Raw genomic sequence first — 54,850 nt, forward strand, 5'->3', positions numbered from 1 at the left:
GCGGCAACGGCGCAGACCGTGGCGCGCCAGATGATGGACCACGACGCGCTGGGCGCGCATGCCCGCGACGAACTGCACATCACCGAAGTGACGGCGGCGCGGCCGGTGGTGGCGGCGCTGACTTCTGCCGCGACGTTCACGTCGGGCGCGGCGCTGCCGCTGCTGCTTGCCGCCGTGCTGCCGATGAACCGGGTGGTGGCGGGCGAGGCGGTCGGCTCGATCCTGTTCCTGGCGCTGCTCGGCGCGGTCGGCGCGCGGGCCGGCGGGGCAAGGGCGCTAAAGCCCGTGGTCCGCGTGGTGTTCTGGGGCGCGCTGGCGATGGGGCTGACCGCGGGGATCGGCCGGCTGGTCGGCACCAGCCTGTAACGGAAAAAGGGCGACGCCGCGCGGCGCCGCCCCGGCTTTCCGGTCAGTGGAAGGACTTCGAGACGGTCACGTTGAAAGTGCGCGGCTCGTTGTAGGCGCGATAGTAGAGCGGATAGACGCCCGCGTTCGAGGGCGCGTAGCCGCCGAACTGGCCGCGCCGCAGGTTGAACAGGTTGCGCACGCTTGCGCCGATGCTCCAGCTTTGGTCGGCGGCGGTGTAGTTGATCGTGCCGTTGACGTAGGTCTGCGCGCCGACCCGCAGCTGCGGGGTGTTGTAGATATCGGCGTAGCGGCTCGATTCATACTGGACATCGGCGCCCACGCGCAGTGCGCCGGGCAGTGCCAGCGGCAGGCGGTAGTTGAACGATCCACCGAACTGCCATTCGGGCGAGTAGGGGAAATCGAGCCCGAGCAGGGTCTTGCGTCCTGCGACGTTGGCCGGAAGCGTGGCCGTGAAGGTGCGGTACTTCGTCCGCAGCCAAGCGGCACTGCCGGTCAGCGTTAGCCCGTCGACTGGAACGACGGTAAGTTCCGCCTCGGCGCCCCACGAAGCGGCCTTGCCTGCGTTGATCAGCTGGTTGGTGACGACGCCCAGCGCCGCCGTGGCCGTGGCGCGGACCTGGAAATCCTTGATATCGTTGTAGTAGGCCGAGATGTTGAAGGTGGCCTTGCCGCCGAAAAGGCGCGTCTTGAGGCCGGTTTCGTAAGTGGTGGTAAGCTGCGGCAGGTAGGGCGTGCTCGACCCGACGAGGCTGACCGAGCGCAAGTCGTACCCGCCGCTCTTGAACCCTTGCGAGAACGAGACGTACTGGAAGATGTCCCTGGTCCAGTCGATCTGTGCGCCAAGCTTGGGGGTGAAGCGGGCGAAGCTCTTGGGCTTGGCCTCCACATCGAAGCTGGAGAACGTGGCGCTGGCCGATGCGCCGGTGGGATACTGCACGAAGAACCGGTCGGGATCGTAGTTCCAGTCCTGCGGATCGTGCAAGCCCCAGCCGCGTCCGGTCTGGCCGATGTTGTGGAACCTGCGCCGATCGGTGGTCCAGCGCCCGCCCACGGTGAACGTGAGGCGGTCGGTCGCCTTGAAGTTGGCCTGCCCGAATACGGCCCAGCTGGTGGTGTTCAGCCAGTTGTTGGTGTGCGTGACCGTGCCGACGTTGTCGAGCGGCGACCCGGCCGACTGGCTCAGGCGGTGGTTGTGGAAGTTTTCCTTGAAGAAATAGAGCCCTGCAACGAAATTCCAGCGGTCGAATTCGCCGTTGAGGTTCAGCTCTTCGGTGATCTGGTGCTGCCAGAACAGCGCAAGGCTGTCGCCCTTGATCGCGGTGACGCCGTCGTTGTCGTAATAGATCGGCCCATGCAGCCCGCGGTAGGCGGTGACCGACTTGAGCGTGAAGTGCTGGTCGATCTCGTACTTCGCGGTCAGCGAACCGCCATAGGTCGTGGTGCGGTTGTAGGGCAGCGTATCGGACCAGGTGAGATCGGGATCGGTGGCGTTGCCGGTGCCGGGCTTGCCGTCGGGCTGGTTGACCGGGGTGTAGTAGCTCTGCGTTGCGCGGTCGAACATCGCATCGCCGGCCAGCGTCAGGGTGAAGCCGGGGGCGACCTGCGACTTGAGCTTGCCGCGCACCACCCACAGGTCGGTATCGTTGACGTCGCGATCGAGCGGCACGCTGTGCTGCCAGCCATCGCGCGTGTGGCGGATGACGGTAAGTGCCCCGTTCAGGGCATCGTCGGCCAGGATCGCACCGTTGACCCGCGCTTTCAGGTCGACGTTCTTGAAGCTGCCGAGCGTGGCGGATGCATCGAGCGAAGGTGTGGCGGTCGGGTCCTTGGTGATGAAGCGGATCGCCCCGGCGCTGGAATTGCGGCCATAGAGCGTGCCCTGCGGCCCGCGCAGCACCTCGACGCGTTCGAGATCGGGCGTGTCGTAAAGCGAGCCGACCGTGCGCGCGAGGTAGACGTCGTCGACATAGACCGCGACCGCCGGCTCGGGATAGGTGTCGATCTCGCCGATGCCGCGGATCGAGTATTGCTGCGTGGTCTGCGCGGTGGAGCGCTTGGGTGCGAGCAGGCCGGGGACGCGGCCGCCCGACAGATCGCGGAAGGTCGAAATCTGCTGCTGCTGGATCGCATCGCCGCCAATGGCGGTGACCGCGATGGGAGTGCGCTGCAGCGTTTCGGGGCGCTTCTGCGCGGTGACGATGATATCGCCGACCCCGCTGTCGGCGGCGGCATCCGGCGCGGCAGCGCTATCGGTGGGCGCGGGGGCCTGGGCCGGGGCCGTCTGGGCCCGGGCATGAGCGCCAAGCGACAGGGCGAGCGAAAGCGCGGTGCCGGTCAGCCAATGCCGGCGGGCGCGAAAAGACAAGCGAGCGAGATGCATGATTCTCCCTGATCGTCATTTGATCGACGATGCGTTGTGTGCGGGGCAGACCGGTCCGTCTGCCCGTGGCAGGGGTGCCTATGGCAATGCACCATGAAGTTCATACGATTAGGATCATCGCGTATATGAATTGATCAAATTCAAGATTTGCGAATATGTGATCACGTAGGGATCATGAATTCAGATATATTTATGAGACTTCGAGAGATTCAAAACATATACGGAAATATCGTGGATCTGTTGTGGGGATAGCTTGCGGCCGAATGTTGGTGACACGCCGGCGCGCCCTTCGCGGACAGTGGCGGCGATGGCGGCGCGGTCCGATCCGTAGAGGTAGGTGCGCGGGCGGGTGAGGTCTGCCGAGCCGGTCGCCGGGTCGCCCCAGCCTTGCACCGTGTGGCAATCGTAGCAGCCGCCTTCGTCCTCGAACGTTTCCTTGCCCAACGCGATCTGGCCTTCGTCGTGCGGCTGTCCGCCAAGCTTGAGGACGTATTCGGTAACGGCGGCCACTTCATCGGGTTCGAGGCTGTGGCCGACGCCGAGCGCGGGCATCGCGGCAAGGTTGCGCGTCTGCGGATCGTCGGCGCGGATGCCGTGGCGGATGGTCGTGGCGATGTCCGAAGGCCGGATCAGGAACGTGTCGACATCCTCTCCGCCGAACAGCCAGCGATCGTCGGTCAGGTCCGGCACGTGGTGCCCCGCCGCGCCCTTGCCATCGATGCCGTGGCAGCTGGCGCAGTTGGCGGCGAACAGCGCCCGCCCCGCCTTGATCGCGCGGGCGTCTGCGTGGGGCACGGCAGGAGCGGCGAGCGCTGCGGCGCCGAGGCTGGCGATGGCGGCGGCAAGGGCGATGTGGCGGCGCTTGGTCATGCGCGCGACACCGCCCGATGCGGCGGGCAGGGTCCAACCAGTAAAGCTCAACGTCAGTCGAGAAATTCTGGATTTTCCGCGATTGGGCGGCTCGCCAGAAGCAAGCGCGACAACACAGGGCATCCCCGGGAAACGGCATGACGTTCGATCGAGTGGCAATTGGGGTTCTGGCAGCGCTTCTGGCCGTGCCGGCGCTGGGCCAGAGCGCGCCGGGTGCCGAGGCGCCGGTGGTCAATCGCGCGCCGACGCGGGCGGACTGGACAGCCATCGCCGACCTGCCCGACCTGTCCGGGGTGTGGACCCCGGGGCCGCTCGACAAGTATGGGCCGGGCGGGGCCGAAGCGCCGCAATGGCTGCCCGCGATCGCCACGCAGGTCGACCGGCTGAAGCAGCTCGACGCCGAAGGGCGGCCACAGAACATCTACACCAACTGCCTGCCCGAAGGTTTGCCCAGCAGCGTCACGCAGACGCTCAATTCGGTGGAATTCCTGGTTACGCCGGGGCGGGTGACCGTGCTCGGCGAATTCGATGGCAACCGCCTGCGCCGGATCTGGACCGACGGGCGGCCACATCCGGCCGATCCCGATCCCACCTTCAGCGGCCATTCGATCGGCCATTGGGAGGGCGGGGCGCTGGTGGTCGACACGGTCGGCTTCCTGCCCGAGGTGTTCATCCCGCTGAGCCAGGGCGTGGGCTTTCCCAACAACGGCGACATGCACGTTGAGGAGCGGCTGGCGCTGACCGGACCGGATACGCTGCGCGTCGACATCGTGGTGCACGCGCCCAAGGTGCTGGCCGCGCCGTGGCACGCATCGCGCACCTTTACCCGTCACCGCGAACGCAGCGTCGACCTTGCCGAGGCTTCGTGCCGGCAGGGTGATTTCTTCGAAGACACCGATGCGCAGGGGAATGCGGTGTTCAGCCCCATCCCCAAGGACGCTGGCGGCGCCCCCGTGCCGCCCGACCAGCCGACCGCGCCTGCAACAGGACACCACCGATGAAGCCTTCGCCATTCCTCCGCGCCGGATTTGCTCTGATGCTGCTGACTTCGCTCGCCGTTCCGGCCGACGCGCATCACAGCTTCTCGATGTTCGATCCGTCCAAGCCGATGAAATTCGAGGCGACGGTGCGCAACCTGCAATGGACATCGCCGCACGCGATCCTGTGGGTCGATGCGCCGCAGGTCGGCGCCTATGCGCCGGGGCTGTGGTCGCTCGAACTGCCGACGAGCCCGGCGAACCTGGCGCGCATGGGCTGGTCGCGGACGTCGGTGAAGGCTGGCGACAAGGTGATCGTGGAGATCAATCCGATCCGCGACGGACGCCGTTCGGGCCAGTTCAAGCGGGCGACCGTGGTCGGCAGCAGCAAGGTGCTGTCGATCGGCGCGATCCCGGGCGCGCAGCCGCCCAAGTGACGCGGCGCCGGCCGGCGGCCATGGCGCGCCGGCCGCAGATGCCGTGAAAAAGCGTGCGGGCGTCCGCCGGGCGTCAGATGGTGAAGCCGATCCAGCGCCCGAAGCTCACGATCGTAAGCCACAGCACCAGCGAGACGCCGCCCGAAATGCGCGGCGCAAGAGCCTGCGCGGACGTGGCGCGCGGCAGCACGAAGCGGTGGAAGACGAGGACGTTGATCCCTGCGAGCAGCAGCAGCACCAGCTTCGCCTTGAAGAAGAAATTCTCGAAATAGCCGAAGGGATTGGCGAAGATCATCGTGATCCCGGTGACGGCGGCGAGGGCGAAGGCGCCCCAGGTGATCGGCAGCAGTTCGTGCAGCAGCCCCGGGATCGTCGCATCCTTGCGCCACAGGCCGAGCAGCCGAAGATCGACCACCGCGATCGAGCCGAAGACGAGCGTCAGCGCCAGGACGTGCACCGCCTCGATCGTGCCGAACAGCCAGGTGCTGTCGGTAAGTTCGATGGCGAGGCGGGTATCGGACAGCGTGGTGGCAAGGTCCTGCAGGCTCATGGCAAGTCGGCTTTCAGATGTGGCAGATGGCAGGTTGGGCAGGTGGCAGGTTCTGCGGATGCAGGCCGGTTGCGGCGCAGTCGTCAGGCTGGCGCACCGGGCCAGCCATCGGCGTAGGCGATCCAGCGGCCCGCGAAGACCACGCCGACCCACAGCAGCACCGAGCCGGCTGCGAGCACGCGATGCCAGCCAAGCCTTGCACGCAGGGCGGCCGCGCCATGCGCGCGGGTGAGCGCAAGGGCGGCGATGATGAGCGCGATCTTGACCCAGAACACCGTGCGGAACAGCGCGCGGCCGGGCTCGCTGGCGATCAGCAGCGCGCCCGACACGGCCAGGATGCCCACCGCGATATAGGCGACCGGCAGCCACTGGCGCAGCGTGAGCGAGATGTCCGGGGCACCAGCGCGGGTGCGCACGGCGTTGCGGTTGATCTGGGCAACGGAGATGACCACCGCGGCAATCGCGATGATGTGGACGACCTGGATGGCAGGCACGATCCAGCCGCGCGAGGTGACCAGCGCCGCGACCGGCGTCGCGGCTAGCCACGTGGCAAAGTCGGCAAGAATTTCCATGCGCAGGGCCCCCGTCCTTGTCCCCCCCGGGCGGGAGGCACCGGCTGCGTCTCTAGGGCGAGCGCGGCGGGCTCCGCCAATTCGAAGAGATCATCGGCAGATTGATTGTAGTCATAGGCCGGCGCAACGCGGGCCGTACCTGTTCAGCTGAAGCAGGCCAGGATCTGGTCCGCGCGCGCTGTGACAGGCGCTCGGTCAAGCATGACGAGCGTGTAGCCGAGCGAGGTATAGGCGGCGACCAGTCGGTCAAATTCGGCCGCCGCTGCGGCAAAGTCATGGCGGCGTTCGGCATCGGTTTGCCAGATCTCCGGCCAGGGCGGGGCCATGAAAACGCGCCGGTGATAGCGGTGGGCTTGCCCAAGCGACGATGTGGCGTGCGTTCCCATGGCGAAGTCCAGCGCGGCGAGCGCGTCCACGATCCCGCGATCGAAGAAAACCGGAGCGGGCAGCGCCGTTGCCCTTGCGCGGTCTTCCAAGGCCAGGGCCATCGCCTTGCGGGCGAAGGCAGCAAGGTCGATCCAGGGCAGCGCCTTGCCATCGCCGGCCAGCTCGGCGGAAACGACGCGGCGCCCGGGTTCCGACACGACCGATTTGCCGCGACGCGCCAGTTCATCGAGCAGGGTTGACTTGCCGGCCCCCGAACAGCCCGAGATGACGACGAAGTCTTCGCTCATCCCTTGCGCGCGGTGACGAACAGCCAGCGCGATGGCTCTGCGAAATAGCCTTCGCCGTCGCGTTCCTCGAATTCGACCAGATCCCACGGTCCGGCGCCGGCGTAGAAGCGGTCCGCATCGGTGCGCGAGAGACGGTTGTAGTAACGATCGTGGCGGTCCCAGCCGGGGCGGCCTTCGGTCTTGTAGCTGGCGAAATGCCAGCCGCCCGGGCGCAAGGCACGGTGGATGCGGGCAAGGACCGAGGGCAGCGCGGCGTGCGGCACGTGCAGCAGCGAGGCGCAGGCGATGACGGCGTCGTAGTCTGCTTCTGCCTCCAGCTCGTCGAACCGCAGCACGCGCGCCGGCCGCGACAGGCGCCTGCTTGCCAGCGCGGCCATGGCGGCGCTGCCGTCGGTCGCATCGACGCTGTGCCCCTGCCGTTCCAGCTCCGCCGCATCGTATCCCGCGCCGCAGCCAAGCTCGAGAACGCGGCTGGCAGGCGCCAGCCGGGGCAGGAAGGCTTCAAGTTCGCGCGAGACCCGATCCGGGCGGGCGGTGGCGTAGTCGACCGCCCGGGTGTTGTAGAATGCCAGCGTGCGCGGATCGTAGGGGGAGACTTCGGCTGGCATTGCGGCGTTTCCTGTCTCGACCACCCCGGCGGACGAGGGCGTCCTCGTGTCCATCCATAGCACGATCGGCCTGGTCTCGTGTCTTCCCTTTCAAAGCCGGCGCGGGGCACAGGTGCGGGCATGACGATGCTCACGATGAAGGTACGGCGGGAACGCGGTGCCAGCGAGCGAGCTTTGCTGAAGGTCTTATTGATTGTCGCCCGGTGCGCGGGTGATTGCCCGTCCTCATAGCGGGTATGAGTTTGATCAAATCGACACGGGCAACCTGCTGAATAGACTGGGCTCAAGTCATCATTTTCGGGGTTTCAATGTCCATATCAGCTGCCTCGAGCCCTGACCGGGCCTTGCCGGTCATCATCATCGGGGCAGGATTTTCGGGGACCTTGCTGGCGATCAACCTGGTCCGGCTCGGCCAGCCGGTTATCCTGGTCGAACGCAATTCGGCCCACCTGGCCAAGGGATTGGCGTTCGGCACGGCGCGGCCCGAACACCTGCTCAACGTGCGGGCGCGCAACATGAGAGCGTTTCCCGGCGATCCGCAGCACTTTCTGCGCTGGATGGGGTTCACGCCGCCCGACCAGATCCACCGCTTCCTGCCCCGCCTTGCCTATGGCCATTACCTGCGCTCGCTGCTGATCGATGCCATGGCGAAATCGGGGCAGCTGCTGCGCGTGCAGCAGGGCGAGGCGGCGGACATCATCGGCCAGCGGGACGAACAGGTGGTCCTGCTGGACAACGGCGAACGCCTGCACGGACGCGCGGTGGTGCTGGCGCAGGGCAACCTGACCCCGCGCATTCCCGAGGCGCTGGCAGGGCTTGCTCCCGGGCTGGTGTTCGCCAACCCGTGGGACCCTGCGGCGCTGGAGGGACTCGATCCTGATGCGGCGGTGCTGCTGCTTGGGTCGGGCCTCACCGCCGTGGACGTCGCGCTGTCGCTCGATCGGCAGGGGCACAAGGGCCCGATCCACGTGCTGTCGCGCCGGGGCCTGCGACCGCGCAGCCATGACGAGGCGATTGTGCCGGTGCGGCAGGTGGCGTGCCCGCAGCAATCGGGCTCTGCGCTTGTCGCCAGCGTGCGCCGGCGGGCCGGCGAGGTCGGCTGGCGCAACGCTGTCGACGAGCTGCGCCCGCATACCCGCGCGATCTGGCGCAGCCACAGCGTGGCCGAACAGGCACGGCTGATCCGCCATCTGCGGCCGTGGTGGGACGTGCACCGGCATCGGCTGGCACCGGCGGTCGATGCCCGGATCACGTCGATGGAGATCAGTGGCCGGCTGCAGTTCCTCGCCGGCCGGCTGCTTGGCGCAACGCCGGCAGACCGCGGCTTCGAGGCCGTGTGGAAGCCACGGGGCCGGGATGCGACGCGGCACCTTCACGTCGATCGCGCGATCATCTGCACCGGGCCCGAAGGCGACATTGCGCAGTCGTCCGAAGGGCTGCTGCGGCGTCTGGTGGAACGCGGCATGGCGCGGTCGGACCCGCATCGCCTCGGACTGGATGTCGATCCCGTATTCCGCATCCGCGATGCCGCGGGGGTTGCGCACAAGACGATCTTCGCGGTGGGGCCGGTCAGCCGGGGCGCCGACTGGGAAACGGTCGCCGTGCCGGATATCCGCAACCAGGTGCACGATCTTGCCCGCTATCTTGCCACCGCCGTCTTCGGCGAATGACGGGGCGGGCGGATGCGCGCCCGACCGCCTGACCGGATACGAAGAATGGCGGCTGGTGCTGGACCAGCCGCCATCCGGGGATTGCAGTCGATAGGAGGTTGAGCCGGATGGTGTCAGCCCGGCAGCTTGCCGGCGAACGCGAATTCGTCGATCGCGCGGCGGGGGCTCGGCGCTTCGCGCGCCTGCAGCGCTTCGGGCAGGGCCGAGGCGGGGCCGCGACGGCCGATCGCGATGGCGGCTTCCACCTTGTAGCGGTCACCGGCGCCCAGCGCGGCGGGCGCGCGTTCGTGATCGAAGCCGGCCATGGCATGCGTGGCAAGGCCGAGTTCGTGCGCCTGCAGCGCCAGGAACGCCCACGCCGCGCCGGCATCGAAGCTGGCCGTCGTGGCGGGCTTGGCTTCGGTGGTGCCGGGCGCGACGATCTCGCGGTCCGACAGCAGGAAGACGAGCGCGCTGGCGTTCTGGGCCCAGCCGGCGTTGAACGGCAGCAGCAGGTCGACCAGCGTGGCCCAGTTCGCATCGCCGCGGCGGGCCCAGACAAAGCGCCAGGGCTGCCAGTTGAAGGCCGAGGGCGCCCAGCGCGCACCGTCGAACAGGGTGAGCAGGTCCTGCTCGGAAATCTCGCTCGAATCGAACGAGCGCGGCGACCATCGGTCGAGGAACTGCGGCAGGACAGGCAAGTCGGTCGTACGGGTCATAGAGGCTCCTGGGAGAGGAAAGCGGGCCTTGGCTAAGCGGCATGATCGCGGTCCGCCAAACAAGGATCGCTCATTCGACCATCGAGCGATACTTGATTGTTGCGGGATTAGTCTACCGATAAACTTGAGTTTGAATTTTGCCTCTGTCTGCAAAGCTTTTTTCGGTCATGACCCTGCCCAGATCCAGTTCCGCGCTGACCCGCCGCTCCGTCCTGGCCGGCTCCGGCGCGATCGTCGGCGCCGCGCTGCTGGCCGGTTGCGCGCGCGAATCCGCCAAGGCGAGCGCGCTGCGCATCGCCATCACCGGCAAGGGCGAAAGCGACAACCGCCTGCTGTTCAAGGCGGCGGGCATCACACCCGACATTCCGCTGGCCTGGTCGGAGTTCGAATCCGGCCACCTGGTGGTCGAGGCGTTCAATTCGGGCGCGGTGGACTTCGGCGGCATGAGCGAGATCCCGCCTGTGTTCGCCGCCGCCTCTTCGGTGCAGAGCTTCCGCCAGATCGGGGTGTACCACGGGGACGTCAACAACCAGGCGGTGCTGGTGCCCAAGGGTTCGACGATCGCCTCGCTGCGCGATCTCAAGGGCAAGCGCGTCGGCTATGTCCGCGCGACGACGACGCAGTATTTCCTGATCCGCATGCTCGAATCCGTGGGGCTGACCTGGGCGGACATCACGCCCATCGCCATGACGGTGGCCGACGGCGCGGCCGCCTTCGGACAGGGCGGGCTGGATGCCTGGGCGATCTATGGCTTTCCCATCCAGCGCGCCATGGCGCACGACGGCGCGCGCATCCTGTCGACCGCGCTGGGCTTCCTTTCGGGCAACTACATCATAGCCGCGCACAAGGATGCGATCGAGGATCCGGTGCGGCACGACTGGATCGCGCGCTACCTGGCGCTGGTCCGCAAGGGCTATGCCTGGGCGGCTGCGAACCAGGACCCCTGGGCCGAAGTGGTTGCCGGCAGCATCGGCGTTCCGGTCGAGCAGGTGCGCGACCAGTTCCGCCGCAAGAGCGCCTCGTTCGAGCTGCGCCCGGTCGATGACAAGGCCATAGCCTCGCAGCAGCAGGTTGCCGATGTCTTTTCGAGCGCCGGGCTCATCCCGCGCAAGGTCGACGTGCACCCGCTGTGGGACGCGCGCTTTAATCCCGTTCTCAAGGAAACCTGATCCATGGCCACCCAGCCGGTTGCGGCGACAGCCGTCCATCCCGATCTATCCGACGAGGCGCTGGCCCGGTTGAGTGCGGAACTGGCCGCGCTTGCCGAAGACTACGACCGCCATCCCCGCTTCCCGCGCGAGGCGTTCGATATCCTGGCAAGCCGCGGGCTGATCGGACTGACCGTGGACGAAGCCCTGGGCGGCGGCGGCGCGGGCTTTGTCGATGCGCTGCGCGTGTTGGGCGCGGTGGCCAAGGGCGAGCCATCGACCGCGCTGATCCTGTTCATGACCTTTGCCTTCCACGCCGCGCCCGACAAGAACGCGCGCTGGAACCGCAGGCTGTACGAGCTGCTGGCGCATGAAGCGGCGGCGGGCAGGGGGCTGATCGGCACCTTCCGCGTCGAGCCCGAGCTTGGCACTCCGGTGCGCGGCGGCCTGCCCAAGACGACGGCCCGCCGCACCGACACCGGCTGGGCGATCACCGGCGAGAAGATCTATTCGACCGGATCGACCGGGCTCGACTGGTTTGCGGTCTGGGCGAAGACCGACGAGCAGCCGCCGCGCCTCGGCACGTTCCTGGTCCGGCCCGACAGCGAGCGCATCGCGATCGAGCCCGAATGGGACCACCTCGGCATGCGTGCGACGGTCAGCCACCGGGTGGTGTTCGACGATACGCCCACGCCGGCCGAGTTCGCCGTGGACTTGCGCGCGCCCGAGGAATGGGCGCCGCGTCCGGGCGACGATAACCGGGCCGGGCTGTGGAACGCGCTCGCCATCGCGACGATCTATGATGGCGTCGCCCGTGCCGCGCGCGATTGGCTGGCGGGCTATCTCAACGATCGCGTGCCGAGCAATCTTGGCGCCTCGCTCGCCACGCTGCCGCGCGTGCAGGAAAAGTTCGGTGAGATCGAGGCGCTGTTGCTGTCCAATCGCGTGCTGATCGAACAGGCGGCAAGGCGGGCCGATGCGGGTGACGTTCCGCCGGCGACCGAAGCAAACCTGATCAAGCATATCGCCAACGCCAATGCGATCCGCGCGGTGGAGATCGGGCTCGAACTGACCGGTAATCCGGGGATCAGCCGGCGCAACCCACTCGAGCGCCATTACCGCGATGTGCTGTGCAGCCGGATCCATTCGCCGCAGGCCGACACGGTGCTGGTGGCCGCGGGCACGGCCGGGCTGGCGCAGGGGGCCGGGCTGGCGCGGGGGGCCGGGCTGGCGCGGGGGGCCGGGCTGGCGCAGGGGGCGGGTCGATGAGCCTTGTCGTTGCAAGCCAGCTCGAACCCGCGATCAACGAGGAACTCGCGCGCCATCCATCGCGCCCGAAGATCATCGCCGTGCCCGAGGATGAACCCTGGCGCGCCGCGCGCGAGGCCGACGTGCTGGTGGTGCGGCCAACGCCGGTGTGGCGCGAGGCGCGCGGCGAGGAGCAGCCCGATTTGTGGCCGGGCCGGCTGCGCTGGGTGTGCAGTGCTTCGGTGGGGATCGACTTCTATCCGCCCTGGCTGCTCGATGCGCCGATCGTTTCCTGCGCGCGCGGCACCGCGTCCGAGGAAATTGCCGACTACGTGATCGCGGCGATCTATCGCCAGGCCAAGGACCTCGCCGAAGCGGCGGTCACCTCACCCACGCAGTGGCGCTATCGGGCGCTCGGGCAGGTCAATGGCAGCACGGTCGGCATCGTCGGATTCGGCGCGATCGGCCGCGCGGTGGCGCGTCGCGCCACGGCGCTGGGTGCGCGCGTTCTGGCCGTGCGGCGCAGCCGCGAGGCCGCGCTGGGCGTGATCGGGGTGGAACTGCGCGACCATGTGGCCGACGTGGTGCGCGATGCGGACCATATCGTCGTCGCGGTGCCGGCTACGCCCGAAACGCGCCACCTGTTCGACGATGCGCTGTTCGCGCGGGCCAAACCCGGGGCGCATCTCATCAATGTGGCGCGCGGGTCGGTGGTCGATCAGGAGGCGCTGGTGCGGGCGCTCGATTCAGGTCGGCTGGCCTTTGCCACGCTCGATGTGACCGAGCCCGAACCGCTGCCCGAAGGCCATGTGCTCTACACCCATGCGAATGTGCGGCTGACACCCCACATCTCGTCGAACTACACGCTGGCCCGGGGCAAGCTGGTGGCGAAGATCATGGGCGATCTCACCCGCTTTGCCGCCGGACAGAAGCCGAGCGACATCGTGCTGCCCGAGCGGGGATACTGATCCCCGCCCGGTATCGCGGATCAGGCGGCCTGTGAGGTCTCCACGCCGACTTCGGGCAGATGCGCCAGCACGGCATCGGCTTCGCTGCGCGCCAGCCAGTCGGGGCTGGCATCGATGAAGCGGATGGTGTGGTCGCTTTCGATGATGATCACGGCGGGCTCGGTGATCTCGTAGCTGTCGGTCCCGAGCGTTGCGCCGATCCATGGCTGGCCGGGCTGCACCGCCGGCTGGTCTTCGGGCAGGAAGGTCAGCTTGAGCTGGCGGCCAAGCGCGTAGCCGGGATCGCCATAGGTCGGGAAGGTCAGGCCGTGGCGTTCGGTCGGGCCCTTGTCCACCGGGATCTGGGCGCTGACGGCGAGCAGCGGGATGCCGGCATCGGCGAGCGCGGGGGCGATCGTCTCGTTGTAATAGGGCAGCGCGATGTTGCAGGCGGGGCACCCGCCGAAGCGGAAGAACACGAGTACCGCCGGGCCGTTCGCCAGCAGCGCGGTGCTTTCGATGGTGCCGCCTTCGGCATCGACCAGCGTGAAGGGGGCGAGCTTGTCCCCCGCTTTCGGGCGGCTGGCCGGATCGAAGCGCTCCACGAGGATGCGGCGCTGCGCGGCATTCTTTTCGAGCTGTTCCTTCGACCAGGTCCGTTCGCGCTCTGCCTGGAGTTCCGCAAAACGCGCCGCGAGAGACTTCGTGCTCATCCGTGTGATCCTTTCGCTTGATCCGGACGGATGGAGCTAGGACGGCGGCGCACGCCGGAAAAACGAGAACGAGCCCGTTCTCCTTGAGTGTTGCTGATATGCTCGGCGGCGCTCAGGCCGCCTGGCCAAGGCTTTCGACGGTTTCGCGGGTCAGATCGGCCAGCCGCTGCGTGGCGGCGTCGAGTGCGTTGGCGGTTTGCAGGATGCATGAAACCGAGGGCAGTTCGGGCAGCCCGGCATCTTCGATCGGAGCATCGCGCAGAAACAGGTGGGTGCGGCAGGTAATCCCGAGCCCGGCCTGCACGGCGGCGCGCAGCGTGGTCAGGTTGGGCGTTTCCACGGTAATGCGGAAGCGCCGGCCCGAATCCTCAAGCGCGCGGATCGCCGCCTCGCGGAAGCGGCAGGGCTGTTCGAGCACGGCGAGCGGGATCGTATCGCGAGCAGCGAGGACGGGATCGCCGTACCAGGCCATCGGCGCGTGGGTCACTGCGGCCGGATCGTTGGGCGCCGCAAATCCCAGCGCGATGTCGAGCTGGCGCCGCTCGAGCAGGCCGACCAGTTCGGCCGTGCCGGCGATGCGGGAATAGATCTGCGCATCGGGGTGCAGTTCGGCGAACTGGGCCAGCAGGCCCGACAGCAGCATTTCGGCAAAGTCCTGCACCATGCCGATCCGCGCGGGGCCGCTGAACTGCCCGGCGGTGACCGCGGCCACGGCTTCATCGTGCAGAGTCAGCACCTTGCGCGCGTAATCGAGCATCAGCTCGCCCGCCGGGGTGAGAGTCAGGCGCCGCCCGTCGCGGTGGAACAGCGTCTGCTGCAGCAGCTCCTCCAGCCGCTTGATCTGAAGGCTGAGCGCCGACTGGGTGACGAAGACCTTTTCCGAAGCATTGAGCATCGAGCCCGTGTCGACGATCGCGACGAACGAGCGCAGGAGATTGGTCGGCAGATTGACCGGCATGGCTAAGGGCCTTCGGAAACTGGAGAGGGGGAGGGATTGCGGTGGTCCGCCGATCCATGCAGCGCCTTCGTGGGGTGACGCTTATTATCAATCAAAATAGTAGAGTTTAATGCGCGCAATGGCAAGAGCCGATTTGGCGCTGGCCGCGATTGCCGCACGCCTTGGCGGCAAAAATGCGCAGTTTTGTCGGTTCCATGAGGATTGCTGATACGTCCCGCTCAATACTCAATTGCCTTGGTAGAGTTTAAGCGGGATTTTCCGGGACCCGTCATCCCGGCAAGAGTCTCGACCGTCCCATGTCCGTCCTTCAAAAGCTCGCGCAGAGTCGCTGGTTCAGTCCGCTCGCCCTTCTGGCCGTGTGGGAAGCGGGCTCGCGCCTCGGGCTCATTCCCGAACGCACGCTGGCGGCACCGTCGGCCGTCGCGGAAACCCTGCTGGGCATGCTGACCTCGGGCGAACTGCCCAGCAATCTTGCCGTGTCGTTCGGCCGGGTGCTGTCGGGGCTTGCCATCGGCGTGACGCTGGGCATCGTCCTCGCCCTCGTTGCCGGCCTGTCGCGCAAGGGCGAAGCGGCGATCGATCCGCTGATGCAGATCAAGCGCACGATCCCCACGCTCGCGCTGACGCCGCTGTTCATCGTCTGGTTCGGCATCGGCGAAACGCCCAAGATCGCGCTGATCGCGTTCGCCTCGATGTTCCCGGTCTATCTCAACCTTTACAGCGGCATCCGCGGGGTGGACCTGCGCCTTCTGGAAGGTGCCCGCAGCTTCGGCCTGACGCGGGCGGAGCAGGTGTGGCACGTGATCCTGCCCGGCTCGCTGCCGTCGCTGCTGGTGGGCCTGCGCTATTCGCTGTCGATCTCGATCCTGGTGCTCGTCGTCGCGGAACAGATCAACGCCTCGGCCGGCCTTGGCTACCTGATCAACAATGCGCGCGACTTCATGCGCACCGACATCATCGTGGTCTGCCTGATGGTCTACGCCGTGCTCGGCCTCGCTGCGGACTGGATCGTCCGCACGATCGAGAACCGCGCGCTCGTCTGGCGGCCCAGCCTCGTCAAAGCCTGATTTCCCCCCGATTTCCCCCACGCGGAGAACCACCCATGGACGCCCGCCTCAATTTCCTCGAAGCCCCGATCGTCCCGCCCGCCGGCGATGAGCCGCCGGTCGTCAGGCTGCGGCAATTTACCCGCCGCTTTGGCGACAACACGATCCTGTCGGACCTCAACCTCGACATCGCGCCCGGCGAATTCGTCGCGCTGCTGGGCCGCTCGGGCTCGGGCAAGACCACGCTGCTGCGCACGCTTGCCGGGCTCGACAGCGCCGAGGACCAGGACGTGACCGTGCCCAATTCGCGCGCGGTGGTGTTCCAGGACGCGCGTCTGCTGCCGTGGAAGAAGGTATGGCGCAACGTGGCGCTCGGCCTTCGCGGCGGCGATATCAAGGATCGCGCGCTGTCCGCGCTCGACGAAGTGGGTCTTGCCCACCGCGTCGATGCCTGGCCGCTGACGCTGTCGGGCGGCGAGGCGCAGCGCGTCGCGCTCGCCCGTGCGCTGGTGCGCGAGCCCAAGCTGCTGCTGCTCGACGAACCTTTCGCCGCGCTCGATGCGCTGACCCGGATCAAGATGCACCGCCTCGTGCTCGACTTGTGGCGCGCGCACAGGCCGGCGGTGCTGATGGTGACGCACGACGTGGACGAGGCGGTGGCGCTTGCCGACCGCATCCTGGTGCTCGATGCCGGGCGGATCTGCGCGCAGGACCGCATCGCCATCCCGCGCGGCGAGCGGGGCGAGCTTGCCCGGCCCTACCGCGAGAAGTTCCTGCGGATCCTCGAAGGCTCCGCGCCCAGCGACGCCGTGATCCCGTTCCCGGCGGGAGGGCACCAGTGAACGCGCTGGTCGCACCGCCGGTCCTGCCCGGCGCCGGGCTCGCCCGCCTGCGCGGGTTCGTCACCAATCTTGCCGAGCTGATCGACAGCACCCGTAGCGAACGCGAGATACTGGAAAGCGGGGCCAAGCTGCTCGCGCGGCTGGTCAACCAGGACGACTGGCTGCCCGAAGCCTACGCCAAGCCCGATCCCGACCGCTATCGCCAGTACCTGCTCCACTGCGACGCGCGCGCGAGCGCTTCAGCGTGGTCTCCTTCGTCTGGGGGCCGGGGCAGGGCACGCCGATCCATGACCATCGCACCTGGGGCCTCGTCGGCGTGCTGCGCGGCAGCGAGCGCTCGGAACGCTTCGTTCGCAACCCCGACGGCAGCCTGAAGCACGCCGGCACCGACGTGCTGCACGAAGGCGAAGTCGAGGCGGTGAGCCCGCGCATCGGCGACATCCACCGCGTCTCGAATGCCGAGACGCGGCATGCCTCGATCTCGATCCACGTCTATGGCGGCAACATCGGCGCGATCGAGCGTGCGACCTATGATCTCGACGGGCGGGCCAAGCGCTTCGTTTCGGGCTACGCCAACACGGAACTCCCGAACCTGTGGGACCGGTCGGTGCGCGCATGACCGTCCGGCCCCAGGACATCCGCAGCGCCTTGCTGGCGCGCGAGGAAATCGCGCTGATCGACTTGCGCGAGGAAGCCGAATTTGCGCGCGGCCACCCGCTGTTCGCCGCGCAGATCCCGCTGCGCCGGATCGAGGCGGAGGCACGCTGGCGCATCCCGCGCGCCGACACGCGCATCGTGGTCTACGACGATAGCGAAGGCCTTGGGGGCGAAGGCCTCGTCGGCTCGGCGATCGAGCAGCTCCGCGCGCTCGGCTTCACGCAGGTCGATGCGCTCGAAGGTGGACTTTCGGGCTGGCGCGAGGCGGGGTACGAGCTGTTCGAGGACGTCAACAGCTACTCCAAGGCGTTCGGCGAACTGGTCGAACACCGCCGCCACACCCCTTCGCTGCCGGCCAACGACGTGCAGGCGCTGATCGACGAGAAGGCGGACATCGCCATCCTCGATGCGCGGCGATTCGAGGAATATGCCACGATGAGCATCCCGGGCGGTGTCAGCACCCCCGGTGCCGAGCTGGTCCTGCGTGCCCGCGCGGTGGCGCCCGATCCCGACACGACGATCATCGTCAACTGCGCCGGGCGCACGCGTTCGATCATCGGCGCGCAGTCGCTGGTCAATGCGGGGCTGCCCAACCGGATCTTCGCGCTGCGCAATGGCACCATTGGATGGACGCTTGCCGGGCAGGAACTTGAGACCGGGCAGCAGCGCCGGGCGCCTGCGCCCCCGAGCCCGTTCGTGGCCGAAGCCCGCGAGAAGGCGCGCGAAGTCGCCTACCGCGCCGGCGTTCGCCGCATCGTCTGGGACGAACTTGCGCACCTGCGCCAGGACACGGCGCGCACGCTGTACCTCTACGACGTGCGCCTTCCCGAAGACTTTGCCGCCGGCCACCTGCCCGGCTTCCGCAATGCGCAGGGCGGGCAGCTCGTGCAGGAGACCGACCATTTCGCCCCGGTGCGCGGCGCGCGCATCGTGCTGGCCGACGATCTTGGCCCGCGCGCCGACATGACCGCCTCGTGGCTCGCCCAGCTCGGCTGGGAAGTCTTTGTGGTCGAATGGCCGCAAGCGGTCGCGCTCGAAACCGGCGGTGACGGCGCGCCCACCCCGCGCGGGCCCGAAGGCCGCTACAAGCGCCCCTACGAGGGCACCGACAACGCCGCCGCCGCGATGCAGGCCTATCTCGACTGGGAGTTCGGCCTTGTCGAACAGCTCCGCCGCGATGGCACGCACGGCTTCTACGTCATCTGATTTTCACCGTTTCAGGAAGGGTCATTCCATGCCCGTCAAGTTCATCGGCTATATCGGTTTCAACAACACTTCGGAAATCCATGCCGGCCAGCGCAGCCGCGTGCTCGACCGCGACTATGTCGACGCAGCGGCGCGCGCGCAGGAAAAGGGCGGCTTCGACCGCGTGCTGATCCCGTTCGGATCGAGCTCGCCCGAAAGCCAGATCGTTGCCGCGCACGCCGCTGCGATCACCGACAGGCTCGGTTTCCTCGTCGCGCACCGGCCCGGCTTCACTCAGCCGACGCTGGCCGCGCGCCAGCTGGCGACGCTCGACCAGCTTTCGGGCGGGCGCGTTGCCGTGCACATCATCACCGGCGGCGCTGACGAGGAAATGGCGCGTGATGGCGATGTCGGCCCGGACAAGGCCCAGCGCTACGCCCGTACCGACGAATATCTCGACATCGTGAAGCAGGAATGGTCGGCGGCGCGCCCGTTCGACCACAAAGGCCGCTTCTACGAAGTGCGCCAGGGCTTCAGCGCGATCAAGCCGGACAACCTGCCGGTGTTCTTCGGCGGCTCCTCGCCCGAGGCGATCGACGTCGCCGGACGCCATGCCGACGTTTACGCGCTGTGGGGCGAAACGCTGGAGCAGGTCGGGGATTCGCTGCGGCAGGTTCGCCAGTCGGCGGCGCGCTATGGCCGCTCGCCCGGCTTCTCGCTGTCGCTGCGCCCGGTGATCGCCGATACCGAGGAAGTGGCGTGGAAGAAGGCGGCCGAGATCGAGGACCAGGTTCGCGCCGCGCGTGAAGCCGCAGGCCTTCCGGTCAGCGGCCACCGTCCGGCCAATGCGGGCTCGCTGCGCCTGCTCGAAACCGCCAGTGCCAACCGCCGCGATGGCCGCCTGTGGACGGGCGTCGCCGCGCTTACCGGCGCGCAGGGCAATTCCACCGGCCTCGTCGGCACTCCCGAGCAAGTCGCGCAAGGGATGCTTGAATACTACGACATCGGCATCGACCACTTCCTGATCCGCGGCTTCGATCCGCTGGCTGATGCGATCGCCTATGGCGAGCACCTGCTGCCGCTGGTCAAGGCCAAGGTTGCCGAGCGCGATGCGCGCCCCGTCGCGCTGGCAAGCTGAGGGAAAACACAAGATGGCCACCGTTCTCGAACGCCCGCGCTCCGGCGCCGATGATGTCCGCCCTGATGGCATCACCGATGCCGAATGGCAGACCCGCGTCGACCTCGCCGCGTTCTATCGCATCGCCGCGATCCACGATTACGACGATTTCCTCTACACCCACATCTCGGCGCGCGTGCCGGGGCCCGATCACCACTTCCTGATCAATCCGTTCGGGCTGACCTTCGATGAAATCACGGCCTCGAGCCTGGTCAAGGTCGATCTCGACGGGAACGTGATTGGGCACAGCGAATACGGCATCAACTATGCCGGCTACGTCATCCATTCGGCCATTCACGCCGCGCGCGAAGATGCGCACTGGATCGCGCATTTCCATACGCGGGACGGCATGGGCGCGTCGGCGCATGCCGAAGGACTGCTGCCGCTGACGCAGCGCGCGCTCTACATCATTCCCCGCCTTGCCTATCATGACTACGAAGGCGTGGCGCTCAACCTCGACGAGCGCGAGCGGCTGCAGGCGGACCTTGGCGACAAGAAGCTGATGCTGCTGCGCAACCACGGCACGCTGGCGCTGGGCCGCACGGCGGGTGAAGCTTGGAGCGGCATCTACCAGCTCGAGGAAGCGTGCTCGGCGCAGGTCGCGGCGCTGGCCGGCGGGCGTGACCATGTGCTGATCGCTCCGCAGGAAGCGCAGGACGAGGCGCTGCGCCAGATCGCGCAGCGCCCCGCCGCCGCCGCTGCGAGCGAAGGGCGCAAGCCGCACGACCAGCTCGTCTGGGAAGCGGTCCTGCGCAAGGTGGCCCGCACGCTGCCCGGCTTCGACACCTGACAAACCCCGCAGATTTTCGGGGAACCGGCCGGCTCTACGTCGATAGGCGTATGGGCCGGCCGCTGCATTTCCGAAAGGCACTGCACTCGTGCCCGACCACCTCCAGCCAGAGCAGACCATGACCGAACCCGCCGTCCCCCGTTCCAAGAGTCACTTCGGCCGCAACGTCCTGATCGGCATGGCCGTCGGCCTCGTCTTGGGCCTGGTCGCACGCAAGCTCGGCCCGGTTGGTCCCGATCAGCCCAACGCGCTGGCCGTCACGCTGAACCTCGTGGGGTCGAGCTTCGTGCAGCTGCTCAAGGCACTTGTGCCGCCGCTGGTGCTCACCGCGATCATTGCCTCGATCGGGCGCCTGCGCGATCTCAACAACGCGGCGCGACTGGCCGGCCAGACCGTGCTGTGGTTCGCGATCACCGCGCTGATCGCGGTGTCGATCGGCATCGCGCTGGGGCTGGTGTTCCAGCCCGGGGTCAATACGGCGGTTTCCGCAGCCGCTGCTGAAAAGCCGCATACGGTGGGCAGCTGGCTCGATTTCCTGAAAGGGCTGATCCCGTCGAACTTCCTCGGCCTTGCCGCCAGCACCGAGATCGACGGGGAGAGCGCCAAGACCAGCATCAGCTTCAACGTGCTGCAACTGGTGGTCATCGGCCTGGCGCTCGGCTTTGCCGCGCTGCGCACGGGCGAGGCGGGCGATGCATTTCTCAAAGGCGCGAACACGCTCCTTGCCGTGGTGCGCAAGCTGCTCAACTGGGTCGTGCGGCTCGCCCCGATCGGCAGCGCGGGGCTGATCGGCAACGCCGTGGTCAAGTACGGCTGGGACACGCTGTCCAGCATCGCGCAATACGCGATTGCGCTCTACGTCGGTCTCGGCCTCGTGCTCTTCGTCGTCTATCCGATCCTGCTCAAGGCACATGGCCTCAGCCCGCTCGCCTATTTCCGCAAGGCGTGGCCGGCGATCGAGCTGGCGTTCGTCTCGCGCTCGTCGATGGCGGCGCTGCCGGTGGCCGAAGCGGTGACGACCGACCGGCTTGGTGTCGCGCCCGCCTATGCCGCCTTCGCGGTGCCGGTTGCCTCCACTACCAAGATGGACGGCTGCGCGGCGGTCTACCCCGCGCTTTCGGCGATCTTCGTGGCGCAGTTCTTCCACGTGCCGCTGGTGGCGACCGACTACCTGCTGATCGTGCTCGTGTCGGTGCTGGGCTCCGCCGCCACTGCCGGCGTCACCGGCGCCACCGTGATGCTGACGCTGACGCTTTCGACGCTGGGCTTGCCGCTCGAAGGGGTGGGCCTGCTGCTCGCGATCGACCCGATCCTCGACATGGGCCGCACCGCGGTCAACGTTGCCGGTCAGATCCTCGTGCCGGTAATCGTCGCCAAGCGCGAAGGCATCCTCGATCTCGATCGCTACAACGCGCTCGACGAAGGCGAACCGATCGCGGCTTGAGCATTACTTGAACTGCTATCAGCCTTCCGCGATGGCTGGCGGCAGGTGGCGGGTGCACCCTTTTTCCAACGGAATCAGGAGGCACCCATGTCCATCAAGCGCCAGCTGCGGCTCGGCTTCATTCTTCACGGCGTCGGCCCCGGCTGGGACGATTGGCGCCATCCCGATGCGCAAGTCGATGCCAGCACCAGCCTGTCGTTCTACAAGCGCCAGGCGCAAGTGGCCGAGCAGGGCAAGTTCGATTACCTGTTCGTGGCCGACAGCGTTTCGATCAACGCGCGCTCCAGCCCGCACTATCTCAACCGCTTCGAACCGCTGACCATCCTGTCGGCGCTGGCGGCGGTGACCGACCACATCGGCCTCGTCGGCACGGCGACGGTTTCGTACATCGAACCCTACAACCTCGCTCGCCAGTTCGCCTCGCTCGACCACATCAGCGGCGGCCGTGCCGGCTGGAACGTGGTGACCAGCTGGCTTGAAGGCAGCGCCGCCAACTATGGCCGCGACGAACACTTCGCCCACGACGTGCGCTACCGCCTCGCCGAGGAATACCTCGACGTGGTGAAGGGGCTGTGGGACAGCTGGGAGGACGATGCGCTGGTCCGCGACAAGGCAACCGGCCAGTTCCTCGATCCCGACAAGCTGCACGAGCTCAACCACAAGGGCGAGTTCCTCAAGGTCAAGGGCCCGCTCAACATCTCGCGCAGTGCCCAGGGGCAGCCGGTGATCTTCCAGGCGGGATCGTCGGAAGATGGTCGCAATTTCGCGGCCAAGCACGCCGAGGCGATCTTCACCCATGCGGACAGCCTTGCCGAAGGCCAGGCGTTCTACGCCGATCTCAAGGCCCGCGCGAAGGGCTTCGGGCGCGATCCCGACAAGCTGTTCATCGTGCCCGGCGCGCGGCCGGTGATCGGATCGACCGAGGCGGAGGCCGAGGCGAAGTACCGCGAGCTGGCCTCGCTCGGCAACCTCGAGAACGCGCTGCGCTCGCTGGGGCGCGGGTTCAACGATCACAACTTCAGCGTCTACGATCCCGATGGTCCGTTCCCGCGCGAAGTCGCCGCGGAAGGCCACAAGTCGAACCAGAGCCAGTCCGCCCGCGTCCTCGCGCTCGCCGACGAAGGGCTTTCCTTGCGCGAAATCGCGCTGCGCCATGCCACCCCGCGCGGAAACTTCGTCGGCACCCCCGAACAGATCGCCGACCGCTTCGAAACCTGGCTCACCGAGCGCGGGTCTGACGGGTTCAACCTGTTCGAAAGCCTGCCCGGCCAGCTCGATGTGTTCGTCGATCAGGTCGTGCCGATCCTGCAGCAGCGCGGGATTTACAAGACCGAGTACCCCGGTGCGACCTTCCGCGAGACGCTCGGCCTCGACGTTCCGGTCAACCGCAACACCGCCGCGCGCCTGCAGCGCAGCGCCGCCTGATTTCGCAAGAGGAGAGAGACCAATGGCAACGACCGCAATCGACACCTCAATCAGCGGCCTGGAAATACGCCGCCTGCAGCCGACCATCGGCGCCGAGGTTTCCGGCATCGACATTTCGAAGCCGATCAACGATGCCCAGCGCGCGGCGATCCGCGCCGCCGTGCTCAAGTACAAGGTCATCTTCTTCCGCGACCAGCCGCTCACCAACGAGCAGCATGCCGCCTTCGCCGGCCAGTTCGGCCCGCTCTACACCCACCCCACCACCAAGCGTCAGGATAACCTGCCGCCGGTCCACTCGATCGCGGCGGTGGACGATCGCGAATATGGCGACCGCTTCAAGGCGGTGCTGGATTCGGGCGATGCCTACCACACCGATACCAGCTGGCGGCTGGTGCCGACCTGGGGCGCGGTGCTGCGCGACATCACCCTGCCCGCAGTGGGCGGCGACACGATCTGGGTCGATGCCAACCTTGCCTACGAGGCGCTGTCCGACGATCTCAAGGCGCGGCTCGAAGGGCTGCACGTGACGCACAACTTCCTCGGCGCATTGAAGGCCGTGGGCCATGAATATCCGATCGTGGCGCATCCGATCGTGCGCACGCACCGCGAAACCGGGCAGAAGATCCTGTGGGTCAACTTCTCGCAGCAACCGCAGATTCTCGGGGTCGAACTCGCCGAGAGCAAGGCGCTGCTCGACGAGATCCTGCGCCAGTACAAGCGCCCCGAACTGCAGGTCCGCTTCAGCTGGCGCCCGAACTCGGTGGCGTTCTGGGACAACCGGGCGGCAGTGCACTACGCCGTGCGCAACTACGGCAATTTCCCGCGTGAGCTGCACCGCATCCTGATCGCTGACGAACCACTGTGGGGTGACCTCTGACAATGCTGTCCCGACGTCATGCCATCCTGACGTCCGGCGCCTTTCTCGCTCTTGCCGCGTGCGGCAAGAGCGGGGGAGGCGCCTCGACGTTGCGCGTGGGCAGCCAGAAGGGCGGGACCAAGGCGCTGATGCTCGCCTCTGGCGCGCTTGATGGAGCCCCGTACAAGATCGAATGGTCCGACTTCCCCGCCGCGCAGAACCTGCTCGAAGCGATCGGCAGCGATGCGGTCGATGTCGGGCTTGTCGGCGACGGGCCGTTCCAGTTCGCCTACCAGAGCGGCAGCCCGGCACGCGCCGTTGCCGCGATGAAGGCCACCTCGCGCGAACCTGGCGCGCTAGCCGTGATCGTCGGCAAGACCTCGCCCGCGCGGTCGATCCGCGACCTTGCCGGCAAGCGCATTGCCACCACGCGCGGCAGCATCGGCCACTACCTCGTGTTGCGGGCGCTGGCCGAAGCGGGCCTGAAACCGGATGCGGTGAAGCTGACGTTCCTCAGCCCGAGCGATTCCAAGGCGGCGCTGCAGACCGGCGCGATCGAAGGCTGGTCGACCTGGGTACCCTATACCGCGGCGGCGCTGGCCGAAGGCGCGCGCATCGTGGTTGACGGGCGCCAGTTCTCGCAAGGCGTGGCCTTCGATGTCGCCAGTGCTTCTGCCGTGGCGCAGAAGCGGGCGATCCTCGCCGATTTCCTGGCGCGCGAAGCCAAGGCTCTGGCCTGGTCGAACGATCACGGTGCGGAATATGCCAAGATCCTGTCTGCCGAAACCGGACTTCCCCTGCCGGTGGCGACGGCAACCGTGCGGCTCAACAGCCGGCTGCGCGTGCCGATCGACGCGCCGCTGATCGCGCAGCAGCAGGTCATTCTCGACACCTTCCGCAACGCGGGCGAGTTTGTTTCGCCCCGCCCGATCAAGGATGCATTCGCGCCGGTGTGACCGCATGACGAATACCAATAACCGGACGAGTTAACTCAATTGGAAGAGTAGAGTTAACCACGGCAGGGTCGATCCGAACAACGAAATCCTGTTCGGGGAGTCCATAAATGCAACGTGTTTTCGTCTCAGCGCTGCTCGCGTCGACGCTGCTGTGCTCGCAAGCCCGCGCGGCAGAGGAAGCGCCGCCGGTGGCGTCGGCGCCCGATGCCGCCGCCGACGCCTCAACCGCAGGCGACGTCGGCAGCGATGCGATCATCGTCACCGGCGTGCGCGGTGCCAGCCCTCGCACCGTGGCCGACAGCCCGGTGCCGATCGACGTGATCACGCCCGCTGAACTGAAGGCCACCGGGCGGACCGGCCTCAAGGAAATCCTCGGCAACATCATCCCGTCGCTGAGCATGCCGGCGCTGGGCGGGGGCGGTACCTCGGCCAGCGTGCGGCCGATCTCGATCCGCGGTCTTTCGGGCGATTACCTGCTGGTTCTCGTCAACGGCAAGCGGCGGCATACCACCTCGCTGATCAACAACCTCTCGCGCGTTTCTGGCGGTTCGACCCCCGTCGACATCGACCTCATCCCCACCAACGCGGTCGGCCGGATCGAAGTGCTGCGCGATGGCGCGGCGGCGCAATACGGTTCGGACGCGATCTCGGGCGTGATCAACCTCATCCTCGATTCCAGCCCCGAAGGCGGCGAATTCACCACCACGGCGGGCCAGCTCTATGAAAAGGGGGGCGCGCTGATCCAGCAGTCGCTCGGCTATGGCACGCGGCTGGGCGATGGCGGCTTCCTGCGGTTCGCGGTCGAAGGCAAGTTCCACGATCGCGCCGACAGCTCGGCCGACCCGATCGCCCGCGTGTTCCCGCTGGTGAACGGCCAACCCGACCCGCGCGAGGCCAGCGTCGACCACGTGATTGCCGGCGGCTATGGCCGGTCGAACCGCGACAAGATCGTCAACTCCAGCGTCAACGCCGAACTGCCGTTCTCCGATACGCTGAAGGGCTACACGTTCTCGACGCTGTCCTATCGCAACATCAAGGATGCGCGCGGCGCCTATGTTCCGGCAACGAGCATCGGCGCATTGCCGCAGATCTATCCCTCGGGCTTCCAGGCCTATCGCCGCATCTGGGAATGGGACTTCCAGACGACATGGGGGCTGAAGGCACAGCTCGGCGGCTGGGATGCCGATCTTTCGACCAGCTTCGGGCGGGACAACGTCAAGCTCGGTGCCGAAAACACGTTGAACCCCTCGATCGGCCCGACGAGCCCGACCAGCTTCTTCATGGGCAAGCAGATCCAGACGCTGTGGGTCAACAATCTCGACCTGTCGCGCACCTATGACGTCGGCCTTGCCGCGCCGCTCGAAGTCGCGGTCGGCGTCGAACAGCGCTGGGAAAAGTTCCAGAACATCGCGGGCGAGCCTGACAGCTACCGTGACGGCGGCTATGTCGTGCCCAAGGACGGCACTCCGTTCGGCAACCTCTATGGCGGCAAGTCGCCATCGCCGGGCCTTGTCTCGTTCACCGGCACTTCGCCGGCAGATGCTTCCTCGATCTCGCGCGGGAATATTGCCGCCTATATCGATCTTTCGACCAAGATCGTGCCGGCCTGGTTCATCGGCGTCGCCGGGCGCTTCGAACATTACACCGACAGCGCCGGCAACACTTTCAGCGGCAAGGTGTCGACGCGCTTCGAACTGGCCAAGGGGCTGGCGCTGCGTGGCGGCGTGAACACGGGCTTCCGCGCTCCCAGCCTTGCCCAGACCGCATTTTCGACGACGCAGAACACCGTCACGGTCGTCGGCAACGAACGCGTGCTGACCACGTCCAAGTTCCTGCCGGTCAACAGCGCGGCGGCGCTGGCGCTTGGCGCGCAGCCGCTGAAGCCGGAAAAGTCGCTCAACTTCACCGCCGGCCTGACGTTCGAGCGGGGTCCGGTGCGCCTGACGGTCGATGGCTACCAGATCCGCATCGATGATCGCATCGTGAAGACCGACTTCCTCGGCACCGCCAGCAACGGCGGTTCGGCGATCAAGGCGATCCTTGTGGCCAACGGCGTTGCCAATGTGGATAGCGCGCAGTTCTTCACCAACGCCATCGACACCCGCACGCGCGGCGTTGACGTCGTCGGCGAATATACGCTGCGCACCGGCGACCTCGGCACCGTCCGCCTTAACGCGGCGTGGAGCTACTTCGACACCAAGATCCTGAAGGTGATCGACAATCCGGCCCAGCTTTCGGCGCTCAACGTCGTGCTGTTCGGGCGGCAGGTCCAGCGCGACCTGCTGGTCGCGGTGCCCAAGAGCAAGGTCGTGCTGACCGCGAACTGGGATCTGGGCAAGGCCCGCATTCTGGCCCGCGCCACGCGCTATGGCAAATACACCGAATCCAGTTCGACCGCCGCCAGCGATCGCACGTTCGGCGCCAAGTGGATCGCCGATCTTGAAGTCGGCTACAACCTGTCCGACCATGTCACCGTATCGGTCGGGGCCAACAACCTGTTCGACACTTATCCCAACCGCAATGGCATCATCGCCTCTGACGGCTCGGGCGCTTACGGCAGCTTTGCTCCGTTCGGCCTGAGCGGCGGGTTCTACTATGCCCGCGTGGGCGTGACCTTCTGACCTGAACGGGCTGCGGCGGGGGGAGGGGGAGCGCATGCCGCTGCGGCCTCCCTCCACGCATAGCATCAGTGGTCGCACAGTGTCCGGCAGGCTTTCCAGCATCGGGAAGGGCGCAATGCTTCGATTGGCCCGTATGAAGGCGGCGCATGGCACTGCGCGCCGCCGCATTCCGCTCGTGTTGCTCATGTTCGCGATGCTGGGCGCCGCCTTGCCGGCGGGGCGCACGGACAGGCTGTCATGGGAGATGCTGCCCGCGCAGGACAGCCAGGGCAGGACGCTTGGCACGCTGGTCGTCTCCTCGATCCTCCGCTCCGGCAGCAGCGATGCGCAGCGCCCTACGCTGATCGTGTTCAATGGCGGGCCGGGGGCATCCTCGGCATGGCTGCAGCTGGGCCTTCTGGGGCCCCTGCAGGCCGATCTGCCCGCCGATCCCGCCGTGCCGATCCCCTCTGTACCCCGCCTTCGTGCCGCGCCCGGCCGGATCGGGGATCTGGCCGACGTTCTTTTTGTCGATCCGCTCGACACCGGCTTCAGCCGGCGCGCCGCGAACGTGGACGCGAAGCGGGTGCGCACGCTCGATGCCGATGGCGATTATCTCGCCAGGGCGATCGCGCTCTGGCTGGCGCGGCACGATCGCGTCGGCCAGCCGGTAGTTCTGGTCGGCGAAAGCTATGGGGCAGAGCGTGCGGTCGCTGTCGCCGATGCCTGGCAACGCACGGGTGCCGGCATCCATCTTGCCGGGCTGGTGCTGATCTCGCAGACGGTCCTCAACGAATTCGCCCTCAGCCAGGAAGACCGCGCCCTTGCGCTGGTGACGGGCCTTCCCACGCTGGCCGCAACCGCCTGCTATCACCGCCTCGTGGATGGCGCTGCGCGCGATCCCGATGCCTGTGCCGAACAGGCCGCCGCCTTGGACACGCTGGTAACGCAGCCGGTTTTCGCGGGCGGGTCGCAGCCAATCAGCCGCAATGCCTACCGCATGGTGGCGTTGCAGGACCGGCAGCGCGCCCTCGGCATGTATGACAGCCGCCGCACGGCGCCCGTCGATCCAGGCCGCAGCTGGCAGGACCCTTCGCTCGCGCCACTGCTGCAGGCGATGTCGCACGCCATGCCCCGCTACAATCGCGCCCTGCTGGGCCTGACGCGCTCGCCGGTCGATGGTTCCGCCTACGTGCTCTACGACCCGCTGATCCGCGCGACGTGGCAGCCGACGCCGGGCGGTGCCTACGGGCTGGCCGATCGCCTCGGCACGGTTCTGCGTACAAGCGGCGCGCGGCTGCTGGTGGCAGGGGGACTGTTCGATTGCGTCGGGTCTGTGGGCGCCGATCGCCTGCTGCTGTCGCGCCTGGGCCTGCCGCCGGGAACGGCCAGCGCGGTCCGCTATCCCGGCGGCCACATGTTCTATCTGGACCCCCAGAACCGCGCCCGGTTCCGCGCCCGCCTCGAACGCTTCCTGCGCGATCTTGCGCCCGGGCGCCCAAGCCGGACGGACTTGCCTGCTTCTCCGGAAAAGGCTTGATATTCAGTAATATAGATCGGTTGACCGGATCATTTCACGATGCACGATACGCGTGAAAATGGCAAAGAGGCCGGTGCCCTGAAGGCAATAAAAAACCCCGCCGAAGCGGGGCTTTTCGATGGTGGGCGTAGCAAGGATTGAACTTGCGACCCCTACGATGTCAACATAGTGCTCTACCACTGAGCTATACGCCCGCACCATCGAACGGGCCGGACCGGAACAGCAAGGCCGTTTCCGCGCCGGGAGCCGCCCATTAGCCGCGCTTCCTGTGCTTCGCAAGGGGGCAAATGCGCTTTTCCGACATGCCCCTGCAAGCGCGGCTCAGTGCAGCGGACCGCCGTTTCCGGCGAGCGGCGAATCCGCGAACACGCGCTCTACTTCGAGCACCAGATCGCGCAGGTGGAACGGCTTTGACAGCACCCGCGCCTGCGGCGCTTCGCGGTTGGCCTTCAGCGTCACGGCGGCAAAGCCGGTGATGAACATGACCTTGGTGGACGGGCTGATTTCCCCGCAGCGCTGGGCCAGTTCGATGCCGTCCATTTCCGGCATCACGATGTCGGACAGCAGCAGGTCGAAGTGCTGCGATTCGAGCAGCGGCACCGCCGCGGTGCCACGGTCGACCGACACGACCTCGTAGCCCGCATTTTCGAGCGCACGGGCAAGGTAGGTGCGCATTGCTTCTTCGTCTTCGGCCAGCAGAATCCGGATCATGATCAACCTTTTTCGAGCCGCGCAGCGGTCGCGCCCTGCGCGCGGGACGGTCTCCTACACCTGCGGCGGTTAAGAATCTCCGGCGAATGCACCGGAAGTAGACGCAAAGACGACGGAAGGTGCGTTTTGACAGGCAGGGCAAAGCCATGCAGCGTGTCCCAATGCAGGAGGACGCTACGCCGCGCTTTGATTCGTCGGGATTTGATTCGCCGCGCATCGATTTCCCGCGTTTTGATTCGAGCGTCGAGACCGGCGGCGCCGTGCCGGGGCTGGCGGGCACGCCGGCCTATGCGCTGACGCGGTGCGAGCCATCGCCGATCCCGGTCATGATCGCGGTGCCCCACGCCGGGCGCAGTTATCCGCCGATGCTGGTCGAAGGCATGCGCCATCCCGCCTTCGCCGCGCCCCGGCTCGAGGACCGTCTGGTGGATCTGGTCGCGATCGAGGCGGCGCGGCGTACCGGGGCGACGCTGCTGCTGGCGCAAGCGCCGCGGGCGATGATCGATCTCAACCGCAGCAGCGACGATGTCGACTGGGACATGGTTTCGGATTCGCGACCGCCAGCGGGCGACTGTGTCGGTGGTGGGGTCATGCGTCGGGCGCGCAGCGGGCTGGGGCTCGTTCCGCGCCGGCTTCCGGGGCTCGGTGAGCTGTGGAAGCGGCGGATGAAGCGCGGCGAGCTGGACCGCCGTATCGCCGAGATCCACGAACCCTACCACGCCGCGCTGGCGGCGGAGCTTGCCGGGCTGAGCGATCGCTGGGGTGCGGCGCTGCTGATCGATCTCCATTCTATGCCGCCGCTTGCCGCGCGCAGCGCGGGCGAACCGGCGCCGCAGTATGTCGTGGGGGACCGCTTCGGTGCGGCGTGCGATGGCGCGCTGGTTTCGACCGTGTTCGCCCTGTTTGCCCAGGCCGGACTTCGCGCCGCGCACAACCGCCCCTATGCGGGCGGCTACGTGCTCGAACGACACGCACGGCGGCGCGACGGCATCCATTGCCTGCAACTTGAAATCGACCGCACCTGCTATCTCGATTCGAGGCTGGCCGAACCGGGCGCCGGGTTCGATGCGGTGGTGGAGATCGTGACCACGCTGGTGCGGCGCGTGGCGGACGACGTTGCCGCGATCGGGCGCAACCGCCAGAGCTGGCGCGCCGCAGCGGAATAATCCCCTGCCATCCAAGACGACCCAATAAAAAAACCACCTGGAGCAAGCTCCAGGTGGCCAAGGTTCAGGGAGGAGGTGCACGAAGTGCACCAGTCACGCCGGGCCATGAGGGGAGCCGCGACGCAACAATCCAAAGATAGGGGAGGGGTTGGGGCCACGCAAGAGGTTTCGCGTGAAATTTGAGTCACCTGCCGGTCAGGGCAGTCGTCCGGTCGACTCCTTGCCGGACCGGGCACCTTGCATTGCAGCGAAGGTGCGCCGGAGGCGGGGTCTGGCCCGTCGCCTCCGGCAGAACGATCAGCTCGCGCGAATCAGAGCGCGGGGACCGGCGCGATCGCCGGCGCCGGAGCCTTGCCCTGTTCAGCCTGCAGGCCGAAGATCACGCTCATCAGGTCGAGCGAGAAGATGTGCGCATAGAGCAGCGGCAGCAGCCCGCTCTGCGCCCAGCCACGCAGCACGTCGCCGCGCACTTCGCGCAGCTTCTCCTGGTCGATCATCTGAAAGCCGCGATAGATGAACGGCTGTTCGATGCCCGGCTGCTGGATGGCAGCTTCGCCTTCCATCAGCAGGTTGTGCTTCTTGATCTCGTCGATGAAGGCCTGCGTGCGCTGGCCCGCCTGCTCGAACTGTTCGCAGAACTGCAGGATGCCCTTGGTCGTGTCGGTCGGCTCGGCGCCGTCGAACAGCGGGCCGCCTTCGTCGAATTCGCCCACCAGGCCGCTGGTCGGGTCGAAGCACAGCGACAGCTCTTCGCTCTGCGGGTTGAGCTTGGCGAGCATGAACGGGTAGCGGCGGGCATAGGCCGGCAGGTACACCGTCGGCGCCACGTTGCCTTCGGCGTCCACGAACACGTTCACGCCTTCGTTCAGGCCCATCAGCGCCAGCGGAACCGGGTTGTCGCCCGAAGCGAACACGATCGGGTAATGGCGCCCGGCCTGCGGGAATTCCTCGGCGGTCAGCGGGATCGCGTGCTGGGTCGAAAGCCACGGCGCCTTGCCGGTGCCGCGGGCGTGCCAGCCTGCGTGATCACGCGTGTTGAGCGGCATGAGATCGTTGTAGAAAAGGGGCAGGTTGGCTTGCGGCGCGCTGGCCATCGTCACTCTCCGAGTAGAAACTGTCGCGTCAGCGCGCGCGTGCCACGCCCGCCACGGGAATGGCGGCTTTACGGGCTCGCACGGTGGGTGGCAAGGCCGCGCGCTTCGCTCTCCCCCGCGCCGCGTGGCGCAGCGCGACGGGGCGGGCGCGCCAGCCGGTCAGACGAGCTTGCCCGGATTGAGCAGCCCCTGCGGGTCGAGCGCCTGCTTGACCGCACGCAGCAGGCCCAGGGCCACCGGATCGCCCAGACGCGCCAGCTCGTCGCGCTTCAGTTGGCCGATGCCGTGCTCGGCCGAGATCGAACCGCCCGCCTGCGTGACGAGATCGTGCACGCGGCGGCTGATCGCCTTGCCGTCCCCCAGCTGCCAGGCCTTGGGATCGACGCCATCGGGCGCGATGACGTGGAAGTGGATGTTGCCATCGCCCAGATGGCCGAAGCCGACGGCGCGCGTGCCGGGCCATTCCGCCTCGATCACCGGCACCGCGCTTTCCACGAATTCGGGCATCTTCGCGACCGCGACCGAGATGTCGTGTTGCACGGCGGGGCCGCGCGCGCGTTCGGCCGAGGGGATCGTCTCGCGGATCTGCCAGAACTTTTCGGCCTGCGCCTCGTTCGCGGCAATCGCGGCATCGGCGATCAGTTCCTGCTCGAACGCGGTGACCAGCAGGCGCTCGGCGGTGGCAGGCAGCGCCTCGGCTCCCTGCGCGTCGGCCACCAGTTCGATCAGCACGTGCCAGGGGTGCTGGCCTTCGATCGGCGTGCGGATGCTGGGCATGTATTCCCGCGTGGCGTCGATGGCGTGGTCGGGCATCACCTCGAACCCTTCGAGCGCATCGCCGGCGATCTTTTCGGCGTGCAGCAGCAGGGCCCGCGCCGCACGGAGCGAGGCGACGCCCGCCCACAGCACGCTGCGCGCCGCGACCGCGGGTTCCAGCTTCAGCGTAGCGCCGGTGACAATGCCGAGCGTCCCTTCCGATCCAATCAGCAACTGCTTCAGGTCGAACCCGCGATTGTCCTTCTTGAGCGGGGTCAGCTGGTCGAGCACCTGCCCGTCGGGCAGCACCGCCTGCAGCCCCAGCACCAGCGCGCGCATCGATCCGTGACGCAGCACCTGCGTGCCGCCGGCGTTGGTCGAGATCAGGCCCCCGATCGTGGCCGAGCCCTTGCCGCCCAGCGAAAGCGGAAAGCGCAAGCCTTGCGCCTCCGCCGCTTCGTGCAGCACCTGCAGGATGACGCCCGCTTCGCAGGTTGCGGTGCGGCCTTCGCTGTCGATGCGGGGGCTGGCGTTCATCCGCCGCAGCGTCAGCAGCAGCGCCTCGCCGCTTTCGTCCGGGGTCGCGCCGCCCGACATGCCGCTGTTGCCGCCCTGTGGCACGATCGCCACGCCGTGTTCGCGGCAGAGCCGCACAAGCGCCGCCACTTCTTCCGTGCTGGCGGGGGAGGCCATGCCCAGCGCGCGCCCGGTGAAGCGCCCGCGCCAGTCGGTGAGCCACGGCGCCATCGTTTCGGCATCGGTGGTAAAGCCCTTGGGCCCAAGCAGCGCCTGTGCCGCGGCGATGAAGGTGTTGCGTTCCTGCGTCATGAAAGCGGGGCTATGGTCGGTCGCCAAGAAGGGCAATTCATTTTTGCTTGGCGGCGGGTTAAGCACGCGTTCAACAAGCCGGGCTATCGGGGATAGACACCGAAGAGCGGCCGGAATCACGGCTGTTGGGAGACCTTGAAAACCGTAACGCCCGATGATGTTGAGCCTGGCCCACCTCCTGAGCGTTCTGGCGCTGAGCGTGACCGGCCCGGTCGGGGCGGAGCACACGGTGCGTGCCGACGTGTGGCGCGCGGCGATGGAGCCGGAAGGCCCTCCTATGCTGCCGAACGCGGCGCGATCGGGCGCCATGCCCGACATTCTCGATGCGCTTTCCAACGATGTGTGGAACCAGGTGCGCATCGAACAGCGGCTGGTCATCCGCATCGCGCCGCCGCGCAGCGCCGGGCGCGAAATCGCCCAGCCACCGCCCTTCAGCTCGATCCGCTTTCGCGAACGCAAGATGGCCAACTGCCTGCCGGTGCTTGGCATCGCCGGGGTCCAATCGACCACCGACAGCCGCCTGCTGCTGTTCATGCGCGATCGGCGGATCGTAGGGGCCAGCCTCGACAAGCAGTGCAGGGCGGCCGATTTCTACATGGGCTTCTATGTCCAGCAGACGCAGGATGGGCTGCTCTGCGTCGGGCGGGATTCGATCCATTCCCGATCGGGAACAACCTGTTCGGTCAGCAAGTTGCGCGAACTGATCCCGGGCGAATGATCGGGAAGGGGGCTTCCCTTTCCGGTTTTCTTGACTTGGCGCGGGTTTCGGCATAGCGGCGTGCCGGATGCCGGGTTGTCGCAACCCTCGGCATGCGCGCGACCTTTGATGTGCGACGCTTTGTTTTCGGAAATCGCAACTGCATGAAATTCGCCGACCTCGGCCTCTCCGATGAATTGCTGAAGTCGGTCCTCGACGCCGGCTACGACACGCCGACTCCCATCCAGGCGCAGGCGATTCCTGCCGTCCTGATGATGAAGGACCTGATCGGCATCGCCCAGACCGGCACCGGCAAGACGGCCGGCTTCGTGCTGCCAATGATCGACATCCTGGCGCACGGCCGCCGCCGCGCGCTGATGCCGCGCTCGCTGATCCTCGAACCGACGCGCGAGCTGGCGGCGCAGGTGGCCGAAAACTTCGAGAAGTACGGCAAGAACCACGATCTCAAGATGGCGCTGCTGATCGGTGGCGTGCAGATGGGTGACCAGGTCAAGGCGCTGCAGGACGGCGTCGACGTGCTGATCGCCACGCCCGGCCGCCTGATGGACTTGTTCGAACGCGGCAAGATCCTGCTCACGGGTTGCGATCTGCTGGTGATCGACGAAGCCGACCGCATGCTCGACATGGGCTTCATCCCGGACATCGAGACGATCTGTTCGAAGCTTCCGGCACAGCGCCAGACGCTGCTGTTCTCGGCCACCATGCCGCCGCCGATCAAGAAGCTGGCGGACAAGTTCCTTACCAATCCCAAGTACATCGAAGTGGCGCGGCCCGCTTCGAACAACGCCAATATCGCGCAGTTCAAGGTGCCGACCACCAGCCGGGGCAAGCGCGAAGTGCTGCGCCAACTGCTGCGCACCGACAACGTCAGCACCGCGATCATCTTCGCCAATCGCAAGACCACGGTGCGCGAACTCGCCAAGAGCCTGCAGCGCCACGGCTTTTCGGCAGGCGAGATCCATGGCGACATGGATCAGTCCGCGCGCAACGCCGAACTGCAGAAGTTCAAGGATGGGGTCATCAGCATCCTGTGCGCCTCCGACGTCGCCGCTCGCGGGCTTGACGTGAAGGGCGTGAGCCACGTGTTCAACTTCGACACGCCCTGGCACCCGGACGACTACGTCCACCGCATCGGCCGCACCGGCCGCGGCGGAGCGACCGGCCGCGCCTTCACGCTGGTGAGCAGCGAGGACGCCGAGGCGATCGCCAATGTCGAGAAGCTGACTGGCGGCAAGATTCCCGAGCTTAAGGTCGAAATCGACAAAAGCGAGGATCGGCCGGCCCGCACCGAGCGCAAGCGCCGCGAAGAGCCCGCCGAGGAGCGGAGCGAACGGCCGGAGCGCACGGAGCGCAGGGGCGGACGCAAGGCCCGCGACGAACAGCCGCGCGAAGAACGCGCACGCGACGAGCGCCCGCGCGAAGAACGTGCCGTTCGGCAGGAACGACCGGCGCGCAGCGAACGCGCTGCACGGCCCGACTACAACCCGGATTATCGCGAGGACCGGCGCCAGCAGCCGTCCGAACCGCCGAGCAAGCCCGGCGAATGGAACGGTCCGATCCCGGGCTTCCTCAACGTCTCCGCGCTGGCCGACTGATCGGCCAGCTGCGGTAGCTCAGCTGCCGTAAAGCGCAGCGTGCTCTGCCGCGTAGGCGGCGTAGCTTTCCTTCATGATCGCCGAATTGAGCAGCATTTCGGCCACGGGTGACGTGCCGCCGGGGCGATAGACGCGGCTTTTCACCCACATCGATTCGGTGCGCTTGCTGCCCGACAGGCCGACGATCTCGCGCTCCACCTCGTAGTCGGCGCCCACCTCCAGCGGCCCGTCGATCAGGCGGATTTCCTGGTCGGCGAAAAGCCCCACGTGCGGCCCGCGCACGGGAAACCGGTCCTCGCCCGCCTTGTGCTGGATCAGCACGCTGATCATCTCCATCGGGATGGCCGTGGCGAACCGGTCGGAAGGTTCGGTCATGCGCAGGCGCTTCTGGGCGAGCGTGAAAGGGTAGTAATTGCCCATGTGATCGTCCGCGCCCATCCGCACCGATATGCGCTGCGACGTAAGCCCGACATGGACGTCGCGCAGCACCACCGGATCGGCCAGCGGGGCAAGGCTCGCCAGCCGCTGTTCCAGCTCCGTGGGCCCGTTGCCCGTGCCCACCTCGATCGATCCTGTCAGGATTTCCGTGCCGTCCAGTCGCTCCATCCTTGCCTTGGCGCGAGCCGGCATCGCCGTATCGGCCTCGATTGTCGCGCGCACTTTTTCGCCCTCGAACACCGGCGCGCGGAAGTGGACCGACAGGCAGCCTTCGCGAAACCAGCGTTCGCCCCACAACGCGAAGGCGAGTGGTTCGAACTGGGTGAAGTGCGTCGGCCCTTCGATCGTGCCGCCCTTGAAGCCCAGCTTCTGCGCGGTGGCATCGTCGTGGATCGAGGCGTGGCCGTCGTAGTGCTGTTCGGCCAGCATCTGCCGGGGACCCCGCCACGGACCGACCAGCAGGGCGCCCTCGCGCGTGATGGGCGTGTCGAAGGGTTCAGTCATCGGCGTCTTCTCCGGATTTGTTTTGCGGTGCAGGCTAGGCGGCAATGCCGCGCAAGGGAAGCATTCCCAAGTCGCGCCCGATTTGCTTAGCTTGCCCGCATGAAGCGCCACATCCTTGCCGCCGCGGCCCTGCTCGCCCTGGTGCCCACCGGCAGTCCCGCCCAGGACGCGGTGCACGACGACGCTGGGCTCGAGACGTTCGTGACCGAAGGCAGCGTCGGTCCCTACCGCGCCGGGCTCAACCTCACGATCAAGGATCGCACTCGGGTCGTCGCCGCGCATTACTATTACGCCAGCATCGGCAAGGACATCCCGCTCAAGGTGGCGCAAGTGGGCGACAAGGCGCTGCTCGACGAGCCCGGTGGCGCGCGCATGGCGCTGGTGCTGACCAACGCCGATCCCAAGGAACCGCGCCCGCTCAACTTCGGCACATCGACCGGGCTTGCAGGAGACTGGACCAGCGGCGCCAAGGTCCTGCCCACGAAGTTCGGCTTCGGCATGGTGCTGCAGGGGCCATCGCCGGATCGCTGGTATGGCGACGTCACCACCGAAAGCGATGCCGCGTTCGAAGCGCGCGTGCGGCGTTTCCTCGCCGCCGTGGGCAGGGGCGATTGCAAGGGCGTGGCTTCGGCCGCGTCGTACCCGCTGACGCTCAATGGCAGCAAGCGCGTCACCGTGCGATCGGCGGCAGCGTTCGCGCCATACTGCAAGCAGGTGCTGGCGCCCCGCTACGTCGCCCTGCTGCGCGATGCGATCCCGCACGAGATGTTCGTGCGCAACGGGCAGGCGATGGTGGCCAACGGCGCGGCCTGGTTCGATGCGCGCGGGGCGGTGGCGCTCAACCTGCCTTGACCGCCGCGAAGGGATTCACGCCGGCTTGATGAAGCTGTCGATCACCCGCTTGCGTCCGGCCGTCTCGAAATCGATCTCCAGCTTGTTGCCTTCCTGCGCGGCGACGGTGCCGTATCCGAACTTGTCGTGGAACACGCGGGCGCCCAGCGCGATGTCGGCGCGCGGCTTCGAGGCGAAGCTTGCCGCGCTGCGCCCGGGTTCGGCGATGCGCTTCGGCGTGGGGTCATAGGTCTGAGCCGCAGCGCGCTGCCAGCCGGGCCCCCGCGTTACGATGCGCGACGGCTGGTTGCGCGCCACGTCGGCGAAGGGATCGGAATGTTCGGACCACTGTGCCCGCCACAGCGACGCGCCGCCCGACAGCGTGGTTTCCTCCTCGATATGGTCGCCAGGCAGTTCGCCGATGAAGCGGCTGGGGATCGAGCTGGTCCACTGGCCATAGATCCGCCGGTTGGCGGCGTGCAGGATGGTGCAGCGCTTCTTTGCCCGGGTGATCGCCACGTAGGCGAGGCGGCGTTCTTCCTCCAGGCTGGCGAGTCCGCCTTCGTCGAGCGCGCGCTGACTGGGGAACACGCCTTCCTCCCAGCCGGGCAGGAACACCTGGTCGAATTCCAGACCTTTGGCGGCGTGGATGGTCATCACGGTGACCTTCTCCTCGTCCTCGCTCCGGTCGTTGTCCATCACCAGGCTGACGTGTTCGAGAAAGTCGCCAAGCGTGTCGTACTCTTCCATCGCGCGGGCAAGTTCGGACAGGTTTTCGAGCCGACCATTCGCCTCGGCGCTCTTTTCGGCCTGAAGCGCGGCGGTGTAGCCGCTTTCATCCAGCATCGTGCGCGCAAGTTCCGCCGGCACCAGCGTGCCCGCCGCATCGCGCCAGCGGGCGAAGTCGCGCACCAGCGCCAGCAGCGTGTTGCGCGCCCGCGTCGGGAGTTCGTCGGTATCGCAGATCTCGAGCGCGGCGCGCAGCAACGGCATGCCCTGCGCGCGGGCAAAGCGGTGGATCTTCTCCAGCGTCTTGTCGCCAAGGCCACGCTTGGGGGTGTTGTAGATCCGTTCGAACGCGAGGTCGTCCGAAGGACTGGCGATCAGCCGCAGGTAGGCGAGCGCATCGCGGATTTCCGCACGTTCATAGAAGCGGAAGCCGCCGACGATGCGATAGGCCATGCCGATCTGGATGAAGCGATCCTCGATCTCGCGCGTCTGGAACTGTGCGCGCACGAGGATGGCCACGGCATCGAGGCTGCACCCCTCGCGTTCCAGCCGCTCGATCTCCTCGCCGATGCGGCGCGCTTCTTCCGGCCCGTCCCAGATGCCGATGACGCGAACCTTGTCGCCGCCATTGCGTTCGGTCCACAGTGTCTTGCCGAGCCGTTCGGCGTTTTCCGCGATCAGGCCCGACGCCGCGCCCAGGATGTGTGGGGTGGAGCGGTAGTTCTGTTCGAGCTTGATGACCTTGGCGCCAGGAAAGTCCTTTTCGAAGCGCAGGATGTTGGCGACTTCCGCGCCGCGCCAGGAATAGATCGATTGGTCGTCGTCCCCCACCACGCAGATGTTCTTGCGCGTCTGCGCCAGCAGCCGCAGCCACAGGTACTGGACCGCGTTGGTGTCCTGGTATTCGTCCACCATCACGTACTTGAAGCGCTGCTGGTACATCTCGAGGATGTCGCGCTCGCGCCGGAAGATGTTGAGCATGTGGAGCAGCAGATCGCCGAAATCGCAGGCGTTCAGATCCTTCAGCCGGTTCTGGTAGAGCGCATAGAAGCGCTGCCCCTTGCCATTGGCATAGGCTTCGTTTTCGCCCGCATCGAGGTCCGCCGGGTTAAGCCCGCGGTTCTTCCACTTGTCGATCAGCCCGGCGAGCTGGCGCGCGGGCCAGCGCTTTTCGTCCAGCCCCTCGGCCACGATCAGCTGCTTGAGCAGGCGGATCTGGTCGTCGGTGTCGATGATCGTGAAGTTCGATTGCAGCCCGACCAGTTCGGCATGGCGGCGCAGCATCTTGGCGGCGACCGAATGGAACGTGCCCAGCCACGGCATGCCTTCCACCGATGGTCCGATCAGCTGGCCCACTCGCTCGCGCATTTCCCGCGCGGCCTTGTTGGTGAAGGTGACGCACAGGATCTCGCTGGGCCAGGCCAGCCGCTGACGCAGCAGGTTGGCCAGCCGCGCGGTCAGCGCCGCAGTCTTGCCCGTGCCGGCACCCGCCAGCATCAGCACCGGCCCTTCGGTGGTGACCACCGCCTCGCGCTGCGGCGGGTTCAGGCCATCGAGCCATGCGGGCACGGCGATGTTCGGGGATGCGGGGGAATCGGGTCTGTTCACCCGGAACAAGTAGGGAACTGAAGGGGGCTGTGCAACCCGTCGCCTCCCTTTGCAACGCCTGCCGGGAACGGTCGCGTCGCTGCGTTGTTTCTCGAAAGCCGAGTCAAACCAAAGTAATGTCATTCATATGGCATTAATGTGGATGAACAGCGGTTCAGATTACTTATGATCTAATGTAAAATGTGGCGATCGGATGGTATTGATGTCCGCATAGGTCGCTTCGTCTTTTGGTTGTCTCGATTCAACGAACAACATGGAACGGCATCGTCTGTCTCGCGTAACTCGCCCCAAGCCTTCGGGTTACAAGATAACGAACAGGAGACTTTCGATGCGAAAGATGTTTCTTCTTGGCGCTGCGGCGCTTGCTATGACGGGCGTGCCTGCGGCGATCTATGCCCAGGCTCCGGCGGCGCCTGCTGCGACGACGGCTGCCCCGGCAACTGGCACCTTCTCGATGAGCGCCGACCAGAAGACGCAGTATGGCGCGTGGCCGGCCGATCAGCGCACCAAGTATGACGCCTGGCCCGCAACGTATCAGGAATACTACTGGAGCCTCGATGCCGATCAGCAGAAGGGCTGGTGGGCGCTGACCGACGAACAGCGCGGGCAGATCTATGCGATGACGCCCGAGCAGCGCACGCAGGTCTGGCCGACCATCACCGCCCAGCTGAAGGGCAGCGCGGCCCCTGCCACGCCGGCCCAGCCGGCCCCGGGTACCGGCACGCCGGCAACCCCGGCCGATCCGGCAACCCCGCCGAGCGGCGCGTCGACCGGCAAGCCGATGGCGGACGCTAGCATGGATGCCAACACGCCGGCGCCGACCGCACCGGGCGTGGTTGACGCCGGTACCGCGCCGGCCGGCCAGCAGTATGCTGCCACCACCACCAGCAATGCCGTGCCCCCGCCGCCGGCAGATACGATGAACAAGAAGTATCCGGTCTGCACCAAGAAGCTGCAGGACAACTGCCGCAACCGTGGCGGTGTGTGATCGGCCACGAAAGATCGGATGATCTGACCGCATAACAAGCCCGAGCCTCCCCTCTCGGGTCGCAAGCGGGAAGGGCGCCGGCGATGCCGGCGCCCTTTTCGTGTGTGCAAATGCCGCGCGCGCGCTATGCCGCGCCGATGAACCCGATCCGCCAGAACGCCCGCATCCTGACCGCCAGCCTCGTCGGCACGGCGGTGGAGTTCTATGATTTCTACATCTACGCGACTGCCGCCGCGCTGGTGATCGGGCCGCTGTTCTTCCCCGCAGAAAGCGAATCGGCGCAGACGCTGCTGGCGTTCATGACTTTCGGGCTCGCCTTCTTCGCACGGCCGGTGGGGGCCATTGCGTTCGGCCACTTCGGCGATCGCATCGGGCGCAAGTCCACGCTGGTCGCCTCGCTGATGCTGATGGGCGGGTCGACGCTGCTGATCGCGTTCCTGCCGACTTATGCCATGGCCGGGCCGATCGCCCCGGCGCTGCTGTGCCTGCTGCGCTTCGGGCAGGGCTTCGGCCTTGGCGGCGAATGGGGCGGCGCTTCGCTGCTGGCCGTGGAAAACGCGCCCAAGGGGTGGGAAGCGCGCTTCGGGTCGGCGCCGCAACTGGGCGCGCCGCTCGGCTTCCTGTTCGCCAACGGCCTGTTCCTGATCCTCAGCTACACCTTGTCCGAAGCCGACTTCACCGCTTGGGGCTGGCGTATTCCGTTCCTGGCGAGCGCGCTGCTCGTCGGGCTGGGGCTGTGGGTGCGGCTCAAGATCGGAGAGACGGCGGCGTTCAAGGAAGCGCTTGCCCACGAAGCGCCGCCCGCCGTGCCGATCGGCCGCCTGCTGCGCGAACATCCCGGCGCCGTCGTCGCCGGCATAGCCGGCGTCGTCGCCTGCTTTGCGATTTTCTACCTTGCCACCACCTTCGCGCTGTCTTTCGCGACGACCAAGCTGGGTTACGCCAAGCAGGAATTCCTCGAAGTCCAGCTCGCCGCCAACACCTTCCTCGCCGTGGGCATCGGCGTCGCTGGCTACTGGGCCGACAAGACCAGCGCTAAGAACGTGCTGGGCAAGGGCGCGCTGCTGACGGCGGCCGTCGGGCTGCTGTTCGGCTCGGGCCTCGGCTCAGGCTCGCTGCCGGTGGTCTTCGCCACGCTGGCGCTGTCGCTGCTGGTGATGGGGCTGGTCTACGGGCCGCTCGGCGGCTGGCTGCCAACGCTCTATGCCGTGCCGGTGCGCTACACCGGGATCAGCCTTGCCTTCAACATGGGCGGCATCATCGGCGGGGCGCTGGCACCGTTTGCCGCCGCCTTGCTCGCCGCGAAGGGCGGCACGCCTTACGTCGGGCTGTTCCTGACGCTGGCCGGTGCGCTGACGCTCGCGGGCGTGGTCTTCGCCCCGAAAATCAGAACCTGATGTTCAGGACTTGAGTCGCAGCAGCGTCAGCCGCGCCTTGCCGACGGTGCGCTCGCTTTCGATCTCGAGCGACTTGATCTGCGGCACTTCCTTGGCTTCGGTCTCAAGGCTCACCCAGGTGCCTTCGCCGATCCAGCCCAGTCGCACCAGCTTGTCGATCGCGACGGCGCCGGCGCCCGTCCGGTAGGGCGGGTCGAGCAGGATCACGTCGAGCGGCTCCTTGACCGGGCCGAGCGAGAGCACCGACGAAGCGCGCACGTCGCATTGCGGGGCGCAGCGCAAGGCGGCAATGTTGGCGCGGATCGCGCGGATCGCGGCCGGGTCCTGTTCGACGAACAGCGCGTGCGCCGCCCCGCGCGACAGGGCTTCGAGGCCCAGTGCGCCGGATCCTGCGAACAGGTCGGCCACCTTCAGCCCCTCGAAGCTGCCGAGCCGGCTGGTCAGCATCGAGAACAGCGTTTCGCGGGTACGGTCGGCGGTGGGGCGGGTGGCGTCCCCTTCAGGCGCGGCCAGCTTGCGACCGCGCCATTCGCCGGCGATGATCCGCAGCATCAGCCGGGCCTCCGCGGCCCGCGCGGCGGTTTTCCGGTGGGAGGCCGCGTGCCGGGGCGGGCGGGACGGGCCGGTCGCTCGCTGGTTGATCGCTCGCTGATCGGTCGCTCACTGCTCGGACGGTCACTGGTGGGAGCGGAGCGGCGCTTGTCGGCCTGCCCCGTTTTCGTTTGGGCGGCTCTGCGCTCGGCGGTCTTGGCGCCCCAGCCGGTGCGCTGGTTGGGCTTGCCGGGCTTGCGGGTATCGAGTTCCTCACGGACCTCGCGCTGGCGGACCGGCTTTTTCTTCGGGAAGGCCTTGGTGCGCGGCGCTTGCTCCGGCCGGGCCGGCGCCGGTGCAGCAGCCGCGACGGGTCTGGGGCGGGGCGCGGCGCCGCGGCCGATGACCGGCTTGTCCAGCTTCATCGCCTTCATGAACCGTTCGACGATTGCAGGCGGCACTTCCTCGACCGAGCCGCGCTGCAGCGCGCCCAGATGGAAGGGGCCGTAGGACGTGCGCAGCAGGCGCGAAACCTGAAGCCCCAAGTGTTCCAGCACGCGGCGGACTTCGCGGTTCTTGCCTTCGGTCAGGGTCAGTTCCACCCACTGGTTGCGCCCGGTGCGGCGCTCCATGTTGGCGTCGATCGAGCCGTAGCGGATGCCGTCGATCTCGAGGCCCTGGCTCAGTTCCTCGAGCTGCTCCTGGTTGATGTCACCGAAGGTGCGCGCACGGTAGGTGCGGGGGATGCCGCTGGCCGGAAGTTCCAGCGCGCGCTTCAGTTCGCCATCGTTGGTCAGCAGCAGCAGGCCTTCGGTATTGAGGTCGAGCCGGCCGACCGGCATCACGCGGCCCGCGCCTTCGGGCAGGGCGTTGCGCAGCGCGGTGTAGATCGTCGGGCGCCCCGCCGGATCGCGCTCGGCGGTGATCAGGCCCGACGGCTTGTGGAACATGAAGATGCGCGTGGCGGCAACTGCGCCGACCGGCTTGCCATCGACGGTGATCCCGGCGAGCGAGGTGAGCACGGTGGCGGGCGTGGTCACGGCAACGCCGTTCAGCTCGACGCGGCCGGCCTCGATCAGCCGCTCGACCTCGCGGCGCGAGGCGATGCCGGCGCGGGCCAGCAGCTTGGCAATGCGTTCGCCTTCTCGGGGAGCAGCGTCTTTTTCGGATGGGGACATCGCACGGCCCTTACGCGAGACGGGCTTGGACGTCACCCCTCTAGCGCGCTATCGCTGCGCTGAAACGAGGGGACCTTCAAGCAATGGATGCGACCAAACTCGCCGAGACACTGACCGCGCAGAGCCTGTTCGCCGATTGCGAGCCGGACGAGCTGGCCGACATCGTGGCGCGCGGGCAGGTCCGCCAGTTCAAGGCCGGGCAACCGCTGCTGGCGCAGGGCGACAAGGGCGATACGCTGTACATCGTGCTCAAGGGCCTCGCCCGGGTCAGCATGGTCGCCGCCAACGGGCGCGAGATCGTGCTCGATTATGCCGAACCCGGCCACGTGCTGGGCGAGATCGCGTTCCTCGATGGCGGTGAACGGACGGCGAGCGTCGATGCTATCGATCCGGTCGAGGTGTTGAGCCTGTCACGCGCGGCGTTCGAGGACATCATCGAGCGGCACAAGGGGCTGGCGCTGCGGCTGCTGAAGGCGATGGCGCGCCGGTTGCGGCAGAACAACGCGGTGATCGAGGCCGACCGCGCCTATACCAGCGGCCCGCGGCTGGCCCGGTTCCTGCTGCGGCTGATGATGGGGGGCGAGGACGTTGGCGGGGAGGCCAGGCTCAAGATCGCGCTGAGCCAGGGGGAGCTGGGCAACTTCGCCGGCATGTCGCGCGAACAGATCAATCGCCAGCTTTCCGCCTGGGCCGACAGCGGGATCGTGGCGCTGAAGACCGGGCGGGTCACCGTGCTCGACCGGCAGGCGCTGATCGACATTGCCGAGGCCTGGTAACGCCCGGAGCCACTGCATAATGCGTATACGAATGCCGACTAGCCGCGCTGGCATGTGCGGCTAGGGTCCGCTCGAACGCCCGCGACGGACGCGGCGGCTGGGGAGACGGACATGCGGCGGATCGGGCTTTTGGCGGGCGTGGCAGCCCTGGCAGCGGGCACGCCCGCCCTGGCTGCGCCAGCACCGCTTTTGCCGGTGACCGAGGGCGCTTCGCAAGTGCGCCACGTACCGTGGGCGGCGCGGGCCAATATCTACGAAGTGAACATCCGCCAGTACACGCCCGAAGGCACGTTCAAGGCGTTCGAAAAGCACCTGCCGCGCCTGCGCAAGATGGGTGTCGATGTGCTGTGGATCATGCCGGTCAATCCCATCGCGAAGAAGGAGCGCAAGGGATCGCTGGGCAGCTATTACGCGGTGAGCGACTACAAGGCGGTCAATCCTGAGTTCGGCGACATGGCCGACTTCAGGCACCTGGTCGATGCGGCGCACCGCCAAGGCTTCAAGGTGATCCTGGACTGGGTGGCCAACCACACCGGCTGGGACCACGTTTGGACGCGCGAGCATCCCGACTGGTACAAGCGCAACGCCAACGGTGAACTCGAAGGCTATCACTACACCGACCTGTCCGATCATCACGAGGAAGTCTGGGCCGACGTGATCGGGCTGGACTACGGCAAGCAGGCGGTGCGCGACGGCATGATCGACGCAATGCGCTTCTGGCTGAAGGAAGCCGACATCGACGGCTTCCGCTGCGACGTTGCCTGGACGCTGCCGGTGGGTTTCTGGGACCAGGCCCGAGCCGAGCTGGACCGGGTGAAGCCGGTGTTCATGCTGGCCGAGGCGGATACGCCGGAGATGCAGGTTCGCGCCTTCGACATGACGTACGACTGGAAGCTGTACCACCTGCTGATCGAAGTGGCTAAGGGCAAGGCGGGGGCGGGCGACCTCGCGAAACTATACACCGATCCTCCGCGCAAGTATCCCAAGGGCGCTTACCGGATGACGTTCACCAGCAACCACGACGAGAATTCGTGGAACGGCACCGACCGCGAGCTGTACGGCGAGGGGGCTGATGCGATGGCGGTGCTGGCGGCGACGCTGCCCGGCATGCCGCTGGTCTACAGCGGGCAGGAAGACGGCCTGAACAAGCGGCTGAAGTTCTTCGACGAGGACCCGATCGTATGGGGCAAGTTCGGCCGCGCACCGTTCTATGCCGGGCTGCTGAAGCTGAAGCACGACCACCCCGCACTCGAAAGCGGGATGGAGCCGGGCAACCTGCAGCTTATCGAGACGGGCAATGCCAGGGTCTTTGCCTTCCGCCGGGTGAAGGGCAAGGACCGCGTGACGGTGGCCGTCAACCTTTCGCCCAAGCCGGCGAGCATAACGCTGCCCGGGATCGGGCGGCGCGCGCTGAAAGGCTGGGGCTGGTCGATCACGCCGGCGAAGTGATCCGCCTGCGGTCGATTCGAAACCCTTGGCAGAGGGCCTGATCGAGGCCCCAAGTTGACAAAGTTGACAGACTACAATGGCGAAAATCGCGATAGGAGGCGGTTTGCCAGGTTGTCACCCGAAGATGCTGATTTGACTGGGTTTCAAAGAGCGAAGAGCGGATCTGTAGTCAGGGTGTCCGATGTAGGAAACCCTTGCATATGCAAGAGCCGTGTCAACTTGCCCTTTCGAGCGCCATGCGACGGGTGATGCCAAGCGCTTCGAGGAACGTTTCATCGTGGCTGACGACGACGAGCGCGCCGTCGTAGGCGACAAGGCCGGGTTCGAGCGCCGCGATCGTTTCGAGATCGAGGTGGTTGGTCGGTTCATCGAGCAGGAGCAGCGGCGGTGGCGTGCCGGCAAGGACGCAGGCGAGCGCGGCGCGCACGGCCTGTCCGCCGCTGAGCGTACCCACGGCCGCATCGGCTGCGGCGCCCCGGAAGCGAAAGCGGGCCAGTGCGGCGCGCGCGGCGTTGTCGTCCAGATCGGGCTTCAGCCGGCGCAGGTTGGCGACGATGCTTTGTGCTGGATCGAGCAGGCTGGCGTGCTGGTCGAGCGTGGCGAAGGGAACGTGAACGCGCACGCTGCCCGCGCGGGGTGCGAGAAGGCCACGGATCAGGGCAAGCGCGGTGGACTTGCCCGCGCCGTTCGGGCCGGTGATCGCGACGCGTTCTGGGCCGGTGATCATGAGGTTGAAGTCATCGAGCACAGCGGAGTTGGTACCGTAGCCCGCGACAATCCCGGACAGTTCGAGCACCCTTCGAGTGCGGGCGAGGCTAGTAGGCGCGACGTCGACAATCAGCGGTTCGATCACTTCCAGCTTGCCGCGTGCCTCTGAAAGCCGGGCCTGCGCTTCGCCTTCAAGGCGTTCGGCCTTGCGCGCGTTAAGGCCGCTGGTCGCTTCGGCCCGCTGCTTGCGCGCGCCGAGCAGGATCTTGGGGCTATCGCCTTTCCGCGCCTTGCGGGCACCGGCGCTGTCACGCCGATCCTGCCGTTCACGAACGGTCTGAACGTCCTGGCGGACGGTGCGCAGGGCTTGTTCGGCATGGTCGCGCTGCGCCTGTGCGGCGGCGAGTTCGAGCGCTTTCTGCTGGCGGTAGGCGCTGTAGGGGCCGCCGTATCGCGTTGCGCCGAGCGAGGTCAGCTCGACGATGGCGTCCATCTCTTCCAGCAGTGCACGGTCGTGGCTGACGACCAGCGCTCCCTTGCGCCAGCCGCGCAGGAACGCGGCAAGCGCGCTGCGGCCCGCGGCGTCGAGATTGTTGGTCGGTTCATCGAGCAGGAGGAAATCGGGATCGGCGAGAATGGCGGCGGCAAGGCCGGCGCGCGTCTGCTGCCCGCCCGAAAGGCGCTCCACCTGCGTCTGCGCATCGGCATCGAGGCCGGCGGCGGCGAGGGCGGCTTCCAGCCGGCTGGGGAGCGTCCAGTCGGCTTCGGCCAGATCCTCGGCAGTCGCGCTGCCCGCTTCGGCGCGGGCGAGGCGGGCGAGCGGCTCGGCAAGATCGAGCGCTTGCGCCAGCGTTTCGCCGGGCGTCCGCGCGACGATCTGGCGCAGCGTGGCGATGGTCGCGTGGCGAACAACCGCGCCGCCCGTGGGGGCGAGATCGCCCGCGATGAGGCGGAGGAGCGTGGTCTTGCCGCAGCCGTTGCGGCCGACGATGCCGGTGCGTTCGAGCGGAAAGGCGAGGTCCAGCCCGGAAAGGACCGGTCGGCCTTCAGGCGTGGACCAGGAGAGGTTGGCGAGGGCGATCGAGGCTGGCGTGGTCGAAGAAGGCATGGGTCGCGACTTTCCGGAAGGCAATGCGGGCGGGCTTTGCGATCGGGAAGTGGTCCATGGCCTTGAAACTCCAGCAGTATTGCACGCGAGGATAGGCGCCTGGCGAGGCGAGGGCAAGCGGATGCAGAAAGGGCGGGTCCTTGCGAACCCGCCCCCGGATCATCGTGTCGCCAATGCCTCAGGCGGCGTTGGCATCGCCTTCGATCACCGAAAGCTGCTTCTGCGCGCCGATCAGCACCTTCTTCGGCTTCATCGCTTCGGGCACTTCGCGCAGCAGGTCGATGGTCAGCAGACCATCGGCGAGGTCAGCGGCTTCGACGCGGACGAAATCGGCCAGTTCGAAGCGGCGTTCGAAGCCACGGTTGGCGATGCCGACGTGGAGGAACTGCTGCTTTTCGTCGAGATCGGCCTTGCTGCCCTTGACCACCAGAAGGTTCTGCTGCGCGGTGATGTCGAGCTCATCCGGCTTGAAGCCGGCGACCGCCAGCGTGATGCGATAGCTGTCATCGCCGCGACGTTCGATGTTGAAGGGGGGATAGTTGTCGCCACCCTGTGCGCGGGCCTGGCGTTCGAGCAGATCGAACAGCCGGTCGAAACCCACGGTGGTGCGGCGATAGGGGGTGAAATCGAAACGGTTCATGGCAATATCCTCTTGATGAGCAATCTGCACTTTTCCGCCCCGGACCCATCTGGCGTCCGTGCGGGTTTGATGTGTACGGTCCCGCTTGCGGCGACCGGCACGAAACATCATGTGTGCTTGGGCAACCGGAAATCAAGAGGGTCGAAATGAGCGAGCCGAACACCACGCCGAAGGTCGAGATGTACACCAAGTGGGGCTGCCCCTACTGCGCGCGCGCCAAGGCGCTGCTCGACCAGAAGGCCGTCGCCTATGAAGAATACGACGTGACCATGGGCGGGCCGAAGAAGGCCGAGATGATGGAGCGCGCGCCCGGCCACAGCACGGTGCCATCGATCTTCGTCGACGGCATGCACATCGGCGGATCGGACGACCTTGCCGCGCTGGACCGGCAGGGCAAGCTCGACATGCTGCTGGGCAAGGCCTGACCTGCATGAGCGATGGGGGCGCTTCGGGAGTAAAGGTCGCGCTGCTGCAGATGACGAGCGGCATCGACCCGCTTGCCAATGCAGCGACGATGGTTGGCGCGGTGAAGCGGGCCGCCGGCGAAGGCGCGGCAATGCTGTTCACGCCCGAAATGTCCGGCCTGATCGACCGCGATCGCAAGCGGGGGAGCGCGCACGTCGTGCCCGAAGATCAGAGCCCGGTGCTCGCCGCCGTGCGCGAAGCGGCGGCGAAGGCCGGCCTGTGGGTGCACATCGGCTCGCTGGGCGTGCAGGTGGATGGCGAGCTTTGGGCCAACCGGGCCTTTGTGATCGATCCGGCGGGTGCAATCGCCGCGCGCTATGACAAGATCCACATGTTCGACGTGGATCTGGCGACCGGCGAAAGCTGGCGCGAATCCGCCGCCTATCGCCCCGGAGAGCAGGTGGTGACGGTCGATTGCCCGGTGGGCAAGCTGGGCCTTGCGATCTGCTACGACATCCGTTTCCCCGCGCTGTTCGAGGAGCTTGAGCGGCAGCGGTGCGATGCGATCGCAATCCCCGCCGCGTTCACCGTGCCCACCGGCAAGGCGCACTGGCACCTGATGCAGCGCGCCCGTGCGGTGGAAGCGAGCGCCTTCGTTATCTCTGCCGCGCAAGTCGGCCACCACGAGGACGGGCGCGAAACCTATGGCCACAGTCTGGTGATCGACCCGTGGGGCGATGTGGTGCTCGACATGGGCGGGGAGCGTGCGGGGCTGGGCTTCGCCGAAATAGACCTTGCCCGCATCGCCGAAGTGCGGCGGCAGTTGCCAAGTCTTGCCAACAAGCGCGAAATCCCTAGATCGCGCGGATCATGATCGTTTTCGACCTTGAATGCGCCGGGACCGGCCACCGTTTCGAAGGGTGGTTCGGATCGTCGGAAGACTTTGTGCAGCAGCAGGAGCGCGGGCTGGTGACGTGCCCGGTGTGCGGATCGGCCGATGTGACCAAGGCGGTGATGGCGCCGCGCCTGACGCGCAAGGGCAACCAGATGCCCGCGCCTGCGCCCGTGCAGCCGGCGTTGGCGAACAAGCCGCAGCCGATGGCGCACGCGATGCCGCCCGAAGCGATCGAGATGATGAAGGCGGTCGCCACGATGCAGGCCGAGGCGCTGAAGAGCTCGACGTGGGTGGGCGATCGCTTCGCCGAGGACGCGCGTGCGATGCACTATGGCGAAAAGGACGCCGCGCCGATCCACGGCCAGGCGACGCTCGACGAAGCGCGCGAGCTGTTCGAGGAAGGCGTCGAGATCGCGCCGCTGCTGGTACCGGTGGTGCCGCCGGGCGAGGCTAACTGAGCCCGGGGGCGCGCCATCATAGGCGTTGCCCCTTGCCCCAGAGCCCCCTAAAGGAACCCCGGCGCGCCCGTAGCTCAGCCGGATAGAGCACCAGATTCCTAATCTGGGGGCCATGGGTTCGAATCCCGTCGGGCGCACCAGTAAAAATCGCGTGCAATCAGCGCTTTAGCCTATCCTTGGCGAACCGTGAGCGCAAATTCTGTGTTGCGTCGTGTCGCGCGAAATGTCGCAGTTTTGCGTGCCGTACCGCCAATTACGGCGACTCCGTGCAACATAGATGCGACATGAATCGTCACCAGAGGCGTGCGTTAGAGATGGACGCCCTTGCTGGCAGGCTGTGCCGATGCCATCTTCCAAGTGATGTTAGTCACGTTGCTTATTGCTCGGAGAATTGAATGATTCCCTTAACCCAAATGAAATTTGGGCACTTTTCGGAGGGCGTTTCGCCGAGTATCGCTTGGAGTGCCGATTTTCCGGCCACAACCTTCGTCGTTAGTGAGGTTCGGCAGGAGCTCGTATGCGCTGCATTTTCTGATACTGAGAGCTGGCTGGCGCCCGCGAATGCATTGGAGGCGCACGCGCTTTTCATCGACGATTTTGAGTTGGTTGTGGACCAGCGGACTGGCGCCCGGTTTAGTGGGCTCGACCCTACAAAAAGAGTTGGATGCCTTGTAGCCGCCGGGAACGAGTTACGACTTTGCGTTCCGCCTTTTCGAGGAGGACATGGCTATCTGATGTTGCCAATGCAACTTTCAGGGTTGCATTTACCAGAGGGATATCAGCTTGCGTTTTCCTCATGGAAGGCGATCAAGCGTGTGGGTGACGTGGAACATGTTCTTTTCGAGCGGTCGCAGGCGTGAGACCCAACCCAGGCCATTGTTTTGGACAAGCTGAAGCCGGAACCAATCTTTCGTCAGACCTTTGTGAACTTGACGCATTGGATCAACCATGCAACCGCGTATGAAGCAGTCGTACTGTGATCGGCCGTGGCATTCGCTGCTGAGCTCGTCAAAAGGCTGATAAATGCGGTGTTCAACACTTTATCAGTAATTTGTAGATACGATCGCGAATCGCGTGGGTATGAAGGGAAACAGGCTATGCAAGAGATGGACAAGAATGATTGCCCCTTCTCTGGGCACGGTGCCGATCTGATCAATGTTAAATTTTTTCGCGGTCGTCGCGATGACGTGATCAAGCGCGAAGAGATTTTAGAGCAGTTCCGTTCGGCTAACATGCAGCGTCGTCAAAAGACGGCGACAGTGGGTGCACATGCTCCGAAGAGCGACCATCCGGTGATCGATGTCAAGGAGCTCGTCGAAGCTCTTTGAAACGCTTCACGTGTGGAAATCAGTCCAGCCCGGGGGTTGCCCCGGGCTTTTTTGTTACTTATCGCGGCATAATGGAAGCCCGAGATCTGCTCTTAGCATTCGAAGATCGTACATCGCTGCCAGTCGATGTGAACGATGTGGTCAAATATTTGCGGGACCACGGTAACGACGACGACATCGAGTTTGTCGGCGCAGACCTCGATTCCGACATCCTCCAAGGTGCAGTGAAAATCTGGCATGCTCGCAACGGAGTTTACGCTGAGCCGAAGAGGATGGTGAACATTTTCTATAACCGGGCCGAGCCGAAAGATTGGCAGCGGCTAATCTGTTGCAAGGAATTGCTTCACCTGATTGACCCAACTGGGGCGTACTCAAGCAACCAACAAGCAATCGAAAAGCTAGCCGATGAAATTGGTCTTCCGCCGGAAATGCAAGATCCTTTCAAGGCAGGCTTCGGGACCAACGTAGATCGCGTTGCGGAGTTAAGGGCGGCAGCGCTGCTACTACCTTGGGCTGCGCGCGAGATCATGCTGCCATACTTTGAGGACGGCAAGCTAAGTATTACCGACATTGCCCGTCAGGCGGACATTCCCAGAAAATATGCAGGCATTGTCATGCATCCCGCATGGGAGGGCATTTACGGATCAATGATGCGCAAAGTGGATTAGCCTCGTATCCGACCTCATGCGGTTTAACGTCCAGTGACAGCTGAGGCGCATTTCATTCTTTTAGAACGCATTATTCATCTGGGTACATCGCCTTCCACATTGGCGCCGGCTCGCTCATGTTTTGCTGATGCGACATCGAGCCTACCCTGCGCAGAATGCGGATCATGTCAGGATGATTGCCAAAGCCGGTTTCGTTGAGGGCTTGGCGGAACGGGTGGTCCCTTCCGAAGCCCATCGCTTCGAGCCCCTTTTGTGCTAGGCGCACGGACTCGTCCCGGCGGTGGCCACCAATCTCCTGATCTCGATCGAAAGCTGTAAGCCAAGCCTTCCTCTGCTTTGCGCCTTCGTCGATAAGCTTCGAGAGAACTTCCTCCCGCGCGCTGTCCATCAGCTTTGGCGCGATGGGTAGCAGGGCGTTCGCCTGGCTGTTAGAAAGCCCCAGCTCCCGAAGGATCGGCTCGGCTTCAGCAACGAGCTTGGCGTCGAGGTTCAGGCCGTCGAGTTTTAATTCGTAGCGCTCGGGCGTCGTCAGCTGCCTGTCATCCCCGCTGTCTGACGTTGGATTGTCACCCTCGGGTAGCTCCTGCTCCGGCTCGGGACCGTACAGGCTCTCAATCTGGTCGTCGTCCATGTCTCTTCCCTCAGAAGATGCCGGGATAGCTTGTGATGGTCTCACGGGCGCTTGGAGTCAGCTTTTCCACCCTGAAGGCCCCATACTTTTGCTTGAGCTGCGAATACTGCTGCGCCCCGCCAAGCACCGTCGAGCCGAAGTCGAACGCGCCTTTCACCAGCGAGTTGCTTGCCGTCGTGCGATCGGCCGACGCCTGCGCCTGGTTGTTCCACGCCGCGATATCGTGGTCGCGCACCCTTTGCTCGCCCTGCCGGTAAATCCGGCCCGCGTCTTCGGTCGCCAGCACGTCGGTATCGGCCAGCGTATCAGCCGCCGTTCCAAACGAGCCCACCACGCCATTCGACGCGGCGCCGACGATCTGTTGCCCCTTAAGCTGCGCGACCTTGCGATAGTGCTGCAGGGCTGCGTCGCGGGTGTTCTGCGCTTCCTGGTTGGCCGCTTCACGCTCGATCGAGGCATTGCGTTCCTCGATCTTGGCGCGGTAGTTCGCCATGTTGCTGGCTTGGATGGCGCCGATGCCAGTGCCCACGGCGGAAATGCCGGTGGCGACCAAGGCAAGTGTTGCTGCAGGTAGGCACATGCTTAAAGCCCTCCATTTGAACGTTGACCCAACCCGGGCGGTAGCGTGCCCGGAGGCAGTACACCCTGCGGCGTCTTGCCGTGGTCGACCGGCAAATTAATTGGCACGCCACCAGGCGGCACCGCGCTCTCGTCTTCCCGGAAGCACCCGGAAATGGACTGGCGCTGGTTGTAGTCGTCTGCCCGTTCAGGCTGAGCGTATTCCTGCTCCCACTGAGCGCGAGCTACTGGGTCTAGCGGCTCGAACTTCCAGTTAGGCGCGCCCTTTTAATCGACCAGCTCGTCTCGCTCCCAGAACCAGCCATCAGGCCGTTGGGTGCGCGTAACCACACGATGGGAAGCCATGGCTCAAGACTCCGGCGCGAAGAGCTTGAGGGCGTTCTTCACCCTTGCGGCCATCGCGGTTTCGAACTCGGCCGGGCTCTTCTTCCCGAACACCTCTGTGCTCTGCATGTGAGTTGGCACCGAGATACGCAGGTCGCCAAGCGCTGCACCCGCCGCCATCGATGCGACCCACGTCGACGGCTCGAGGGACATGCTCACAGACGAGAAGGCGCTCGACCGAGCGGTGTCGTTGCTGATGTAGCCATGGAACGGGACGAGGCGCGCACGAATCTCGCGGCAGGCAATCTCGTAATCGACGATCGCCTGGCCAAGCTTGCGTGCTGCCTCGTCGGCCTGCTTCACCGCGTCAGCGCGAGCCTCGAACAGCTCTTCGCAGCCTTCGAGAAACGCATCGAAGGATTCCTGCCGGCGCGCGCTGGCGTCCTGTTGGCTTTGCGCCTTCGACGCGATC

The 54,850-nt window shown here is 66.4% G+C and carries 53 protein-coding genes, 2 tRNA genes and 1 pseudogene (2 of these 56 only partly in view); 34 read left to right on the forward strand and 22 right to left on the reverse strand.

The genetic code is table 11. From position 1 onward, the window contains the following. Positions 1 to 366, forward strand: partial view of a VIT family protein gene (locus AACH40_RS05100; RefSeq protein WP_338644458.1) — the 3' portion only. It extends 327 nt beyond the left edge of the window; 366 of the gene's 693 nt are visible here — the last part of the coding sequence; the start codon falls outside the window, past its left edge; the stop codon is at positions 364 to 366. A gap of 43 nt (positions 367 to 409) precedes the next feature. On the opposite strand, the gene AACH40_RS05105 is transcribed toward AACH40_RS05100, so the two are convergent. Beyond that, the gene (locus tag AACH40_RS05105) at positions 410 to 2,749 is read right to left on the reverse strand and encodes a TonB-dependent receptor (protein WP_338644459.1); all 2,340 of its coding nucleotides are present in this window, start codon (positions 2,747 to 2,749) and stop codon (positions 410 to 412) included. Between the two features lie 180 nt (positions 2,750 to 2,929). Beyond that, complete coding sequence (locus AACH40_RS05110) at positions 2,930 to 3,619, reverse strand: c-type cytochrome (protein ID WP_338644460.1); 690 nt, start codon at positions 3,617 to 3,619, stop codon at positions 2,930 to 2,932. Positions 3,620 to 3,756: 137 nt separating this feature from the next. On the opposite strand from AACH40_RS05110, the gene AACH40_RS05115 reads away from it, so the two are divergent. Together AACH40_RS05115 and AACH40_RS05120 are read left to right on the forward strand one after the other, a co-directional pair. Beyond that, complete coding sequence (locus tag AACH40_RS05115) at positions 3,757 to 4,620, forward strand: hypothetical protein (protein WP_338644461.1); 864 nt, start codon at positions 3,757 to 3,759, stop codon at positions 4,618 to 4,620. Next, positions 4,617 to 5,033 (forward strand): DUF6152 family protein, encoded by a 417-nt coding sequence (locus AACH40_RS05120; RefSeq protein WP_338644462.1) that lies wholly within the window; start codon positions 4,617 to 4,619, stop codon positions 5,031 to 5,033. The genes AACH40_RS05115 and AACH40_RS05120 overlap by 4 nt, the downstream gene beginning before the upstream one ends. A 73-nt stretch (positions 5,034 to 5,106) precedes the next feature. On the opposite strand, the gene AACH40_RS05125 is transcribed toward AACH40_RS05120, so the two are convergent. The 4 genes from AACH40_RS05125 to AACH40_RS05140 form a co-directional block, all read right to left on the reverse strand. After that, positions 5,107 to 5,583 (reverse strand): DUF6644 family protein, encoded by a 477-nt coding sequence (locus AACH40_RS05125; protein ID WP_338644463.1) that lies wholly within the window; start codon positions 5,581 to 5,583, stop codon positions 5,107 to 5,109. Between the two features lie 83 nt (positions 5,584 to 5,666). Then, positions 5,667 to 6,155, reverse strand: coding sequence for a hypothetical protein (locus tag AACH40_RS05130; RefSeq protein WP_169492593.1), 489 nt, complete (start codon positions 6,153 to 6,155; stop codon positions 5,667 to 5,669). 143 nt (positions 6,156 to 6,298) lie between these two features. Then, positions 6,299 to 6,829 carry an AAA family ATPase gene (locus tag AACH40_RS05135; RefSeq protein ID WP_338644464.1) on the reverse strand — a complete coding sequence of 177 codons (531 nt, stop codon included), beginning with the start codon at positions 6,827 to 6,829 and terminating at the stop codon, positions 6,299 to 6,301. After that, complete coding sequence (locus AACH40_RS05140) at positions 6,826 to 7,437, reverse strand: class I SAM-dependent methyltransferase (RefSeq protein WP_338644465.1); 612 nt, start codon at positions 7,435 to 7,437, stop codon at positions 6,826 to 6,828. The genes AACH40_RS05135 and AACH40_RS05140 overlap by 4 nt, the downstream gene beginning before the upstream one ends. A 308-nt stretch (positions 7,438 to 7,745) precedes the next feature. On the opposite strand from AACH40_RS05140, the gene AACH40_RS05145 reads away from it, so the two are divergent. Continuing rightward, a complete protein-coding gene (locus tag AACH40_RS05145; protein WP_338644466.1) occupies positions 7,746 to 9,107 on the forward strand; it encodes an FAD/NAD(P)-binding protein in 1,362 nt (453 codons plus the stop codon). A gap of 113 nt (positions 9,108 to 9,220) precedes the next feature. Here AACH40_RS05145 and AACH40_RS05150 read toward each other — a convergent pair whose 3' ends face one another. Beyond that, entirely contained in the window at positions 9,221 to 9,805 is a 585-nt protein-coding gene (locus AACH40_RS05150; protein WP_338644468.1) for a nitroreductase family protein, read from the reverse strand. A gap of 167 nt (positions 9,806 to 9,972) precedes the next feature. Here AACH40_RS05150 and AACH40_RS05155 point away from each other — a divergent pair, with 167 nt between their 5' ends. From AACH40_RS05155 to AACH40_RS05165, 3 genes are read left to right on the forward strand one after another with little or no spacing between them, the layout of a single operon-like run. Then, positions 9,973 to 10,974 carry an ABC transporter substrate-binding protein gene (locus tag AACH40_RS05155; protein ID WP_338644470.1) on the forward strand — a complete coding sequence of 334 codons (1,002 nt, stop codon included), beginning with the start codon at positions 9,973 to 9,975 and terminating at the stop codon, positions 10,972 to 10,974. Between the two features lie 3 nt (positions 10,975 to 10,977). Beyond that, entirely contained in the window at positions 10,978 to 12,222 is a 1,245-nt protein-coding gene (locus AACH40_RS05160; protein WP_338644471.1) for an acyl-CoA dehydrogenase family protein, read from the forward strand. Continuing rightward, positions 12,219 to 13,169 (forward strand): D-isomer specific 2-hydroxyacid dehydrogenase family protein, encoded by a 951-nt coding sequence (locus tag AACH40_RS05165; protein ID WP_169492600.1) that lies wholly within the window; start codon positions 12,219 to 12,221, stop codon positions 13,167 to 13,169. Before AACH40_RS05160 ends, AACH40_RS05165 begins: the two co-directional genes overlap by 4 nt. Before the next feature lie 20 nt (positions 13,170 to 13,189). Here the strand turns inward: AACH40_RS05165 and AACH40_RS05170 are convergent, their stop codons facing one another. After that, positions 13,190 to 13,861 (reverse strand): peroxiredoxin-like family protein, encoded by a 672-nt coding sequence (locus AACH40_RS05170; RefSeq protein ID WP_338644473.1) that lies wholly within the window; start codon positions 13,859 to 13,861, stop codon positions 13,190 to 13,192. A gap of 112 nt (positions 13,862 to 13,973) precedes the next feature. Further along, a complete protein-coding gene (locus AACH40_RS05175) occupies positions 13,974 to 14,819 on the reverse strand; it encodes a LysR substrate-binding domain-containing protein (RefSeq protein WP_338644475.1) in 846 nt (281 codons plus the stop codon). Between the two features lie 296 nt (positions 14,820 to 15,115). Between AACH40_RS05175 and AACH40_RS05180 the strand changes: the two genes are divergently transcribed. The 12 genes and pseudogenes from AACH40_RS05180 (at position 15,116) to AACH40_RS05235 (ending at position 29,337) form a co-directional block, all read left to right on the forward strand. Beyond that, positions 15,116 to 15,886: an ABC transporter permease gene (locus tag AACH40_RS05180; RefSeq protein ID WP_169492603.1), complete on the forward strand. Its 771-nt coding sequence runs from the start codon at positions 15,116 to 15,118 to the stop codon at positions 15,884 to 15,886. A gap of 35 nt (positions 15,887 to 15,921) precedes the next feature. Further along, a complete protein-coding gene (locus tag AACH40_RS05185) occupies positions 15,922 to 16,707 on the forward strand; it encodes an ABC transporter ATP-binding protein (RefSeq protein ID WP_338644477.1) in 786 nt (261 codons plus the stop codon). Next, a pseudogene (locus tag AACH40_RS05190) lies at positions 16,704 to 17,326 on the forward strand (cysteine dioxygenase). Before AACH40_RS05185 ends, AACH40_RS05190 begins: the two are co-directional and overlap by 4 nt. Next, a complete protein-coding gene (locus AACH40_RS05195; protein WP_338644478.1) occupies positions 17,323 to 18,570 on the forward strand; it encodes a rhodanese-like domain-containing protein in 1,248 nt (415 codons plus the stop codon). The pseudogene AACH40_RS05190 and the gene AACH40_RS05195 overlap by 4 nt, the downstream one beginning before the upstream one ends. Positions 18,571 to 18,598: 28 nt before the next feature. Continuing rightward, on the forward strand, positions 18,599 to 19,687 hold the full coding sequence (locus AACH40_RS05200) for an LLM class flavin-dependent oxidoreductase (protein WP_338644479.1): 1,089 nt from the start codon (positions 18,599 to 18,601) through the stop codon (positions 19,685 to 19,687). Positions 19,688 to 19,700: 13 nt separating this feature from the next. Continuing rightward, positions 19,701 to 20,516 carry a class II aldolase/adducin family protein gene (locus tag AACH40_RS05205; RefSeq protein WP_338644480.1) on the forward strand — a complete coding sequence of 272 codons (816 nt, stop codon included), beginning with the start codon at positions 19,701 to 19,703 and terminating at the stop codon, positions 20,514 to 20,516. A 118-nt stretch (positions 20,517 to 20,634) separates the two neighbouring features. Further along, positions 20,635 to 21,960 carry a dicarboxylate/amino acid:cation symporter gene (locus AACH40_RS05210; protein ID WP_338644481.1) on the forward strand — a complete coding sequence of 442 codons (1,326 nt, stop codon included), beginning with the start codon at positions 20,635 to 20,637 and terminating at the stop codon, positions 21,958 to 21,960. Positions 21,961 to 22,047: 87 nt separating this feature from the next. Continuing rightward, entirely contained in the window at positions 22,048 to 23,385 is a 1,338-nt protein-coding gene (locus AACH40_RS05215; protein ID WP_338644482.1) for an LLM class flavin-dependent oxidoreductase, read from the forward strand. A gap of 22 nt (positions 23,386 to 23,407) precedes the next feature. Further along, positions 23,408 to 24,262: a TauD/TfdA dioxygenase family protein gene (locus AACH40_RS05220; protein WP_338644483.1), complete on the forward strand. Its 855-nt coding sequence runs from the start codon at positions 23,408 to 23,410 to the stop codon at positions 24,260 to 24,262. A gap of 2 nt (positions 24,263 to 24,264) precedes the next feature. Beyond that, a complete protein-coding gene (locus tag AACH40_RS05225) occupies positions 24,265 to 25,197 on the forward strand; it encodes an ABC transporter substrate-binding protein (RefSeq protein ID WP_338644484.1) in 933 nt (310 codons plus the stop codon). Positions 25,198 to 25,304: 107 nt separating this feature from the next. Then, on the forward strand, positions 25,305 to 27,818 hold the full coding sequence (locus tag AACH40_RS05230) for a TonB-dependent receptor (RefSeq protein ID WP_338644485.1): 2,514 nt from the start codon (positions 25,305 to 25,307) through the stop codon (positions 27,816 to 27,818). 115 nt (positions 27,819 to 27,933) lie between these two features. Beyond that, positions 27,934 to 29,337 (forward strand): S10 family serine carboxypeptidase-like protein, encoded by a 1,404-nt coding sequence (locus AACH40_RS05235; RefSeq protein WP_338644486.1) that lies wholly within the window; start codon positions 27,934 to 27,936, stop codon positions 29,335 to 29,337. A 119-nt stretch (positions 29,338 to 29,456) separates the two neighbouring features. On the opposite strand, the gene AACH40_RS05240 is transcribed toward AACH40_RS05235, so the two are convergent. Together AACH40_RS05240 and cpdR are read right to left on the reverse strand one after the other, a co-directional pair. Next, positions 29,457 to 29,531 (reverse strand) — tRNA-Val (locus AACH40_RS05240). A gap of 127 nt (positions 29,532 to 29,658) precedes the next feature. Further along, the gene (gene cpdR / locus AACH40_RS05245) at positions 29,659 to 30,048 is read right to left on the reverse strand and encodes a cell cycle two-component system response regulator CpdR (protein ID WP_169492615.1); all 390 of its coding nucleotides are present in this window, start codon (positions 30,046 to 30,048) and stop codon (positions 29,659 to 29,661) included. Between the two features lie 146 nt (positions 30,049 to 30,194). Between cpdR and AACH40_RS05250 the strand changes: the two genes are divergently transcribed. After that, positions 30,195 to 31,214, forward strand: coding sequence for an N-formylglutamate amidohydrolase (locus tag AACH40_RS05250; protein ID WP_338644487.1), 1,020 nt, complete (start codon positions 30,195 to 30,197; stop codon positions 31,212 to 31,214). Between the two features lie 311 nt (positions 31,215 to 31,525). On the opposite strand, the gene AACH40_RS05255 is transcribed toward AACH40_RS05250, so the two are convergent. Together AACH40_RS05255 and AACH40_RS05260 are read right to left on the reverse strand one after the other, a co-directional pair. Beyond that, on the reverse strand, positions 31,526 to 32,308 hold the full coding sequence (locus AACH40_RS05255; protein WP_338644488.1) for a SapC family protein: 783 nt from the start codon (positions 32,306 to 32,308) through the stop codon (positions 31,526 to 31,528). Positions 32,309 to 32,467: 159 nt separating this feature from the next. Then, complete coding sequence (locus tag AACH40_RS05260; protein WP_338645928.1) at positions 32,468 to 33,892, reverse strand: FAD-binding oxidoreductase; 1,425 nt, start codon at positions 33,890 to 33,892, stop codon at positions 32,468 to 32,470. 154 nt (positions 33,893 to 34,046) lie between these two features. Here AACH40_RS05260 and AACH40_RS05265 point away from each other — a divergent pair, with 154 nt between their 5' ends. Both AACH40_RS05265 and AACH40_RS05270 read left to right on the forward strand, forming a co-directional pair. Continuing rightward, a complete protein-coding gene (locus AACH40_RS05265) occupies positions 34,047 to 34,610 on the forward strand; it encodes a hypothetical protein (RefSeq protein ID WP_338644489.1) in 564 nt (187 codons plus the stop codon). A gap of 143 nt (positions 34,611 to 34,753) precedes the next feature. Continuing rightward, the gene (locus tag AACH40_RS05270; RefSeq protein ID WP_338644490.1) at positions 34,754 to 36,205 is read left to right on the forward strand and encodes a DEAD/DEAH box helicase; all 1,452 of its coding nucleotides are present in this window, start codon (positions 34,754 to 34,756) and stop codon (positions 36,203 to 36,205) included. An 18-nt stretch (positions 36,206 to 36,223) separates the two neighbouring features. Here the strand turns inward: AACH40_RS05270 and AACH40_RS05275 are convergent, their stop codons facing one another. Next, positions 36,224 to 37,147 (reverse strand): hypothetical protein, encoded by a 924-nt coding sequence (locus AACH40_RS05275; RefSeq protein WP_338644491.1) that lies wholly within the window; start codon positions 37,145 to 37,147, stop codon positions 36,224 to 36,226. A gap of 99 nt (positions 37,148 to 37,246) precedes the next feature. Between AACH40_RS05275 and AACH40_RS05280 the strand changes: the two genes are divergently transcribed. Next, the gene (locus AACH40_RS05280) at positions 37,247 to 37,999 is read left to right on the forward strand and encodes a hypothetical protein (protein WP_338644492.1); all 753 of its coding nucleotides are present in this window, start codon (positions 37,247 to 37,249) and stop codon (positions 37,997 to 37,999) included. Between the two features lie 15 nt (positions 38,000 to 38,014). Here the strand turns inward: AACH40_RS05280 and AACH40_RS05285 are convergent, their stop codons facing one another. Continuing rightward, a complete protein-coding gene (locus tag AACH40_RS05285; RefSeq protein ID WP_422394898.1) occupies positions 38,015 to 40,282 on the reverse strand; it encodes an ATP-dependent helicase in 2,268 nt (755 codons plus the stop codon). A gap of 361 nt (positions 40,283 to 40,643) precedes the next feature. On the opposite strand from AACH40_RS05285, the gene AACH40_RS05290 reads away from it, so the two are divergent. Beyond that, entirely contained in the window at positions 40,644 to 41,303 is a 660-nt protein-coding gene (locus AACH40_RS05290; RefSeq protein WP_338644496.1) for a hypothetical protein, read from the forward strand. 137 nt (positions 41,304 to 41,440) lie between these two features. Then, positions 41,441 to 42,700, forward strand: coding sequence for an MFS transporter (locus tag AACH40_RS05295; protein WP_338645930.1), 1,260 nt, complete (start codon positions 41,441 to 41,443; stop codon positions 42,698 to 42,700). 3 nt (positions 42,701 to 42,703) lie between these two features. Here the strand turns inward: AACH40_RS05295 and rsmD are convergent, their stop codons facing one another. Together rsmD and AACH40_RS05305 are read right to left on the reverse strand one after the other, a co-directional pair. Further along, a complete protein-coding gene (gene rsmD / locus AACH40_RS05300; protein ID WP_169492623.1) occupies positions 42,704 to 43,252 on the reverse strand; it encodes a 16S rRNA (guanine(966)-N(2))-methyltransferase RsmD in 549 nt (182 codons plus the stop codon). Beyond that, positions 43,252 to 44,409: a pseudouridine synthase gene (locus AACH40_RS05305; protein WP_338644498.1), complete on the reverse strand. Its 1,158-nt coding sequence runs from the start codon at positions 44,407 to 44,409 to the stop codon at positions 43,252 to 43,254. The genes rsmD and AACH40_RS05305 overlap by 1 nt, the downstream gene beginning before the upstream one ends. Before the next feature lie 83 nt (positions 44,410 to 44,492). Between AACH40_RS05305 and AACH40_RS05310 the strand changes: the two genes are divergently transcribed. Both AACH40_RS05310 and AACH40_RS05315 read left to right on the forward strand, forming a co-directional pair. Further along, the gene (locus AACH40_RS05310; RefSeq protein WP_169492625.1) at positions 44,493 to 45,185 is read left to right on the forward strand and encodes a Crp/Fnr family transcriptional regulator; all 693 of its coding nucleotides are present in this window, start codon (positions 44,493 to 44,495) and stop codon (positions 45,183 to 45,185) included. Positions 45,186 to 45,296: 111 nt separating this feature from the next. Next, positions 45,297 to 46,634, forward strand: coding sequence for an alpha-amylase family glycosyl hydrolase (locus AACH40_RS05315; RefSeq protein WP_338644501.1), 1,338 nt, complete (start codon positions 45,297 to 45,299; stop codon positions 46,632 to 46,634). 214 nt (positions 46,635 to 46,848) lie between these two features. Here the strand turns inward: AACH40_RS05315 and AACH40_RS05320 are convergent, their stop codons facing one another. Together AACH40_RS05320 and AACH40_RS05325 are read right to left on the reverse strand one after the other, a co-directional pair. Continuing rightward, a complete protein-coding gene (locus tag AACH40_RS05320) occupies positions 46,849 to 48,450 on the reverse strand; it encodes an ABC-F family ATP-binding cassette domain-containing protein (protein WP_338644503.1) in 1,602 nt (533 codons plus the stop codon). Positions 48,451 to 48,628: 178 nt separating this feature from the next. Continuing rightward, positions 48,629 to 49,090, reverse strand: a complete 462-nt coding sequence (locus AACH40_RS05325) for an Hsp20 family protein (protein ID WP_338644505.1) — start codon at positions 49,088 to 49,090, stop codon at positions 48,629 to 48,631. Positions 49,091 to 49,236: 146 nt separating this feature from the next. Here AACH40_RS05325 and grxC point away from each other — a divergent pair, with 146 nt between their 5' ends. The 7 genes from grxC (at position 49,237) to AACH40_RS05360 (ending at position 52,844) form a co-directional block, all read left to right on the forward strand. Continuing rightward, entirely contained in the window at positions 49,237 to 49,515 is a 279-nt protein-coding gene (grxC, locus tag AACH40_RS05330; protein ID WP_338644507.1) for a glutaredoxin 3, read from the forward strand. Positions 49,516 to 49,520: 5 nt separating this feature from the next. Further along, on the forward strand, positions 49,521 to 50,369 hold the full coding sequence (locus AACH40_RS05335; RefSeq protein WP_338644508.1) for a carbon-nitrogen hydrolase family protein: 849 nt from the start codon (positions 49,521 to 49,523) through the stop codon (positions 50,367 to 50,369). Continuing rightward, entirely contained in the window at positions 50,366 to 50,848 is a 483-nt protein-coding gene (locus AACH40_RS05340; RefSeq protein WP_338644509.1) for a DUF1178 family protein, read from the forward strand. Before AACH40_RS05335 ends, AACH40_RS05340 begins: the two co-directional genes overlap by 4 nt. 63 nt (positions 50,849 to 50,911) lie before the next feature. Beyond that, positions 50,912 to 50,988 (forward strand) — tRNA-Arg (locus AACH40_RS05345). A gap of 255 nt (positions 50,989 to 51,243) precedes the next feature. Then, positions 51,244 to 51,708 (forward strand): hypothetical protein, encoded by a 465-nt coding sequence (locus AACH40_RS05350; protein WP_338644510.1) that lies wholly within the window; start codon positions 51,244 to 51,246, stop codon positions 51,706 to 51,708. Between the two features lie 237 nt (positions 51,709 to 51,945). Then, positions 51,946 to 52,176, forward strand: a complete 231-nt coding sequence (locus AACH40_RS05355) for a hypothetical protein (RefSeq protein ID WP_338644511.1) — start codon at positions 51,946 to 51,948, stop codon at positions 52,174 to 52,176. Further along, positions 52,173 to 52,844 carry a hypothetical protein gene (locus AACH40_RS05360; protein ID WP_338644512.1) on the forward strand — a complete coding sequence of 224 codons (672 nt, stop codon included), beginning with the start codon at positions 52,173 to 52,175 and terminating at the stop codon, positions 52,842 to 52,844. Before AACH40_RS05355 ends, AACH40_RS05360 begins: the two co-directional genes overlap by 4 nt. A 70-nt stretch (positions 52,845 to 52,914) precedes the next feature. Here AACH40_RS05360 and AACH40_RS05365 read toward each other — a convergent pair whose 3' ends face one another. The 3 genes from AACH40_RS05365 to AACH40_RS05375 all read right to left on the reverse strand — a co-directional run. Continuing rightward, a complete protein-coding gene (locus AACH40_RS05365; protein WP_338644513.1) occupies positions 52,915 to 53,475 on the reverse strand; it encodes a hypothetical protein in 561 nt (186 codons plus the stop codon). A gap of 10 nt (positions 53,476 to 53,485) precedes the next feature. Further along, positions 53,486 to 54,055, reverse strand: a complete 570-nt coding sequence (locus AACH40_RS05370; RefSeq protein WP_338644514.1) for a hypothetical protein — start codon at positions 54,053 to 54,055, stop codon at positions 53,486 to 53,488. A 347-nt stretch (positions 54,056 to 54,402) separates the two neighbouring features. Next, positions 54,403 to 54,850 carry the 3' portion of a hypothetical protein gene (locus tag AACH40_RS05375; RefSeq protein ID WP_338644516.1) on the reverse strand. The gene runs 191 nt beyond the window's last position, so the window shows 448 of its 639 coding nt (coding positions 192-639); the start codon falls outside the window, past its right edge — the gene reads right to left on this strand; the stop codon is at positions 54,403 to 54,405.

It is taken from the genome of Novosphingobium olei, assembly GCF_037076535.1.
GTDB classification, from domain to species: domain Bacteria; phylum Pseudomonadota; class Alphaproteobacteria; order Sphingomonadales; family Sphingomonadaceae; genus Novosphingobium; species Novosphingobium olei.

Bases quoted from the DNA above. Each gene is read 5' to 3' on its own strand.
- AACH40_RS05260 (WP_338645928.1), bottom strand. From the start codon at position 33,892: ATGACGCAGGAACGCAACACCTTCATCGCCGCGGCACAGGCGCTGCTT.
- AACH40_RS05115 (WP_338644461.1), top strand. From the start codon at position 3,757: ATGACGTTCGATCGAGTGGCAATTGGGGTTCTGGCAGCGCTTCTGGCC.
- AACH40_RS05120 (WP_338644462.1), top strand. From the start codon at position 4,617: ATGAAGCCTTCGCCATTCCTCCGCGCCGGATTTGCTCTGATGCTGCTG.
- AACH40_RS05125 (WP_338644463.1), bottom strand. From the start codon at position 5,583: ATGAGCCTGCAGGACCTTGCCACCACGCTGTCCGATACCCGCCTCGCC.
- AACH40_RS05325 (WP_338644505.1), bottom strand. From the start codon at position 49,090: ATGAACCGTTTCGATTTCACCCCCTATCGCCGCACCACCGTGGGTTTC.
- AACH40_RS05145 (WP_338644466.1), top strand. From the start codon at position 7,746: ATGTCCATATCAGCTGCCTCGAGCCCTGACCGGGCCTTGCCGGTCATC.
- AACH40_RS05255 (WP_338644488.1), bottom strand. From the start codon at position 32,308: ATGGCCAGCGCGCCGCAAGCCAACCTGCCCCTTTTCTACAACGATCTC.
- AACH40_RS05220 (WP_338644483.1), top strand. From the start codon at position 23,408: ATGGCAACGACCGCAATCGACACCTCAATCAGCGGCCTGGAAATACGC.
- AACH40_RS05270 (WP_338644490.1), top strand. From the start codon at position 34,754: ATGAAATTCGCCGACCTCGGCCTCTCCGATGAATTGCTGAAGTCGGTC.
- AACH40_RS05280 (WP_338644492.1), top strand. From the start codon at position 37,247: ATGAAGCGCCACATCCTTGCCGCCGCGGCCCTGCTCGCCCTGGTGCCC.
- AACH40_RS05265 (WP_338644489.1), top strand. From the start codon at position 34,047: ATGATGTTGAGCCTGGCCCACCTCCTGAGCGTTCTGGCGCTGAGCGTG.
- AACH40_RS05110 (WP_338644460.1), bottom strand. From the start codon at position 3,619: ATGACCAAGCGCCGCCACATCGCCCTTGCCGCCGCCATCGCCAGCCTC.
- AACH40_RS05335 (WP_338644508.1), top strand. From the start codon at position 49,521: ATGAGCGATGGGGGCGCTTCGGGAGTAAAGGTCGCGCTGCTGCAGATG.
- AACH40_RS05175 (WP_338644475.1), bottom strand. From the start codon at position 14,819: ATGCCGGTCAATCTGCCGACCAATCTCCTGCGCTCGTTCGTCGCGATC.
- AACH40_RS05370 (WP_338644514.1), bottom strand. From the start codon at position 54,055: ATGTGCCTACCTGCAGCAACACTTGCCTTGGTCGCCACCGGCATTTCC.
- AACH40_RS05315 (WP_338644501.1), top strand. From the start codon at position 45,297: ATGCGGCGGATCGGGCTTTTGGCGGGCGTGGCAGCCCTGGCAGCGGGC.
- AACH40_RS05230 (WP_338644485.1), top strand. From the start codon at position 25,305: ATGCAACGTGTTTTCGTCTCAGCGCTGCTCGCGTCGACGCTGCTGTGC.
- AACH40_RS05135 (WP_338644464.1), bottom strand. From the start codon at position 6,829: ATGAGCGAAGACTTCGTCGTCATCTCGGGCTGTTCGGGGGCCGGCAAG.
- AACH40_RS05340 (WP_338644509.1), top strand. From the start codon at position 50,366: ATGATCGTTTTCGACCTTGAATGCGCCGGGACCGGCCACCGTTTCGAA.
- AACH40_RS05210 (WP_338644481.1), top strand. From the start codon at position 20,635: ATGACCGAACCCGCCGTCCCCCGTTCCAAGAGTCACTTCGGCCGCAAC.
- AACH40_RS05170 (WP_338644473.1), bottom strand. From the start codon at position 13,861: ATGAGCACGAAGTCTCTCGCGGCGCGTTTTGCGGAACTCCAGGCAGAG.
- AACH40_RS05295 (WP_338645930.1), top strand. From the start codon at position 41,441: ATGAACCCGATCCGCCAGAACGCCCGCATCCTGACCGCCAGCCTCGTC.
- AACH40_RS05250 (WP_338644487.1), top strand. From the start codon at position 30,195: ATGCAGCGTGTCCCAATGCAGGAGGACGCTACGCCGCGCTTTGATTCG.
- AACH40_RS05150 (WP_338644468.1), bottom strand. From the start codon at position 9,805: ATGACCCGTACGACCGACTTGCCTGTCCTGCCGCAGTTCCTCGACCGA.
- AACH40_RS05355 (WP_338644511.1), top strand. From the start codon at position 51,946: ATGCAAGAGATGGACAAGAATGATTGCCCCTTCTCTGGGCACGGTGCC.
- AACH40_RS05180 (WP_169492603.1), top strand. From the start codon at position 15,116: ATGTCCGTCCTTCAAAAGCTCGCGCAGAGTCGCTGGTTCAGTCCGCTC.
- AACH40_RS05140 (WP_338644465.1), bottom strand. From the start codon at position 7,437: ATGCCAGCCGAAGTCTCCCCCTACGATCCGCGCACGCTGGCATTCTAC.
- AACH40_RS05205 (WP_338644480.1), top strand. From the start codon at position 19,701: ATGGCCACCGTTCTCGAACGCCCGCGCTCCGGCGCCGATGATGTCCGC.
- AACH40_RS05235 (WP_338644486.1), top strand. From the start codon at position 27,934: ATGCTTCGATTGGCCCGTATGAAGGCGGCGCATGGCACTGCGCGCCGC.
- AACH40_RS05185 (WP_338644477.1), top strand. From the start codon at position 15,922: ATGGACGCCCGCCTCAATTTCCTCGAAGCCCCGATCGTCCCGCCCGCC.
- rsmD (WP_169492623.1), bottom strand. From the start codon at position 43,252: ATGCTGCGGATCATCGCCGGCGAATGGCGCGGTCGCAAGCTGGCCGCG.
- AACH40_RS05225 (WP_338644484.1), top strand. From the start codon at position 24,265: ATGCTGTCCCGACGTCATGCCATCCTGACGTCCGGCGCCTTTCTCGCT.
- AACH40_RS05275 (WP_338644491.1), bottom strand. From the start codon at position 37,147: ATGACTGAACCCTTCGACACGCCCATCACGCGCGAGGGCGCCCTGCTG.
- AACH40_RS05310 (WP_169492625.1), top strand. From the start codon at position 44,493: ATGGATGCGACCAAACTCGCCGAGACACTGACCGCGCAGAGCCTGTTC.
- AACH40_RS05215 (WP_338644482.1), top strand. From the start codon at position 22,048: ATGTCCATCAAGCGCCAGCTGCGGCTCGGCTTCATTCTTCACGGCGTC.
- AACH40_RS05160 (WP_338644471.1), top strand. From the start codon at position 10,978: ATGGCCACCCAGCCGGTTGCGGCGACAGCCGTCCATCCCGATCTATCC.
- cpdR (WP_169492615.1), bottom strand. From the start codon at position 30,048: ATGATCCGGATTCTGCTGGCCGAAGACGAAGAAGCAATGCGCACCTAC.
- AACH40_RS05195 (WP_338644478.1), top strand. From the start codon at position 17,323: ATGACCGTCCGGCCCCAGGACATCCGCAGCGCCTTGCTGGCGCGCGAG.
- AACH40_RS05320 (WP_338644503.1), bottom strand. From the start codon at position 48,450: ATGCCTTCTTCGACCACGCCAGCCTCGATCGCCCTCGCCAACCTCTCC.
- AACH40_RS05200 (WP_338644479.1), top strand. From the start codon at position 18,599: ATGCCCGTCAAGTTCATCGGCTATATCGGTTTCAACAACACTTCGGAA.
- AACH40_RS05290 (WP_338644496.1), top strand. From the start codon at position 40,644: ATGCGAAAGATGTTTCTTCTTGGCGCTGCGGCGCTTGCTATGACGGGC.
- AACH40_RS05165 (WP_169492600.1), top strand. From the start codon at position 12,219: ATGAGCCTTGTCGTTGCAAGCCAGCTCGAACCCGCGATCAACGAGGAA.
- AACH40_RS05105 (WP_338644459.1), bottom strand. From the start codon at position 2,749: ATGCATCTCGCTCGCTTGTCTTTTCGCGCCCGCCGGCATTGGCTGACC.
- AACH40_RS05155 (WP_338644470.1), top strand. From the start codon at position 9,973: ATGACCCTGCCCAGATCCAGTTCCGCGCTGACCCGCCGCTCCGTCCTG.
- AACH40_RS05365 (WP_338644513.1), bottom strand. From the start codon at position 53,475: ATGGACGACGACCAGATTGAGAGCCTGTACGGTCCCGAGCCGGAGCAG.
- AACH40_RS05305 (WP_338644498.1), bottom strand. From the start codon at position 44,409: ATGTCCCCATCCGAAAAAGACGCTGCTCCCCGAGAAGGCGAACGCATT.
- AACH40_RS05130 (WP_169492593.1), bottom strand. From the start codon at position 6,155: ATGGAAATTCTTGCCGACTTTGCCACGTGGCTAGCCGCGACGCCGGTC.
- grxC (WP_338644507.1), top strand. From the start codon at position 49,237: ATGAGCGAGCCGAACACCACGCCGAAGGTCGAGATGTACACCAAGTGG.
- AACH40_RS05350 (WP_338644510.1), top strand. From the start codon at position 51,244: ATGATTCCCTTAACCCAAATGAAATTTGGGCACTTTTCGGAGGGCGTT.